The 57,671-nt window shown below is 58.6% G+C and carries 46 protein-coding genes and 2 pseudogenes (2 of these 48 running past the window's edge); 17 read left to right on the top strand and 31 right to left on the bottom strand.

What is annotated here, in order from left to right:
• The 11 genes and pseudogenes from gph to GT756_RS20395 form a co-directional block, all read right to left on the bottom strand.
• A protein-coding gene (gene gph, locus GT756_RS20445; protein WP_004202180.1) for a phosphoglycolate phosphatase crosses the window boundary here: on the bottom strand, nt 1–327 show its beginning. It extends 435 nt beyond the left edge of the window; 327 of the gene's 762 nt are visible here — the first part of the coding sequence; the start codon lies at nt 325–327; its stop codon lies beyond the left edge, outside the window.
• Nucleotides 320–997 (bottom strand): ribulose-phosphate 3-epimerase, encoded by a 678-nt coding sequence (rpe, locus tag GT756_RS20440; RefSeq protein ID WP_004202179.1) that lies wholly within the window; start codon nt 995–997, stop codon nt 320–322. Before rpe ends, gph begins: the two co-directional genes overlap by 8 nt.
• Before the next feature lie 17 nt (nt 998–1,014).
• Nucleotides 1,015–1,842 carry an adenine-specific DNA-methyltransferase gene (gene dam / locus GT756_RS20435; RefSeq protein ID WP_004202178.1) on the bottom strand — a complete coding sequence of 276 codons (828 nt, stop codon included), beginning with the start codon at nt 1,840–1,842 and terminating at the stop codon, nt 1,015–1,017.
• A 78-nt stretch (nt 1,843–1,920) separates the two neighbouring features.
• On the bottom strand, nt 1,921–3,216 hold the full coding sequence (gene damX / locus GT756_RS20430) for a cell division protein DamX (RefSeq protein WP_004202177.1): 1,296 nt from the start codon (nt 3,214–3,216) through the stop codon (nt 1,921–1,923).
• A gap of 84 nt (nt 3,217–3,300) precedes the next feature.
• Nucleotides 3,301–4,395, bottom strand: coding sequence for a 3-dehydroquinate synthase (gene aroB, locus GT756_RS20425; RefSeq protein ID WP_004202175.1), 1,095 nt, complete (start codon nt 4,393–4,395; stop codon nt 3,301–3,303).
• Between the two features lie 55 nt (nt 4,396–4,450).
• On the bottom strand, nt 4,451–4,972 hold the full coding sequence (aroK, locus tag GT756_RS20420) for a shikimate kinase AroK (protein WP_002920267.1): 522 nt from the start codon (nt 4,970–4,972) through the stop codon (nt 4,451–4,453).
• Between the two features lie 270 nt (nt 4,973–5,242).
• Nucleotides 5,243–6,481, bottom strand: coding sequence for a DNA uptake porin HofQ (hofQ, locus tag GT756_RS20415; protein WP_108433223.1), 1,239 nt, complete (start codon nt 6,479–6,481; stop codon nt 5,243–5,245).
• Nucleotides 6,420–6,797, bottom strand: coding sequence for a HofP DNA utilization family protein (locus GT756_RS20410; RefSeq protein ID WP_004202171.1), 378 nt, complete (start codon nt 6,795–6,797; stop codon nt 6,420–6,422). The genes hofQ and GT756_RS20410 overlap by 62 nt, the downstream gene beginning before the upstream one ends.
• On the bottom strand, nt 6,787–7,215 hold the full coding sequence (locus tag GT756_RS20405; protein WP_049116364.1) for a hypothetical protein: 429 nt from the start codon (nt 7,213–7,215) through the stop codon (nt 6,787–6,789). The genes GT756_RS20410 and GT756_RS20405 overlap by 11 nt, the downstream gene beginning before the upstream one ends.
• On the bottom strand, nt 7,205–7,738 hold the full coding sequence (locus GT756_RS20400) for a PilN domain-containing protein (protein WP_049004049.1): 534 nt from the start codon (nt 7,736–7,738) through the stop codon (nt 7,205–7,207). Before GT756_RS20400 ends, GT756_RS20405 begins: the two co-directional genes overlap by 11 nt.
• A pseudogene (locus GT756_RS20395) lies at nt 7,722–8,523 on the bottom strand (pilus assembly protein). Before GT756_RS20395 ends, GT756_RS20400 begins: the two are co-directional and overlap by 17 nt.
• 118 nt (nt 8,524–8,641) lie before the next feature.
• Between GT756_RS20395 and mrcA the strand changes: the two are divergent.
• Nucleotides 8,642–11,200, top strand: a complete 2,559-nt coding sequence (gene mrcA, locus GT756_RS20390; RefSeq protein WP_023319249.1) for a peptidoglycan glycosyltransferase/peptidoglycan DD-transpeptidase MrcA — start codon at nt 8,642–8,644, stop codon at nt 11,198–11,200.
• Between the two features lie 53 nt (nt 11,201–11,253).
• On the opposite strand, the gene nudE is transcribed toward mrcA, so the two are convergent.
• Nucleotides 11,254–11,814 carry an ADP compounds hydrolase NudE gene (gene nudE, locus GT756_RS20385; RefSeq protein ID WP_004202164.1) on the bottom strand — a complete coding sequence of 187 codons (561 nt, stop codon included), beginning with the start codon at nt 11,812–11,814 and terminating at the stop codon, nt 11,254–11,256.
• Between the two features lie 320 nt (nt 11,815–12,134).
• Here nudE and GT756_RS20380 point away from each other — a divergent pair, with 320 nt between their 5' ends.
• The 5 genes from GT756_RS20380 to pckA all read left to right on the top strand — a co-directional run bounded on the left by GT756_RS20380 (nt 12,135) and on the right by pckA (nt 18,291).
• Nucleotides 12,135–14,267, top strand: a complete 2,133-nt coding sequence (locus GT756_RS20380) for an intracellular growth attenuator family protein (protein WP_160125036.1) — start codon at nt 12,135–12,137, stop codon at nt 14,265–14,267.
• Between the two features lie 60 nt (nt 14,268–14,327).
• Nucleotides 14,328–15,011 (top strand): GMP/IMP nucleotidase, encoded by a 684-nt coding sequence (yrfG, locus tag GT756_RS20375; RefSeq protein WP_004202162.1) that lies wholly within the window; start codon nt 14,328–14,330, stop codon nt 15,009–15,011.
• Nucleotides 15,008–15,409, top strand: a complete 402-nt coding sequence (gene hslR / locus GT756_RS20370; protein ID WP_017899959.1) for a ribosome-associated heat shock protein Hsp15 — start codon at nt 15,008–15,010, stop codon at nt 15,407–15,409. The genes yrfG and hslR overlap by 4 nt, the downstream gene beginning before the upstream one ends.
• 18 nt (nt 15,410–15,427) lie before the next feature.
• Complete coding sequence (hslO, locus tag GT756_RS20365; RefSeq protein WP_017899960.1) at nt 15,428–16,312, top strand: Hsp33 family molecular chaperone HslO; 885 nt, start codon at nt 15,428–15,430, stop codon at nt 16,310–16,312.
• 356 nt (nt 16,313–16,668) lie between these two features.
• Complete coding sequence (gene pckA, locus GT756_RS20360; RefSeq protein ID WP_004202159.1) at nt 16,669–18,291, top strand: phosphoenolpyruvate carboxykinase (ATP); 1,623 nt, start codon at nt 16,669–16,671, stop codon at nt 18,289–18,291.
• Nucleotides 18,292–18,368: 77 nt separating this feature from the next.
• Here the strand turns inward: pckA and envZ are convergent, their stop codons facing one another.
• Both envZ and ompR read right to left on the bottom strand, forming a co-directional pair.
• Nucleotides 18,369–19,724, bottom strand: a complete 1,356-nt coding sequence (gene envZ / locus GT756_RS20355) for a two-component system sensor histidine kinase EnvZ (RefSeq protein WP_004202158.1) — start codon at nt 19,722–19,724, stop codon at nt 18,369–18,371.
• Entirely contained in the window at nt 19,721–20,440 is a 720-nt protein-coding gene (ompR, locus tag GT756_RS20350) for a two-component system response regulator OmpR (protein WP_001157751.1), read from the bottom strand. Before ompR ends, envZ begins: the two co-directional genes overlap by 4 nt.
• 227 nt (nt 20,441–20,667) lie before the next feature.
• Here ompR and greB point away from each other — a divergent pair, with 227 nt between their 5' ends.
• The 5 genes from greB (at nt 20,668) to feoC (ending at nt 26,808) form a co-directional block, all read left to right on the top strand.
• Nucleotides 20,668–21,141, top strand: a complete 474-nt coding sequence (gene greB, locus GT756_RS20345; RefSeq protein ID WP_002920503.1) for a transcription elongation factor GreB — start codon at nt 20,668–20,670, stop codon at nt 21,139–21,141.
• A gap of 100 nt (nt 21,142–21,241) precedes the next feature.
• Complete coding sequence (locus GT756_RS20340; protein WP_160125035.1) at nt 21,242–23,572, top strand: Tex family protein; 2,331 nt, start codon at nt 21,242–21,244, stop codon at nt 23,570–23,572.
• Nucleotides 23,573–23,984: 412 nt separating this feature from the next.
• On the top strand, nt 23,985–24,212 hold the full coding sequence (feoA, locus tag GT756_RS20335; RefSeq protein WP_004202154.1) for a ferrous iron transporter A: 228 nt from the start codon (nt 23,985–23,987) through the stop codon (nt 24,210–24,212).
• Nucleotides 24,213–24,240: 28 nt separating this feature from the next.
• The gene (gene feoB / locus GT756_RS20330) at nt 24,241–26,559 is read left to right on the top strand and encodes a Fe(2+) transporter permease subunit FeoB (protein ID WP_160125034.1); all 2,319 of its coding nucleotides are present in this window, start codon (nt 24,241–24,243) and stop codon (nt 26,557–26,559) included.
• Between the two features lie 9 nt (nt 26,560–26,568).
• Complete coding sequence (gene feoC, locus GT756_RS20325) at nt 26,569–26,808, top strand: [Fe-S]-dependent transcriptional repressor FeoC (RefSeq protein ID WP_004202151.1); 240 nt, start codon at nt 26,569–26,571, stop codon at nt 26,806–26,808.
• A gap of 87 nt (nt 26,809–26,895) precedes the next feature.
• Here feoC and GT756_RS20320 read toward each other — a convergent pair whose 3' ends face one another.
• Nucleotides 26,896–27,165: a YdgH/BhsA/McbA-like domain containing protein gene (locus GT756_RS20320; protein ID WP_004202149.1), complete on the bottom strand. Its 270-nt coding sequence runs from the start codon at nt 27,163–27,165 to the stop codon at nt 26,896–26,898.
• A gap of 120 nt (nt 27,166–27,285) precedes the next feature.
• Nucleotides 27,286–28,059 (bottom strand): pimeloyl-ACP methyl ester esterase BioH, encoded by a 774-nt coding sequence (bioH, locus tag GT756_RS20315; RefSeq protein WP_004202147.1) that lies wholly within the window; start codon nt 28,057–28,059, stop codon nt 27,286–27,288.
• A gap of 39 nt (nt 28,060–28,098) precedes the next feature.
• Between bioH and gntX the strand changes: the two genes are divergently transcribed.
• The 3 genes from gntX to gntT all read left to right on the top strand — a co-directional run bounded on the left by gntX (nt 28,099) and on the right by gntT (nt 31,060).
• On the top strand, nt 28,099–28,773 hold the full coding sequence (gntX, locus tag GT756_RS20310) for a DNA utilization protein GntX (protein WP_064178582.1): 675 nt from the start codon (nt 28,099–28,101) through the stop codon (nt 28,771–28,773).
• A gap of 58 nt (nt 28,774–28,831) precedes the next feature.
• Nucleotides 28,832–29,407, top strand: coding sequence for a Fe-S biogenesis protein NfuA (gene nfuA, locus GT756_RS20305; protein ID WP_004202143.1), 576 nt, complete (start codon nt 28,832–28,834; stop codon nt 29,405–29,407).
• Between the two features lie 336 nt (nt 29,408–29,743).
• Nucleotides 29,744–31,060 carry a gluconate transporter gene (gene gntT, locus GT756_RS20300; protein WP_004202142.1) on the top strand — a complete coding sequence of 439 codons (1,317 nt, stop codon included), beginning with the start codon at nt 29,744–29,746 and terminating at the stop codon, nt 31,058–31,060.
• Between the two features lie 102 nt (nt 31,061–31,162).
• On the opposite strand, the gene malQ is transcribed toward gntT, so the two are convergent.
• Together malQ and malP are read right to left on the bottom strand one after the other, a co-directional pair.
• Nucleotides 31,163–33,256, bottom strand: a complete 2,094-nt coding sequence (gene malQ / locus GT756_RS20295; RefSeq protein ID WP_160125033.1) for a 4-alpha-glucanotransferase — start codon at nt 33,254–33,256, stop codon at nt 31,163–31,165.
• 10 nt (nt 33,257–33,266) lie between these two features.
• Nucleotides 33,267–35,657: a maltodextrin phosphorylase gene (malP, locus tag GT756_RS20290; protein WP_114508488.1), complete on the bottom strand. Its 2,391-nt coding sequence runs from the start codon at nt 35,655–35,657 to the stop codon at nt 33,267–33,269.
• Between the two features lie 624 nt (nt 35,658–36,281).
• Here malP and malT point away from each other — a divergent pair.
• Complete coding sequence (gene malT / locus GT756_RS20285) at nt 36,282–38,987, top strand: HTH-type transcriptional regulator MalT (RefSeq protein WP_004202139.1); 2,706 nt, start codon at nt 36,282–36,284, stop codon at nt 38,985–38,987.
• Between the two features lie 15 nt (nt 38,988–39,002).
• On the opposite strand, the gene GT756_RS20280 is transcribed toward malT, so the two are convergent.
• The 3 genes from GT756_RS20280 to glpE are packed head-to-tail and all read right to left on the bottom strand — an operon-like array spanning nt 39,003 to nt 41,021.
• A complete protein-coding gene (locus tag GT756_RS20280; protein WP_002920548.1) occupies nt 39,003–39,761 on the bottom strand; it encodes a DeoR/GlpR family transcriptional regulator in 759 nt (252 codons plus the stop codon).
• Between the two features lie 49 nt (nt 39,762–39,810).
• On the bottom strand, nt 39,811–40,641 hold the full coding sequence (glpG, locus tag GT756_RS20275; protein ID WP_017899968.1) for a rhomboid family intramembrane serine protease GlpG: 831 nt from the start codon (nt 40,639–40,641) through the stop codon (nt 39,811–39,813).
• Between the two features lie 50 nt (nt 40,642–40,691).
• The gene (gene glpE, locus GT756_RS20270) at nt 40,692–41,021 is read right to left on the bottom strand and encodes a thiosulfate sulfurtransferase GlpE (protein ID WP_004202138.1); all 330 of its coding nucleotides are present in this window, start codon (nt 41,019–41,021) and stop codon (nt 40,692–40,694) included.
• Between the two features lie 204 nt (nt 41,022–41,225).
• Between glpE and glpD the strand changes: the two genes are divergently transcribed.
• Nucleotides 41,226–42,734: a glycerol-3-phosphate dehydrogenase gene (glpD, locus tag GT756_RS20265; RefSeq protein WP_004202136.1), complete on the top strand. Its 1,509-nt coding sequence runs from the start codon at nt 41,226–41,228 to the stop codon at nt 42,732–42,734.
• Nucleotides 42,735–42,823: 89 nt separating this feature from the next.
• Here the strand turns inward: glpD and glgP are convergent, their stop codons facing one another.
• The 6 genes from glgP to asd all read right to left on the bottom strand — a co-directional run bounded on the left by glgP (nt 42,824) and on the right by asd (nt 53,600).
• Nucleotides 42,824–45,271: a glycogen phosphorylase gene (gene glgP / locus GT756_RS20260; RefSeq protein ID WP_004202135.1), complete on the bottom strand. Its 2,448-nt coding sequence runs from the start codon at nt 45,269–45,271 to the stop codon at nt 42,824–42,826.
• Between the two features lie 17 nt (nt 45,272–45,288).
• Nucleotides 45,289–46,722 carry a glycogen synthase GlgA gene (glgA, locus tag GT756_RS20255; RefSeq protein WP_004202133.1) on the bottom strand — a complete coding sequence of 478 codons (1,434 nt, stop codon included), beginning with the start codon at nt 46,720–46,722 and terminating at the stop codon, nt 45,289–45,291.
• On the bottom strand, nt 46,722–48,017 hold the full coding sequence (glgC, locus tag GT756_RS20250) for a glucose-1-phosphate adenylyltransferase (protein WP_002920566.1): 1,296 nt from the start codon (nt 48,015–48,017) through the stop codon (nt 46,722–46,724). Before glgC ends, glgA begins: the two co-directional genes overlap by 1 nt.
• A 79-nt stretch (nt 48,018–48,096) precedes the next feature.
• The gene (gene glgX / locus GT756_RS20245; RefSeq protein WP_160125032.1) at nt 48,097–50,073 is read right to left on the bottom strand and encodes a glycogen debranching protein GlgX; all 1,977 of its coding nucleotides are present in this window, start codon (nt 50,071–50,073) and stop codon (nt 48,097–48,099) included.
• The gene (gene glgB, locus GT756_RS20240; RefSeq protein ID WP_017899970.1) at nt 50,070–52,256 is read right to left on the bottom strand and encodes a 1,4-alpha-glucan branching enzyme; all 2,187 of its coding nucleotides are present in this window, start codon (nt 52,254–52,256) and stop codon (nt 50,070–50,072) included. The genes glgX and glgB overlap by 4 nt, the downstream gene beginning before the upstream one ends.
• Nucleotides 52,257–52,493: 237 nt before the next feature.
• Entirely contained in the window at nt 52,494–53,600 is a 1,107-nt protein-coding gene (gene asd, locus GT756_RS20235) for an aspartate-semialdehyde dehydrogenase (RefSeq protein ID WP_017899971.1), read from the bottom strand.
• A 103-nt stretch (nt 53,601–53,703) separates the two neighbouring features.
• Here asd and GT756_RS25990 point away from each other — a divergent pair.
• A pseudogene (locus tag GT756_RS25990) lies at nt 53,704–54,066 on the top strand (hypothetical protein).
• Here the strand turns inward: GT756_RS25990 and gntU are convergent.
• The 4 genes from gntU to GT756_RS20215 form a co-directional block, all read right to left on the bottom strand.
• Nucleotides 54,063–55,403, bottom strand: a complete 1,341-nt coding sequence (gene gntU / locus GT756_RS20230; protein ID WP_004202127.1) for a gluconate transporter — start codon at nt 55,401–55,403, stop codon at nt 54,063–54,065. The pseudogene GT756_RS25990 and the gene gntU sit on opposite strands and share 4 nt — an antisense overlap.
• A complete protein-coding gene (gntK, locus tag GT756_RS20225; RefSeq protein ID WP_004202126.1) occupies nt 55,403–55,933 on the bottom strand; it encodes a gluconokinase in 531 nt (176 codons plus the stop codon). The genes gntU and gntK overlap by 1 nt, the downstream gene beginning before the upstream one ends.
• Before the next feature lie 182 nt (nt 55,934–56,115).
• On the bottom strand, nt 56,116–57,111 hold the full coding sequence (gene gntR, locus GT756_RS20220; protein WP_160125031.1) for a gluconate operon transcriptional repressor GntR: 996 nt from the start codon (nt 57,109–57,111) through the stop codon (nt 56,116–56,118).
• A gap of 239 nt (nt 57,112–57,350) precedes the next feature.
• Nucleotides 57,351–57,671: the end of a pirin family protein gene (locus GT756_RS20215; RefSeq protein ID WP_002920779.1), read on the bottom strand. 375 nt of this gene lie beyond the right edge of the window; the window shows 321 of its 696 coding nt (coding positions 376–696); its start codon lies off the right edge, out of view; its stop codon occupies nt 57,351–57,353.

Raw genomic sequence — 57,671 nt, 5'->3', positions numbered from 1 at the left:
CTCTTCCGCCGCTTCGGCGTAATAGCGGTCAAACAGTTTACGCAAAATGCGCAGCTGTTCGTCTTGCGGAATATCATGATCGTCGACGGAAGGCTTGCCCATCGCCGCACGTAACGTGGCACGCTCCTGGCGAGCCCAGCTCAGCGCCCGCTCCATCAGGACATCGGCGCCGTTGCCGATCCAGGTTACGACGCGCTCTTCTCCCGCCACCGGCAGTTCCAGGGCGTAGAGGGCGTTATCAACGGCGGCGGTCAGACCCGGCGCGCTGTCCACCAGCGTGCCGTCGAGATCAAACGCGATGCCGCGGATCGCCTGTAATTTATCCATGACTCACCTTCGCTAATTCACTACGCATTTGATCAATCACTTTCTTGTAGTCCGGCTGGCCGAAGATCGCCGAACCGGCAACGAACATATCCGCGCCCGCCGCGGCGATTTCGCCGATATTGCTCGCTTTCACCCCGCCATCCACTTCCAGACGGATGTCGTAGCCGGACGCATCGATGCGCTGGCGCACTTCACGTAGTTTATCCAGCGTCTGGGGAATAAAGGACTGGCCGCCAAAGCCCGGGTTAACCGACATCAGCAGGATCACGTCCAGTTTATCCATCACATAATCGAGATAGCTCAGCGGCGTCGCGGGGTTAAACACCAGGCCCGCTTTACAGCCATGCTCTTTGATAAGCTGCAGGCTGCGGTCGACGTGTTCGGAGGCTTCCGGGTGGAAGGTGATGATGCTGGCGCCAGCTTCGGCAAAATCAGGAATGATGCGGTCGACCGGCTTCACCATCAGGTGGACGTCGATCGGCGCGGTAATACCGTAGTTACGCAGCGACTTCAGCACCATCGGGCCAATCGTCAGGTTCGGCACGTAGTGGTTGTCCATGACGTCGAAGTGCACGACATCCGCACCCGCCGCCAGCGCCTTCGCGGTATCCTCACCCAGACGGGCAAAATCAGCCGACAGAATCGAAGGGGCAATCAAATACTGCTTCATCCGCATCTCCTTGAAATTTATTTGGTCTTAGGCGGACGGTAGAGCGCTAAGAGCTCGTCCACCTTTTTACGCGTACCACCGTTGCTGCTGATGCTGCGCCGAACCTTCACAATATGCGTTTCTGCCGCGTTTTTATACCACTCCTGCGTCAACGGCGTGCGGTGGTTGGAAATCAGCACCGGGATCCGTTTCTTCATCAGCGACTCCGCCTTTTGCGCCAGCAGCACCTGTTGCTCCAGGTTGAAGCTGTTGGTGTGGTAGGCGGTAAAGTTCGCCGTCGCCGTCAACGGCGCATAGGGCGGATCGCAATACACCACCGTGCGGCTATCCGCACGCTGCATGCACTCTTCATAAGATTCGCAGTAAAACTCAGCGTTTTGCGCCTTGTCGGCAAAATGATAGAGCTCAGCCTCGGGGAAATAGGGCTTCTTATAGCGGCCAAACGGCACATTGAACTCGCCGCGCAAATTGTAGCGACACAAGCCGTTGTAACCGTGACGGTTCAGATACAGGAACAGCACCGCGCGACGCAGCGGGTCCTGGCTCTGATTGAACTCATCACGGTACTGGTAGTAGCGCTCAGCGACGTTATTTTCCGGGGTAAACATCTCGCGGGCGGCAGCGACGTACTCGTCGGTGCGCAATTTGACGATGTTGTACAGGCCGATTAAATCACTGTTGATATCCGCGAGGATATAACGAGAAAAGTCGGTATTGAGAAATACCGACCCGGCGCCCACAAAGGGCTCGATTAAGCACTCACCTTCCGGCAAATGCTTTTTAATATCGTCAAGCAGGGGGTACTTCCCCCCTGCCCACTTTAGAAAAGCGCGATTCTTTTTCATGCTGCCTAACTAATTACACGTTCTCCGGCTGTGGAGAAAGCTCCGACAGCATCCTGCGCTTAAGACTACCCCACGGCATTATTTCAGATCAGCCTGAACCTGATGCAGTGGTTTTGCCCATGGATTTTTCGCCTGCACGTCCGGCGGCAGCGAGGTGACCGCGCGTTTCGCTTCATCTTTCGATGAATAGATACCGCTCACCAGCACGTACCACGGTTGGCCGTTACGCGATGTTTCATAGACAACATATCTGTCCAGCTTCTCTTTCTTCGCCCAGTTGTTCAGGTTTTCATAGTTAGAGGAGCTGCTGAGCTGCAGGGTATAGTTACCCGACGGCGCAGATTTCATCGAGCTGACGTCGCCTGCCGTTTTACCGCTCTTCGCCGCCGGCGCTGCCGCGGCCGCCGTTGCGGCTGGCGCAGCAGTGGTGGTGGTTGCTGGTGCTGCAGGTTTACTCTGCGCGGTGGCTACCGGTTTGCTTTCCGCGACGGTCGTTTTTGCCGGGGCAGTGGTCGCCGCGCTTTCAACATGCTTCGGCTGAACCGGCTTTGTTTCTACCGGCGCTTTTGCCACCGCCTGTGGTTTCGGCTGCGGCTTCGCTTCGATGACGGTGTGCTTACGCTCAGCAGGACGCGGCGTTGCCGCCGTCTGACGTTCGGTCGTCTGGCGCGGCGCCGCGGTGCCACTGGCGCCATTACGGATCGGCGCGACGGTTGCCGGTTCAGTTGGCAGCGTCGAGTTAGCTACGGCGCCGTCCAGCTGGCCCTGCTGCTGGGTCAACGCATTATTCAGATCGCCCTGAACTTCAACGCGCTGCTGGCCCTGCGGCTCTGCCGCGGCCTGGCCCTGGGTCGGGTTCGCGGCAATAGGCGGTACCGTGACGTCCTGCTGTGTGGTGGTATTGGCGGCAGTCTGATCCTGGCCGGCAGCTGGCGTGCTGGTGGACTGGTCGTCAGACAGATTAATGCTCTTCTCGCCGGAAGCGGTCTGCTGGCTGGAAGAAGATGGCGATTTCAGCGCGGAACCGATACCCACGATTAACAGCAACAGTACCAGAATGCCCACGCCCATCATGATGTACTGGCGGGAAGCGGGTTTCGCCGGCGCTTTTTTACGCTTACGCGGACGACGCTCTACAGGCTGCTCTTCGAGCATCTCCTCATCTTCCGCATCCAGTTCTTCTTCGAATTCTTCCTCTTCACGCTCACGACGGGCCTTGCCGGCGCGCGTCGGACGGCCTTCATCGGCATCAAGATCGACATCGTCAAAATTGATCTGCGGATCGGCATCACGCTCGGAAGACTGACGGGAACGACCAGCACGACGATCGTTGCGATCGGCTTTCATATCGTCTTCTGGTTTGAAATCATCCATTTAACACCCCACTAAAAGGCTTATGCTCACGATTATTGCACATCACCCGAAATGATAACGCCGCGCGAACGCGGCCAGACCTTCTTATTGTTGCGCCTGCTGAGTGTCAGCAATCGCGCCAAGAACCACATCGTGCGGCACTCCGCCGCGCAGCTCGCTGCTTCCTATTGCGAGCGGGAGCACCAGCCGCATTTCGCCAGCCAGTACTTTCTTATCGCGCATCATATGGGGCAAATACGCCTGCGCACGCATTTCCTGCGGGCCGCGTACCGGTAAGCCTGCACGCTTGAGCAGATCGATAAGGCGCTGAGTATCCTGCGCGCGGAACTGCCCCAGCCGTTCGGACGTATGCGCCGCCATCACCATACCTGCCGCCACCGCTTCGCCGTGCAGCCAGTTACCGTAGCCCATTTCCGCTTCGATAGCATGGCCGAAGGTATGTCCAAGATTGAGTAAAGCACGTAACCCGGTTTCACGCTCGTCGGCAGCCACAACTTCCGCTTTCAGCTCACAGCAGCGGCGAATGCAGTACGCCATGGCCTTTTCATCCAACGCCAGCAAGGCATCAATGTTGTTTTCCAGCCAGCTGAAGAAGGCGCCATCGAGGATCACCCCATACTTAATGACCTCAGCCAGTCCGGAAGCGAGTTCGCGCTTCGGCAGCGTCTTCAGACAGTTAAGATCAACCACCACGGAAACCGGCTGCCAGAAGGCGCCAATCATGTTTTTGCCGAGAGGGTGGTTCACTGCGGTTTTGCCGCCGACCGACGAGTCGACCTGCGACAGCAGGGTGGTAGGGACCTGGATAAAACGCACGCCGCGCTGATAGCTTGCCGCGGCGAAACCGGTTAAATCACCGATAACACCGCCGCCGAGCGCCACCAGCGTGGTGTCGCGGCCATGGGGTTTTTGCAACAGCGCGGTAAATACGGTATCCATCACCGCCAGGCTTTTATACTGCTCGCCGTCGGGCAGGACTACGCTGTCAACGTTGACCCCTGCCTGCTCAAGCGCAGAGCGGACGGTATCCAGATAAAGCGGCGCCAGCGTTTCGTTGGTGACCAGCATAGCCTGGTCGCCCGACTTAAGTGGCAGGAAGGAAGCTGGATCGTTGAACAAACCAGCCGCGATGGTAATCGGGTAACTACGTTCCCCGAGGGTAACAGTAAGCCTCTCCATAACGCGACATCCACCTCAGTGACTTTTACTCTGACGCACTTTTATTAAGCCAGAATCAGTTGCTTTCCAGCATGTGAATAATCTGGTTCGCGACGACTTTCGCACTCTGATCGTCTGTGCGGATAGTCACATCGGCGATCTCTTCATACAGCGGGTTACGCTCGTCAGCCAGCGCTTCCAGTACTTCACGAGGCGGCGCATCGACTTGTAGCAAAGGACGCTTTTTATCGCGCTGCGTACGGGCCAACTGCTTCTCGATCGTTGTTTCCAGGTAGACCACCACGCCGCGGGCGGAGAGACGGTTACGCGTTTCACGGGATTTTACAGAGCCGCCGCCAGTCGCCAGCACAATTCCCTGTTTTTCCGTCAACTCATTGATAATTTTTTCTTCACGGTCGCGGAAGCCTTCTTCGCCTTCAACATCGAAGACCCAGCCCACATCAGCGCCAGTGCGTTTCTCAATCTCTTGATCGGAATCGTAAAATTCCATGTTGAGCTGTTGGGCTAACTGGCGCCCAATAGTGCTTTTGCCGGCACCCATAGGCCCAACCAGAAAGATATTGCGTTTCTCTGCCATTTTTTCGGTACTACTAAGACTATTCGTTAATGATAAACCCGCTTCGCAGACACCCAGCGCCGCAGGGCATGAACTGAAACCTCATATGCAATAGAGCGAGAGTCAGACTAAAAATTATCTCAATACTCCGGCTGGTTTGGCAACTGAATAAAATCGCCGGACAATAAAGGGAGGATTGATGTCGTACCCGACTCTCAAATCGGTACCCCTTGTATGCTAAATCCGTCCTCACGTCAAACACCTGAAACGTGTTTAGCATGAAAAACCTGCTTAACGTACTGCCAGAATCCGTGGCGTAATAAAGACAACCAGTTCACGGCGTTCATTATCTTTCCCGTCGCGGCGAAACAGACGCCCCAGCACCGGGATATCGCCAAGCAGCGGGACGCTGTCGCGGGCGGTTTTGTTTTTCTGCGAAAAGATGCCGCCCAACGCCAGGGTCTCGCCGCTGCGGACTTCCACCAGGGTCTCGATCTCCTGTTTATCAATGGCCAGCGCCTCGCCGTTATCCTGCTTCAGCACCTGGCCTGGCGTGTTCTCGCTTATTCGCAGCTTCAACCGCACTCTCCCCTGCTGCAGCACCGTCGGCGTCACCTCCATGCCCAGCACCGCCTCTTTAAACTCCACCGACGTGGCGCCGCTTTCACCGCTGGAGACCTGATAGGGGATCTCGCTCCCCTGCTTGATGCTGGCGGGCTGCATATGAGAGGCGAGCAAACGAGGACTGGCGATAATCTCGACCTGCTGCTTGCGCTCCAGCGCGGAAAGCTCCAGCTCAAGCAAGCGCCCGTTAATTTTGCCGATGTTAAAGCCTGCGCGGGTGCTGGCGTCGTTGACTGACAGATCGCTGCTTAGGGTGGTAATGCGCCCGGATCCTGGCGTGCTTTCAGCCTCCGCCAGCCGCCATTTCACCCCCAGTTCACGCAGGCTGGTTTCGCTCATTGACACGATATGGGCGGCCAGCTCCACCTGTCCGACCGGCAGATCCATCTCCTGCGCCCAGGCCTTCAGCGCCGGTAGATGGCGGTCATCATCGCGGATCAGCAGCCGATTGGTCCGCTTGTCCGCCATCAGGTTTCCCCGGGCGCTAAGCAACTTACCGCCGCTTTTAGCCAGCTCCTCGGCATCGGCATAGTGCAGGGTCACGCTCTCCGCCCGCAGCGGCAGATTCTGCAGACGTTTCGCCTGTTCCGCTTCGCGCTGCGCCAGGTTGGCCTTTTGCCAGGCCTGCGTATGTGCGTAGATGACCGTTCCCTGCTGTTGCAAAGAGAGGCCTGCGCTATCCGCCACTGCCCGCAGCGCCTGGGTCCAGGGAACCTTCTGCAGGCGCAGGGAGAGCGTGCCGCTGACGTCCGGTGCGACAACGAGATTCTTCTGGTTCATTTCGGCCAGGGCTTGCAGCACCTGGGCCACTGGCGCGTCGTCAACGACCAGCGAAACCGGCTTATCATTTCGCGCGGCGACCACCGCCAGCGGTAGCAGCAAAAGCAGGCTTATCCATCGCATCATCTTGTTTTCCTTTACGTTGCCAGCGCCACGCTGGCGGTTCACATCCCGGAGGCGTGACGATGTCCAGTTCACTGTCCGTCAGCCGGTTCACCCGCCAGCCCGTGGGCAATTGCTCATCCAGGCGCACCCGTCGCCACGTGCCGCTTCCGTCCTGCAAAAAACCCATCCAGCCTGCACCATCGCCGGCCGCGCCGCCATAACGCCATTGCGACAGCTGCGCCGCGCGGCAGGGATCCTCAACCGGCTGAAAAGGATCGCGCTCGGCCGCCAGCAGCGACAGCGGCAACCACAGCAAAACCCAGCATTTACCAACCATCTTCCGCCTCCAGCTGCAGCCGCATGCGCAGCGCCTGCCCCTCGCGCTCCAGCGAGAACGAACGCGGGTTCATCCCGCTGCGCGCCAGCCATGAAAACAGAGCGGGTACCGTCGGCCAGGAGAGAGCCAGCTCCATCTCGCCGCCGCTCCCCTGCGGATGCCAGGCGATTAGCTTCGCCCCGGCGAGCGGAATGGCTATGGGCGAGAACGGCTGCTTGTCGATGCGCTCCCCGGATCTTTCACCGTCAGGGATGCGCAGCGCCATGATCCGCCGCCACTGCGTTTGCAGAGCGCCATCGCGGGACAGCGCCGCCAGCGGCGGCCGGGCATCGCGCCAAAGCGCCACGCCGCCCCCCGTCAGCCCCATCGCGAGCAGGATCAGCAGCCCCGCCCGGGTGCGCAGGGTATTAATCCTCATCGGCGCGCGCTCCCGACAGGGTGAAACTGAACCGCCAGCGCCCCTCGGCGTCGCGCTGCGTTCCGCCGGCTTTAGCCGGCGCGAATCCCGTGACGCTGGCCAGAGAAGCCTCCACTCCGGCCAGCGCCTGCAAATTGAGGGCCAGGCCATCCAGCGTCAGGCGCGCCCCCTGGTACTCCAGCCGCGTCAGCCATGCCTGAGCGGGCAGGTCCGCCGCGAGCGCCATTAGTCGGGGTTGCCAGGCAGCGATCGTCGATCTGCGCTGGAGCTGCTGGCGCTGGCGTTGATGCTGCTGCCACGCTTCGCGCATCGCCTGTTCACGTTGTTTGAGCGAGGCGAGCAGCGCTGCGTCGGCCGTCGCGTGGAGCCTCGCCAGGGCGTCGCGCTGTAGACCAGCCGTTCGCCCCACCAGCAGGATCATCCCCGCCAGCAGCACGATACCGATGGCTAACAACAGGGTGTAGCGCAGGCGCTGGCGGCGACGCAGGTCACGCCAGGGGAGAAGATTAACGACATGCGTCATGGCGCCCGCCCCCCCAGCGCCAGCCCAAGGGCAATGGCGTAGCGATCGCCATCGGCTGGCAGCGGAGGCTGCCGGCGGTGAACCACCTGCCAGACATCAAAACGACTGGCCTCGTCGCCCGCGTCAGCGCACAAGCGCAGAGGAACCTGAAGCTGCCCCGCCAGCTGGCTCAAGGACCCTATCGCATCGCAGGCGTCACAGCCCCAGGCCTCATGGGTCGCCCATAGCCAGTGCTTTTCATCCCGCCACGCCAGGCCTTGCTCTGCTGCCGTCACCCAAGGGAAAAAAGCGCCGAGCGCGCTGGCATCCGGTACGATGGCAGCTACCCGCAGCCGCAACCGCCCTGCCAGCTCCCGCAGAACATTGATATCCAGCCGCTGCGCCGCCGTAACCTGCCAGCCGTCATTTCGCGAGGTGGGCGCATAATCAATACAGAGAGAGGAGGCGGGCATCGCCAGCTGCTGGGTCATGGCGCTGGCTATCCACGTCGCCTGTTCCCGCTCTCGCAGGGCGAACTGGGGATAAGGCACGCGTTTTTGCAGCGTGCGAGCCGCGGGAAAGGCGATATTGATCTGATGCTGTACCGGTAGCTCCCGCCGCCAGGCTGCCAGCCGTGAGCCGAGGGCGCTGACGTCCGCCACCATCCCCTGCCGCACCAGGCCTGGCGGCAGCGGAATGCGCCACCAGCGGCGCAGCGCCCAGTGTGAGCGCTCAAACAGTAGCGCGACAATGGCAATGCTATCTTGTTGGATATGCATTCCGATCCGCCAGTTTCTGAAAGCCATGCTTACGATCTCCTTATCCGGCAAAACTGTCCGGCTATATCAATGCACCTGGCTTGCCTTTATACTACCGCGCGTTTGTTTATAAACTGCCCAAATAAAACTAAATGGGAAAACACCGGTGAAGTTCGTAAAGTATCTATTGATCCTTGCAGTCTGTTGCGTACTGCTGGGAGCAGGCTCGATTTTTGGCCTCTACAAATACATAGAGCCGCAACTCCCCGACGTCGCAACCCTGAAGGATGTGCGTTTGCAGATCCCGATGCAGGTCTATAGCGCCGACGGTGAGCTTATTGCGCAGTACGGCGAAAAGCGCCGTATCCCTGTCACGTTGCAGCAAATTCCCCCCGAGCTGGTGAAAGCGTTTATCGCTACCGAAGACAGTCGTTTCTATGAGCATCACGGCGTCGATCCGGTGGGTATTTTCCGCGCCGCCAGCGTGGCGATGTTTTCAGGCCACGCCTCGCAGGGCGCCAGCACCATCACCCAGCAGTTAGCGCGTAACTTCTTCCTCAGCCCCGAGAAGACGTTGATGCGTAAGATTAAAGAGGCCTTTCTGGCTATCCGCATCGAGCAGCTGCTGAACAAAGATGAAATCCTTGAGCTGTACCTGAACAAGATTTACCTCGGCTACCGCGCCTATGGCGTCGGCGCCGCGGCGCAGGTCTATTTTGGCAAACCTATCGACCAGCTGACCCTCAGCGAAATGGCGGTGATTGCCGGTCTGCCGAAAGCCCCGTCCACTTTTAACCCGCTCTATTCGATGGATCGCGCCACAGCCCGGCGCAACGTGGTGCTGTCGCGTATGCTGAGCGAGGGGTACATCACCCAGGCGCAATACGATGAGGCGCGCAGCGAACCCATCGACGCCAGCTACCACGCGCCGAAAATCGCCTTCTCCGCGCCCTATCTGAGCGAAATGGTGCGCCAGGAGATGGTGAATCGCTACGGCGAGCAGGCCTACGAAGATGGCTACCGGGTGTACACCACGATTACCCGCAAAAACCAGCAGGCGGCCCAGCAGGCGGTCCGCAATAACGTGCTGGATTACGATATGCGTCACGGCTACCGCGGCCCGGCCAGCGTGCTGTGGAAGGTCGGCGAAACGCCGTGGGAGGCGAAAAAGATCGTTGACGCCCTGAAGCGCCAGCCTGGCTTTGGCCCGCTTTCTCCTGCGGTGGTCACCTCCGCGAATGCCCAGGAGGCTGTCGCGCTGTTGGCTAACGGCGACTCCGTTTCGCTGACGATGGACGGCGTGCGCTGGGCTCGCCGCTTTATCTCCGATACGCAGCAGGGGGCAACCCCGCGTAAAGTCAACGACGTCGTGCAGGCCGGGCAGCAGATCTGGGTTCGCAAAGTGGGAGACAGCTGGTGGCTGTCGCAGGTGCCGGACGTCAACTCGGCATTGGTCTCCATTAACCCGCAAAACGGCGCGATTATCGCCCTTGTCGGTGGGTTTGACTTTAACCAGAGCAAGTTCAACCGCGCCACTCAGGCGCTGCGCCAGGTCGGCTCCAACATCAAGCCATTCCTCTACACGGCTGCGATGGATAAAGGCTTAACTCTGGCAAGCATGCTCAACGATGTGCCAATCTCGCGCTGGGACGCCGGAGCCGGTTCCGACTGGCGGCCGAAAAACTCGCCGCCGCAGTATGCCGGTCCGATTCGTTTACGCCAGGGCCTGGGGCAGTCGAAAAACGTGGTCATGGTGCGCGCCATGCGCGCCATGGGCGTTGACTATGCCGCCGAGTATTTGCAGCGCTTTGGCTTCCCGGCGCAAAACATTGTCCACACCGAATCGCTGGCGCTGGGCTCCGCCTCCTTTACGCCTCTGCAGGTCGCCCGCGGTTATTCGGTGATGGCCAACGGCGGCTTCCTGGTGAACCCGTTCTTTATCAGTAAGATTGAGAACGATCAGGGCGGGGTCCTCTTCGAAGAGCGTCCGAAAATCGCCTGCCCGCAGTGTGATTTACCGGTGATTTACGGCGATACGCCAAAATCCAACGTGCTGGAAAACAAAGATGTGGAAGATGTCGCCACCTCGACGGAACCGCAGAATGGCACCGTGCCGCCGCAGCCGCAGCTGGAGCAGGCCAATCAGTCACTGGTGGCGCAGAGCGGCGCCCAGGAATACGCGCCGCATGTGATCAACACCCCGCTGGCCTTCCTGATCAAGAGCGCGCTGAACAGCAACATCTTTGGCGAACCGGGCTGGATGGGAACCGGCTGGCGCGCCGGACGTGACCTGCAGCGGCATGACATCGGCGGCAAAACCGGGACCACCAACAGCTCGAAGGACGCCTGGTTCTCAGGCTACGGACCGGGCGTGGTGACCTCGGTTTGGATCGGCTTTGACGATCATCGTCGCGATCTTGGCCGGACCACCGCATCGGGGGCGATTAAAGATCAGATCTCCGGCTACGAAGGCGGCGCCAAAAGCGCCCAGCCGGCCTGGGACAGCTTTATGAAGAGCGTGCTGGAAGGCGTTCCGGAAGAGCCATTAACGCCGCCGCCGGGAATCGTCACGGTGAATATCGATCGCAGCACCGGTCAGCTGGCGAACGGTGGCAACAGCCGGGCGGAATACTTTATTGAGGGTACCCAGCCCACGCAGCAGGCGGTCCATGAGGTGGGCACCACCCTGACTGACGGCGGCGGTGAAACCCACGAGCTGTTCTGACAAAAAAAGCGCCTGCGGGCGCTTTTTTATTGCTGCTTAGCGTAAACGCTCGTTCAGAGTCGGCCCTGGGCCTGCAACCATTCCCGCACTAAAAACAGCGCACTAACGTTGCGGGCCTCGTTAAAATCTTCTTCATCCAGCAGCGACATCAACTGCGCCAGCGGCCAGCGCACCTGCGGCAGCGGCTCGGGCTCATCGCCCGGCAGCGACTCCGGATAGAGATCTTCCGCCACCAGGATGTTCATTTTGCTGGAGAAGTAAGAGGGAGCCATACTGAGCTTCTTCAGAAACGTCAGCTTATTGGCGCCGAAGCCAACCTCTTCTTTCAGCTCGCGATTGGCCGCTTCATCCACGGTTTCACCCGGATCAATCAGCCCTTTGGAGAAGCCCAGCTCGTAGGACTCCGTCCCGACGGCATACTCGCGAATCAAAATAATATGATCATCAACAATCGGCACAATCATCACCGCTTCGCGGGTGGAAGGCCGCATACGTTCATAAACGCGACGCACACCGTTGCTGAATTCCAGATCGACGCTTTCGACATTAAAGAGGCGCGAACGGGCGACAGTTTCAACATTGAGAATGGTGGGTTTTTGTAATGATTTGCTCATTGTCATCGGTCTATGCTGTGATTAAGCAGTCATTGTGCGATACGCAACACGCTTTCGGCAATCCAAATCGCTACTTATTTACAGAGTTGTAACCTTTTCACTGCAAAGGGAAAAGTAATAAAGATAAAAAAGTCAATAGCTTGAATTCTCTTTGAGAATTTACCGATTTCTGGCCTTTAACGTTTTTGGTAAGCTAATACGCTGCTGCATGACATATTTACTACCCTGCAAGCAGGTGCGCCGCTAACACTGCAGCTTGACGTTAGTCTTCACGTTCACCGACGATTTCGTAAGAAAAATATAACTATGATGGGATGGGCATGGGCACCTTTCTGATATTCCTTACAGCTCTGCTAATCTGCGTATTGCTCATTGGATGGTGGTATCGCACGCACGCCAGACGCCGCCGGCTCCCTCTACTGCACGCCTTTAGCGATGCCACCACGCGGCCGATCGCGGCCGATGAGCGCCAGGCCATCGAAAAGTATCTTGCCGAACTGAGCCGCGCCCAGCAGGTTCCCGCGTCCGGCGCCACCAGCGCGCCCGTCGCTCTGGCGCTAAACGAACAGAGCGATACCGTCTATGGGGTGACGCGAGCCATCACCCGCTACGGGATCACTACCGACGCGCCGAATAAATGGCGCTATTTTCTCGATTCGGTGGAGGTACATCTGCCGCCGTTCTGGGAACAGCATATCAACGATGAAAACAGCGTCGAGCTGATCCCCACCGACAGCCTGCCGCTGGTTATCACCCTTAACGGCCATACCCTGAGCGACTATCGTCAGGAAGCGCAAAGCTACGCGCTGGAACGCGCCTCGGCCACCCAGGCCTCAATTCGCGGCGAAGAGAGCGAACAGGTAGAGTTGCGGCAGATCCGTCGGGAAAGCCCGGAAGAACACGCCCTGAACCGCCCGGATGGTCTGCGCGAAGCGATCCTGATCGTCGCCTCTTTCCTGTTCTTTTATTTCAGTCTGATTGGGCCTGCCGTCTTTACCCCATGGCTGGTGGCTGCCGGTTTGCTGCTGCTCGCCGCCGGCCTATTGGGGATCTATGCCCCGCCGCGCCGCGCCTCGCTGCGCGAAATCCATTGCCTGCGCGGCGTCCCTAAGCGCTGGGGGCTGTTTGGCGAAAACGATCAGGAGCATATCAATAATATCTCGCTGGGCATTATCGATCTCATCTATCCGCGCCACTGGCAGCCCTGGATCGCCCAGGACCTCGGACAGCAGACCGATATTGATATCTATCTCAACCGCCATGTAGCCCGTCAGGGACGCTACTTGTCGCTTCATGATGAAGTGAAAAACTTCCCGCTGCAGTACTGGCTGCGCAGCGCGATTATCGCCGCCGGCTCCCTGGTGATGGTAATCATGCTATGGGCCAGCGTACCGCTGAATATGCCGTTTAAGTTCACCCTGTCGTGGCTGAAGGGGGCGCAGACCATTGAAGCCACGACCGTCAGCCAGCTGGAAAAGGCCCATGTGCGCATTGGCGATACGCTGCGCCTGACCGGCACCGGGATGTGCAACATCCGCACGCCGGGCAGCTGGACGGCCAAAGAGGATTCGCCGTTCCTGCCTTTCGATTGTTCGCAGATTGTGTGGAACGATGCCCCTCCTCTGCCGCTGCCGGAGTCTGACATTGTCAGCAAAGCGACTGCTCTGATGCAGTCCGTCCAGCGTCAGCTGCACCCGGAAACCGACGACGACTCCCGCGTCAGCCCGGCGCTGCGCTCCGCCATTCAGAAATCTGGCATGGTGCTACTGGATGATTTCGGCGATATCGTTCAGAAAACCAACGATCTCTGTTCCGCTGCCGATGATTGCCTGCGGCTGAAGAATGCGCTGGTTAATCTCGGCAATACCCGTAACTGGGAGACGTTAACTAAGCGTGCGTCCGCCGGGAAACTGGATGGCGTGAACGTGCTGCTGCGGCCAGTCAGCGCCGAGTCGCTGGAGAATCTGGTGACCACCTCAACCGCCCCCTTTGTCATGCGTGAAACCTCGCGGGCGGCGCAGGCGCTCAACAGCCCGGCCCCGGGCGGCTTCCTCATCGCCAGCGACGAGGGCAGCGTGCTGGTCAATCAGCCGTGGCCGGCGGTGAGCCTGTATGATTACCCGGCGCATGAGCAGTGGGGGGAACTGCGGCGGCTGGCCGGTATGCTGATGCATACCCCCTTCCATGCCGAAGGGATAGTCACCAATCTGTTTACTGACGCCAACGGCACTCAGCATATCAACCTGCACCGCATTCCTGACCGCAGCGGCCTGTGGCGCTATCTGGGCATCACCCTGCTGCTGCTGTCGATGGTGGGATGCATGGCTTACCACGGGGTGCAGGCGCTGCGTCGTTATCAACGCCATCGCCAGCGTATGGAAGAGATTCAGAAATATTACGAAAGCTGCCTGAACCCGGTGCTGCTCCCCTCGTCGTCTGACCCGCAAGATTAATTTTCCCGGCGACAGGGTGTGATACCCTGTCGCCCATTTCCCGCTCGCTGGAGAGTCATCATGCATTTTGATATCGCCTGGCAGGAGGTCGATACCGTTCTGCTGGATATGGACGGCACGCTCCTGGATCTCGCTTTCGACAACTATTTCTGGCAAACGCTGGTGCCGGAAACCTGGGGGGCCGCCCGCGGCCTCAATCTGCAACAGGCGAAAGAGGCCATGCACCAGGAGTATCACGCCGTGCAGCATACGCTAAACTGGTACTGTCTGGATTACTGGAGCGAGCGCCTGGGTTTGGATATTTGTGCGATGACCAGCGAACAGGGTCCGCGCGCCACGCTGCGTGAGGATACCGTGCCGTTCCTTGATGCGCTCAAGGCCAGCGGTAAGCGACGTATTCTGTTGACCAATGCCCATCCCCACAATCTGGCGGTGAAACTCAAACACACCGGCCTGGATGCGCACCTTGATTTATTACTTTCCACCCACACATTTGGTTATCCGAAAGAGGATCAGCGTCTGTGGCGCGCCGTGGCGGAGGAAACCGGCCTTGAGGCGCATAAAACGCTGTTTGTCGACGACAGCGAGGCAATTCTGGATGCCGCGAGGGAGTTTGGCATTCGTTACTGCCTGGGCATTACCAATCCCGACTCCGGGCTGGCGGAAAAGCAGTATCTGCGCCATCCGGGGCTGAATGATTACCGACGACTGATCCCTTCGCTTACCCCGAAGGAGAGGCGATGAAAGAGAAGCCTACCGAAACCGTCAGACTGGACAAATGGCTTTGGGCCGCCCGCTTTTACAAGACCCGCGCGCTGGCGCGAGAGATGATTGAAGGCGGCAAGGTGCATTACAACGGACAACGCAGCAAGCCCGGGAAAATCGTCGAACTGGACGCCATGCTAACGCTGCGTCAGGGCAACGACGAGCGGACGGTGCGCATCGTCGGTATCACCGAACAGCGCCGCCCGGCAAGCGAAGCCGTCACCCTGTATGAAGAGACGGCTGAGAGTATCGAGAAGCGTGAAAAAATGGCCCTGGCGCGCAAAATGAACGCCCTGACCATGCCGCACCCTGACAGACGTCCGGACAAGAAAGAGCGCCGCGACTTGATGAGATTTAAACACGGCGAGAGTGAGTAACTCGCGCCAGAAAGAGAGATGATTATGACTCAACACGATCAATTACATCGTTATCTGTTTGAAAACTATGCCGTGCGCGGCGAGCTGGTGACGGTGTCGGAAACCCTGGAACAGATTCTGGCAAATCACACTTATCCCCAGCCAGTGAAAACGGTGCTGGCGGAGCTGCTGGTCGCCACCAGCCTGCTGACTGCGACGCTGAAATTTGCCGGCGACATCACCGTGCAGCTGCAGGGCGATGGGCCCTTACAGCTGGCGGTAATAAACGGCAATAACCAGCAGCAGCTGCGCGGCGTCGCGCGCGTGCAGGGCGAGATTGCGGACGATGCGGATCTGAAAGCGATGGTCGGCAACGGCTATCTGGTCATCACCATCTCCCCGGAAGAGGGTGAGCGTTATCAGGGCGTGGTCGGTCTGGAAGGCGATACGCTGGCCGCCTGCCTGGAAGATTACTTCCAGCGTTCAGAGCAGCTGCCGACGCGCCTTATTATCCGCACCGGCGAACATGAAGGCCAGCCGATGGCGGGCGGGATGCTACTGCAGGTGATGCCGGCGCAGGATGCCCAGACTGCCGACTTTGAGCACCTGGCGACGCTCACCGAGACCATCAAGGCGGAAGAGCTGTTCACCCTGCCGGCGAACGATGTGCTGTGGCGTCTGTACCATGAAGAAGAAGTCACGGTCTACGATCCGCAGAGCGTGGAGTTCAAGTGCACCTGCTCCCGCGAACGCTGCGCCGGCGCGCTGAAAACCCTGCCGGACGAAGAGATAGATAGCATCCTTGCCGACGAAGGCGAGATTGATATGCACTGCGACTACTGCGGTAACCACTATATCTTCAACGCCATGGACATCGCCGAGATCCGTAACAACGCCTCTCCGGCCGATCCGCAGGTCCATTAATCCTCACTTCTTCTTCAGGCACCGGGCGGCGATGTGGTATGTCGCCCGGTGCCTGACTTTTTATTCACGAGTTGAATCGATTTTCGCTGAAAGAGTTACGTAATTTTATTCCAGGAAAGCGATTACATTCACATTTCAGCAGTTTTTTTAATTACTTTTTAACCATTGAGAAACATCTAACCCCACCATCCGGCCATTTCCTGAGATAATCCACTTCACTTCGTGACAGGAGTCACCGTTTTTTTCGTCATTCTGAAGAATGTCGAGATACGTAAATCTATGAGCCTGGTCGCGGTCAATACCCGGTAATAAACCCTACAATTTACAGCAGTACATCTTGGCTAAGGAGCAGTGACATGCGCGTTAATCATGGTTTAACCCCGCAGGATCTCAAGGCTTATGGTATCAATGACGTTCAGGATATCGTCCACAATCCCAGCTACGACATGTTGTTTCAGGAAGAGCTCGACCCCAACCTGGAAGGCTACGAACGTGGCGTATTAACCAGTCTCGGTGCTATCGCCGTCGACACGGGCATTTTTACCGGTCGTTCTCCGAAAGATAAGTACCTCGTGCGCGACGACACCACCCGCGATACCGTCTGGTGGTCCGATAAAGGCAAGGGTAAAAACGACAACAAGCCGCTTTCGCAGGAAACCTGGCAGCATCTGAAAGGGCTGGTAACACAGCAGCTGTCCGGTAAACGCCTGTTTATCGTCGACGCCTTCTGCGGCGCTAACGCCGATACCCGTCTCAGCGTACGTTTCATTACCGAAGTGGCCTGGCAGGCGCACTTCGTTAAAAACATGTTCATCCGCCCGAGCGACGAAGAGCTGGCGGAATTCACGCCCGACTTCATCGTGATGAACGGCGCGAAGTGCACCAACCCGCAGTGGAAAGAGCAGGGCCTGAACTCGGAAAACTTCATCGCTTTCAACCTCACCGAGCGCATTCAGCTGATCGGCGGCACCTGGTACGGCGGCGAGATGAAGAAAGGGATGTTCTCGATCATGAACTACCTGCTGCCGCTGAAGGGCATCGCCTCCATGCACTGTTCTGCCAACGTGGGCGAGAAAGGCGATGTCGCCATTTTCTTCGGCCTCTCAGGCACCGGCAAAACCACCCTCTCCACCGACCCGAAACGCCGCCTGATTGGCGATGACGAACATGGCTGGGATGACGACGGGGTGTTTAACTTCGAAGGGGGCTGCTACGCCAAGACCATCAAGCTCTCTGAAGCGGCCGAGCCGGATATCTATCACGCCATTCGCCGCAACGCCCTGCTGGAAAACGTGGTGGTGCGCGCCGACGGGACAATCGATTTCGATGACGGCTCAAAGACCGAAAACACCCGCGTCTCCTACCCCATCGACCATATCGATAATATCGTCAAACCGGTCTCCAAAGCGGGTCACGCCACCAAAGTGATCTTCCTGACGGCCGATGCGTTCGGCGTACTGCCGCCGGTCTCCCGCCTGACCGCCGATCAGACGCAGTACCATTTCCTGTCCGGGTTTACCGCCAAACTGGCCGGCACCGAGCGCGGCGTGACCGAACCCACGCCAACTTTCTCCGCCTGCTTCGGCGCCGCCTTCCTGTCGCTGCACCCGACGCAGTACGCCGAAGTGCTGGTCAAACGCATGCAGGCGGCCGGCGCGCAGGCTTATCTGGTCAATACCGGCTGGAACGGCACCGGCAAGCGCATCTCGATTAAAGATACCCGCGCCATCATCGACGCCATCCTCAATGGCTCGCTGGACAACGCGGAGACCTTTACCCTGCCGATGTTTAACCTGCAGATCCCGACGGCCCTCCCGGGCGTGGATCCTCAGATCCTCGATCCGCGCAGCACCTATGGTTCCCCGGAGCAGTGGCAGGAAAAAGCCGACCAGCTGGCGAAGCTGTTTATTGAGAACTTTGAGAAGTATACCGATACGCCAGCGGGCGCCGCGCTGGTGGCGGCAGGGCCGCAGCGCTAACGGGCGCAAAGATGAAAAAGCCGGGCTTGCCCGGCTTTTTATTGTGCAGCGTTCTGACCAACCAACCGCGGGCGCGATCAGCTCTCTTTGGCCGGTTTCATCGGCGCCAGTACCCGGTGCACCGGCAGCCAGGCGCGGATCAGTAACCCGCCGCGTTCGCTGGAGCCAATCTCCAGCCGCCCGTTGTGATTATCGATAATACGCTGAACAATCGCCAACCCCAGCCCGGTGCCGCTGGTGCTGCGGGCGCTGTCTCCACGTACAAACGGCTGAAACAGGTGCTCTCGCTGCTCAGGTTTAATCCCCGGTCCGTCATCTTCTACCTGGAACCAGGCCCGGCTCGCTTCGCTGCCGCTGCTGACCTTGATCCAGCCATTGCCATAGCGGGCCGCGTTGACCACCATATTCGCCAGCGCGCGCTTGATAGACAGAGGATGCATGCGTACCGGAATTTCGCCGGCCTGCAGGGCGGTAGCGATCTCCCGCTCATAGCCGCTCTCCGCAGCGATCACTTCCCCCAGCACCGCATTCAGATCCGCCAGCTCCATCGGCATCTCCTGCCCGGTGCGCAGATAGTCGATAAACTGCTCGATGATGGCGTTGCACTCTTCGATATCTTTGTTGATCGACTCCGCGAGATAGCCGTCCTGCTCGCCCATCATCTCGGTGGCCAGACGAATGCGGGTCAGCGGAGTCCTTAAATCATGGCTGACCCCAGCCATCAGCAGCGTACGGTCGTCGGCCAGCTGCTTCACGCCCGCGGCCATGTGGTTGAAGGCGCGCGTCACCGAACGCACTTCGGAGGCTCCATACTCGCGCAGCGGCGGCGGAATAATGCCGCGCCCGACCTGCAGCGCCGCATGCTCCAGATCCACCAGCGGGCGGTTCTGAATACGGATAAACAGCCAGGCGCCGCCTATCGCCAGCAGCATGATCGCCAGGGTATAGCGGAACAGCGGCGAGAAGTCGCCCTGATGGATCTCGGTCAGCGGCACCCGCACCCAAATATTGGGCGACAGCCAGGTCTTCAGCCACACCACGGGGGAGCTTTTATTGACCTCCACCCGCACCTCAGTGGGGCCGCCAAGCTGATGAGCCATCTGCTGGCTCAAGAATTCATAATGCTGCGCCCAGCGCAGGCCTGCGTCTTCCGCCGCTTCATTGGAATAGAGCGAAATCCCCAGCTCGCGATAAATTTCACGGCGAAACGCCGGGGGCACCACCAGCTGGGTGCCATCCTCCAGCTGCAGCTTATCAGTCATCAGCATACGCACTTCGTAGGCCAATACTTTATTAAACTGCTGGAGACTTGGCAGGATCGCGAAATTCAGTACTACCAGATAGGTCGTCACCAGGCTGACGAACAGCAAGGTGACGATCAGGAGCAGCGTGCGAGCAAAGGAGCTGCGCGGCGAAAAGCGCACGCGTTTCATGCCTTAGAACCGTCCGGGACGAAGACGTAGCCCAGACCCCAGACGGTCTGGATATAGCGCGGATGCGCCGGGTCCTCTTCCACCATGCGGCGCAGGCGGGAGATCTGTACGTCGATGGAACGCTCCATCGCAGAGTATTCGCGGCCGCGAGCGAGGTTCATTAACTTATCGCGCGACAGCGGCTCACGAGGATGGCTTACCAGCGCCTTCAGGACCGCAAACTCGCCGCTGGTCAACGGCATCGGCTCGTCTTCACGGAACATCTCGCGGGTGCCCAGGTTCAGTTTGAATTTACCAAAGGCGATAACCGCCTCTTCCTGCGACGGCGCGCCCGGCAGCTCGTTCGCCTGACGGCGCAGCACCGCCCGGATGCGGGCCAGCAGTTCACGCGGGTTGAACGGCTTCGGAATGTAGTCGTCGGCCCCGATCTCCAGGCCCACAATACGATCAACCTCTTCGCCTTTCGCCGTCACCATAATGATCGGCATCGGGTTGCTCTGGCTGCGCAGACGGCGGCAAATCGAGAGACCATCTTCCCCAGGCAGCATCAGATCCAGCACCATCAGGTGGAAGGATTCGCGGGTTAACAGACGATCCATCTGTTCGGCGTTCGCCACGCTACGAACCTGGAAGCCCTGCTCGGTCAGATAACGTTCGAGCAGCGCACGCAGGCGCATGTCGTCATCCACAACCAGAATCTTATAATTCTCTTGCATTGTTTGTACTCCCAAAGGTTCACTGCAATAGTCAGTGCGTATTCTCAAAAAAGCCCGGCGCGCTCACCAGCTAAATCTGGTATATATTCCAGGCTAAATTGTTACAAAGCATATTTAACAGCAGGTTAAGTATACATTTAATCATAAGACACAGTATTTATCCTGTCGGTATTATTACGCGCTACAAATTGTGCGCAACGACAGACTGTCAGAAGGTTGAACTCACGATGAAAACGCCGCTGATCACCCGCGAGGGATATGAAAAACTGAAGCAGGAGATGGACTACCTGTGGCGCCAGGAGCGCCCGGAAGTGACCAAAAAGGTGACCTGGGCCGCCAGCCTCGGCGACCGCAGCGAGAACGCGGATTACCAGTACAACAAAAAGCGCCTGCGCGAGATCGATCGCCGGGTCCGCTATCTGACCAAATGTCTGGAACAGTTAAAGATCGTCGATTACTCCCCACAGCAGGAGGGCAAAGTCTTCTTCGGCGCCTGGGTAGAGATTGAAAACGATGAAGGCGATATCAAGCGCTTTCGCATCGTCGGTTACGATGAAATTTTTGGCCGCAAAGACTATATCTCCATCGACTCGCCGATGGCGCGCGCACTGTTAAAAAAAGAGGTTGGCGATCTGGCCATCGTCAACACGCCGGCGGGCGAAGCCAGCTGGTATGTCAATGAGATCGAATACGTTAAATAGACAAGAACTTTCCGAGAGACGCCCGGCGCGACTGGCATTTTTAGCCGTCAGTCCGTATAACTAGTCCCTGTTTTTTGACCCTAAAGATGAATTAAAAGCCATGATGAATGATTCGCTCTGCCGCATTATTGCGGGTGAACTTCAGGCCAGAGCCGAACAGGTAGAAGCTGCCGTTCGCCTGCTTGATGAAGGGAACACCGTGCCGTTTATTGCACGTTATCGTAAAGAAGTCACCGGCGGTCTGGATGACACGCAGCTGCGTAATCTGGAAACCCGCCTCGGCTATCTGCGCGAACTGGAAGACCGTCGTCAGGCGATCCTCAAATCCATCGCTGAACAGGGCAAACTGACCGACGCGCTGGAAAAAGCCATCAACACCACGCTCAGCAAAACTGAACTGGAAGATCTCTACCTGCCGTATAAACCGAAGCGCCGCACCCGCGGGCAAATCGCTATCGAAGCGGGGCTGGAGCCGCTGGCTGACCTGCTGTGGAACGAACCGTCCCACGATCCGGAAACGGAAGCCGCAAAATATATTGATGCCGATAAAGGCGTGGCCGACAGCAAAGCGGCGCTGGATGGCGCGCGCTATATCCTGATGGAGCGTTTTGCCGAAGACGCCGCGCTGCTGGCGAAGGTCCGTGACTATCTGTGGAAAAACGCCCACCTGGTCTCCACCGTCGTCAGCGGCAAAGAAGAGGAAGGCGCCAAATTCCGCGACTACTTCGATCACCATGAACCGATCGCCACCGTGCCGTCGCATCGCGCGCTGGCGATGTTCCGCGGTCGCAACGAAGGCGTCCTGCAGCTCTCTTTAAACGCTGACCCGCAGTTTGACGAGCCGCCGAAAGAGAGCCACGGCGAGCAGATTATTATCGACCATCTGGGCCTGCGCCTGAATAACGCCCCGGCGGACAGCTGGCGTAAAGGCGTCGTCAGTTGGACCTGGCGGATCAAAGTCCTGATGCATCTCGAAACCGAGCTGATGGGTACCGTGCGCGAGCGCGCCGAAGACGAAGCTATTAACGTCTTCGCCCGCAACCTGCACGACCTGCTGATGGCTGCGCCCGCCGGGCTGCGCGCTACCATGGGCCTTGACCCGGGCCTGCGCACCGGGGTGAAAGTGGCCGTGGTTGACGGTACCGGCAAACTGGTGGCCACCGATACCATCTACCCCCACACCGGCCAGGCGGCTAAAGCGGCGATTGTCGTGGCGGCGCTGTGCGAGAAGCACAACGTCGAGCTGGTGGCGATCGGCAACGGCACCGCCTCGCGTGAAACCGAGCGTTTCTTCCTCGACGTGCAGAAACAGTTCCCGAAGGTCACCGCCCAGAAGGTGATCGTCAGCGAAGCCGGGGCTTCCGTTTACTCCGCCTCCGAGCTGGCGGCGCAGGAGTTCCCTGACCTCGACGTGTCGCTGCGCGGCGCGGTCTCCATTGCCCGCCGTCTGCAGGATCCCCTGGCCGAGCTGGTGAAAATCGACCCGAAATCCATTGGCGTCGGCCAGTATCAGCACGATGTCAGCCAGACCCAGCTGGCGCGTAAGCTGGACGCGGTGGTGGAAGACTGCGTGAACGCCGTTGGCGTTGACCTGAACACCGCCTCCGTGCCGCTGCTGACCCGCGTGGCCGGCCTGACCCGCATGATGGCGCAGAACATCGTCGCCTGGCGCGACGAGAACGGCCAGTTCCAGAACCGCCAGCAGCTGCTGAAGGTCAGCCGCCTGGGGCCGAAAGCCTTTGAACAGTGCGCCGGCTTCCTGCGTATCAACCACGGCGACAACCCGCTGGATGCCTCCACCGTTCACCCGGAAGCCTACCCGGTGGTCGAACGCATTCTGGCCGCTACCCAGCAGGCGCTGAAAGATCTGATGGGCAATAGCAGTGCGCTGCGCCACCTGAAGGCCGTGGATTTCACCGATGAGAAGTTCGGCGTACCGACCGTGACCGACATCATCAAAGAGCTGGAAAAACCGGGCCGCGACCCGCGTCCGGAGTTTAAGACAGCGAAGTTCGCAGACGGCGTAGAGACCATGAACGATCTGCTGCCGGGGATGATTCTGGAAGGGGCCGTCACCAACGTCACCAACTTCGGCGCATTTGTCGATATCGGCGTCCATCAGGACGGACTGGTCCACATTTCGTCGCTTTCTGACAAGTTTGTTGAAGATCCGCACACCGTGGTGAAAGCGGGCGACATCGTGAAGGTCAAGGTCATGGAAGTCGATCTGCCGCGTAAGCGTATCGCCCTGACCATGCGTCTCGACGAGCAGCCGGGCGACAGCAACGCCCGCCGCGGCGGCGGTCAGGATCGCCCGCAGGGCAACCGCCCGGCCGCGAAAGCCGCCAAACCTCGCGGTCGCGAAGCGCAGCCTGCCGGCAACAGCGCGATGATGGATGCCCTCGCGGCGGCGATGGGTAAAAAACGCTAATCCCACCCTGCCCCTTTTCAGGGGCAGTTTTCTTTTCATGACCAGGCCATCGCCATCACGCGCAAAACAGGTTCAGTTGTTTCTGATAACCTGTTTTTATTCCACGCCTGAAGACAGCGAAATTAATATTTTCATTTCGTTAACTTAAGAAACCTTAATTAAACATTAGATCGCCGAAATAATATTTCGTGCATTTTCGATCACAGACAGATTTTGCGGCACATCAATAAAAAAGTGATTTCCGCTTTAAAAATAGCGTTGATCGCATCATATGTATTGATGATAAAAACCATTCTCATTATCATCACTTTCAGAATGATTTTTTCTTTTTTCGTTGGCTATGGTATCCGGCGCGGTGACATCCCGACGCCCGGTCAATTCATCTTCGGTTAGCGATAGACAAGTAGGCCCTATGCAATTCACACCTGATAGTGCGTGGAAAATCATTGGATTCTCCCGCGATATTAGCCCAGCATACCGTCAGAAATTGCTCTCCCTCGGCATGCTGCCCGGATCCTCTTTTCATGTGGTGCGCGTGGCGCCGCTCGGCGATCCTGTTCATATTGAAACCCGACGCGTCAGTTTGGTATTACGCAAAAAAGATCTCGCCTTAATCGAACTGGAAGCGGTTGCACAATAACGGCTGGCCCGGCACAAGAGTCTGAAATATGAAAAAATTAACCGTTGGTTTAATTGGTAATCCTAATTCCGGCAAGACCACTTTATTTAATCAACTGACCGGCGCCCGCCAGCACGTGGGCAACTGGGCCGGGGTCACCGTTGAGCGTAAAGAGGGCGTATTCGCCACCACTGACCACCAGGTCACGCTGGTTGACCTCCCCGGGACCTACTCTCTGACCACCATCTCTTCGCAGACCTCGCTGGACGAGCAGATCGCCTGCCACTACATCCTCAGCGGCGAGGCCGACATGCTGATTAACGTGGTCGACGCCTCCAACCTCGAGCGAAACCTCTATTTGACGCTGCAGCTGCTTGAGCTGGGGATCCCCTGCGTCGTGGCGCTGAACATGCTGGATATTGCCGAAAAGCAGCAGGTGCGTATCGATATCGATGCCCTCGCCGCGCGCCTCGGCTGCCCGGTCATTCCGCTGGTTTCGACCCGCGGACGCGGGATCGAAGCGCTGAAGATTGCCCTCGACCGTCATCAGGCGAACAGCGATATTGAGCTGGTCCATTATCCGCAGCCGCTGCTGCGCGAAGCTGACCTGCTGGCGCAGCAGATGTCAGCGCAGATCCCGGTCAAGCAACGGCGCTGGCTCGGTCTGCAGATGCTGGAGGGCGACATCTACAGCCGGGCCTATGCCGGCGACGCCGCCGATAAACTGGATATCGCCCTGGCGAATCTTAGCGACGAGATCGACGACCCGGCGCTGCATATCGCTGACGCGCGCTATCAGACCATCGCCGCCATTTGCGACGCCGTCAGCAACACCCTGACCGCCGAGCCAAGCCGCTTTACCGCGGCGATGGACAAGGTGATCCTCAACCGCTTCCTCGGGTTGCCGATTTTTCTCTTTGTCATGTATCTGATGTTCCTGCTGGCGATCAACATCGGCGGCGCGCTGCAGCCGATTTTTGACGCCGGCTCGGTCGCGGTCTTTATTCACGGTATTCAATGGCTGGGCTACACCCTGCACTTCCCGGACTGGCTGACCGTGTTCCTCGCCCAGGGGATCGGCGGCGGTATCAACACCGTGCTGCCGCTGGTGCCGCAGATCGGCATGATGTATCTGTTCCTCTCTTTCCTTGAGGACTCCGGCTACATGGCGCGCGCCGCCTTTGTCATGGACCGCCTGATGCAAGCCCTCGGCCTGCCGGGAAAATCCTTTGTCCCGTTGATTGTCGGTTTCGGCTGTAACGTGCCGTCGGTGATGGGCGCCCGCACCCTCGACGCCCCGCGCGAACGTCTGATGACCATTATGATGGCGCCGTTTATGTCCTGCGGCGCGCGGCTGGCGATCTTCGCCGTCTTCGCGGCCGCGTTCTTTGGTCAGAACGGCGCGCTGGCGGTCTTCTCGCTCTACGTGCTGGGCATTGTGATGGCCATTCTCACCGGCCTGATGCTGAAGCACACCATTATGCGCGGCGAAGCCTCGCCGTTCGTGATGGAGCTGCCGGTGTACCACGTCCCGCATATCAAGAGCCTGATTATCCAGACCTGGCAGCGCCTGAAAGGCTTTGTTCTGCGCGCCGGGAAGGTGATCGTCATTGTCAGCATCTTCCTCAGCGCGCTGAACAGCTTCTCGCTGAGCGGTAAGGTCGTCGACAACATCAACGACTCCGCGCTGGCCTCGGTGAGCCGGGTCATTACTCCGGTGTTTAAACCGATCGGCGTGCATGAAGATAACTGGCAGGCCACCGTGGGCCTGTTTACCGGCGCGATGGCGAAGGAGGTGGTGGTCGGTACGCTGAACACCCTCTATACCGCCGAAGATATCCAGAACGAGGAGTTCAATCCGCAGACCTTCAGCCTCGGCGAAGAACTGCTGGCCGCCGTCGACGAGACATGGCAGGGACTGAAAGACACCTTCAGCCTCAGCGTCCTGGCCAACCCCATCGAAGCCAGCAAAGGCGATGGCGAAATGGCCACCGGCGCGATGGGCGTGATGGGCAGTAAATTTGGCAGCGCCGCGGCGGCTTACAGCTATCTGATCTTCGTTCTGCTCTACATCCCCTGCATCTCGGTGATGGGCGCCATCGCCCGCGAATCGAGCCGCGGCTGGATGACCTTCTCCATTCTGTGGGGGCTGAATATCGCCTATTCGCTCTCGACGCTCTACTACCAGACCGTCAGCTTTAGCGACCATCCGCGCTACAGCCTGGCGTGTATCCTGGCGGTGGTATTGTTCAACGTAGTGCTCTTCGGTCTGCTGCGTCGGGCGCGCAGCCGGGTTGACGTCTCGCTGCTGGCCACCCGGAAAACGCCGACCTCCTGCTGTTCCAGCCCGGCTGGCGATTGCCACTAAGGAGGAGCGGTGGCGTCGTTAATGGAAGTCCGCGATATGCTGGCCCTGCAGGGCCGCATGGAGGCGAAACAGCTCAGCGCCCGCCTGCGGACGCCTCAGCCGCTGATTGACGCCATGCTCGAACGCATGGAAGCCATGGGCAAGGTGGTACGGATCAGCGAAACGAGCGAGGGCTGCCTCTCCGGCAGCTGTAAAAGCTGTCCTGAAGGGAAAGCGGCGTGCCAGCAGGAGTGGTGGGCGCTGCGATGAAGGGAGTAAGGCCAGCCAGCGCCATGGGGTAAAACGAGTGTGACAGCAGAGAAAAACGGGCCAACAGGCCCGTTTTTTATGACTGGATTATTTATACACGTCAGCGTTAGCGTGAACGGTTTTTTCGTTTTTCTGCCCGGCAATCACCACAAAATATTTTCCACCCAGCTCATCAGCTTTTTTCGACAGATCGCGTCGGGCGTCCATCGGCGAGGTCGTCCTTGAGGTCGTGATGCTGCCGACCTTGGTCAGATTCATCTTCGCCACGTCCTCTTTTTGGATCTCTTTCGCTGCGAATGCGCCAAAAGACAGACAGCCAATCACCAGAGATGCAACCATTCCTGTAACAAGTTTCATAGCCTCTACTCTCCATTAGGTTGTTATTGTAGGTCACGGTGGCGGAATGAAATAATCAACCACCGTAACAACCTAAGTATTGCTGTGAATGGCCCTTTTACCATGGCGCGGCAAAAAAAATTACCCCAGCCGTTTTTTCAGCGCCATCAGCGGCTCGCAAAAGGCCGCGGGATGGGAAACAAATGGCGCATGCGCTGCCTTGTCAAAGAGAATTGACTCGCTTTCCGGCCATAGCTTATCCAGCAGCGGGACAATCTTGCGCGGCACCAACCCGTCCAGTCGACCATACAGCCGCAGAAACGGCATCGGCAGCCCGACCAGCGCCTGGCGCAGATCGACGGTTCTGAGGATCTCCAGACCGCCGTTCAGCGCCTCAGCGGAAGGCATCGGCAGCGAGAGCACCGCCTGCTTTAACGCCCGCGCATCCTGACGGGCGCTCTCCGTTCCCATGGTTTGCAGTGCGAGGAACCGCTCGACGGTGCGCTGGAAATCCTCGCTCAGCTGCTGCTGAAATCCGGCCAGCACCTCCGGCTTGATGCCGGGCCAGTCCTCATGAGCCGCGAAACAGGGGGAAGAGGCAACCGTTACCAGCGCCTGCACCCGTTGCGGACGCATAATCGCGACCTGGCTGGCCACCAGCCCGCCCAGGCTCCAGCCCAGCCACACCGCCTGAGGCGGAGCCTGCTCCAGCACCCGCTGCGCCATCGCCTCCAGCGACATCGCCCCAAACCCGCCGCTACGGCCATAGCCAGGCAGGTCCACCAGGTGAAGGGTAAAATGCGAAGCCAGCTGCGGCGTGATGCAATCCCAGACCTGAGCGTTCAGTCCCCAACCGTGCAGCAGCACAAGATGACAATCACCTTCGCCGATTGTTTGCCACCAGATGTCGTTCATCCGTTACCGTTCTCTTTTTTACTGGACAGAAGGCCAAATATGCTAACAGCACACAGCTTATGCTGGCTATGCCAAATGCCGCTGGCGGTCGCCCGCTGGGGGATCTGCTCTCGCTGCAGCCGCGCCCTGCTCGCCTGCCCCCCGCTCTGCCCGCAGTGCGGCCTGCCGGCGGCAATGTCCCGGCATCCCTGCGGCCGCTGCCTGCAAAAGCCGCCGCCCTGGCATCGAATGGTGGCGCTCAATGACTATCGTTCGCCGCTGAGCGACCTGGTGCGGCAGCTGAAGTTTCACCATCGTCCGGAACTGGGCCCCGCCCTGGCGCGCCTGCTGCTGCTGCGCCTTAAACAGCGCGACGATTTGCCGCCGGTAGACGCGCTGGTCGGCGTGCCGCTGTGGCATCGCCGCCGCTGGCGCCGGGGTTATAATCAGTGCGATGAGCTGTGCCGACCGTTGGCCCGCTGGCGTGGGTGCGTCTGGCGTCGCGACGGCCTGACGCGCCAGCGAGCGGGCGCCGTGCAGCATTCGCTCAATGCCCGCCTGCGCAGGCAGAACCTGAAAAATGCCTTTCAGCTTGAATTTGCCGTCCAGGGACTCCATATCGCTCTGGTGGATGATGTCGTCACGACCGGCAGCACCGTCGCCGAGATATCCCGCCTGCTTTTGCGAAACGGCGCCGCGACGGTTCAGGTATGGTGTATATGCCGTACCTTGTAGACCCCCGCTGATGGGCGTATTATAACCCAGTAAAATAGTCAACTATTAGGCCAACGCTATGATCCGTATTTCCGATGCTGCACAAGCGCACTTTGCCAAACTGCTGGCAAATCAGGAAGAAGGGACGCAAATTCGCGTATTTGTGATTAATCCCGGCACCCCAAACGCTGAGTGCGGCGTATCCTACTGCCCACCGGATGCGGTGGAAGACACCGACACGGCGCTGAAATTTGAACAGCTGACCGCCTATGTCGATGAGCTCAGCGCGCCCTATCTGGAAGACGCTGAAATTGATTTCGTCACCGACCAGCTTGGCTCGCAGCTGACCCTGAAAGCGCCGAACGCCAAAATGCGCAAAGTCGCTGACGATGCCCCGCTGATGGAGCGCGTCGAGTATCTGCTGCAGTCGCAGATTAACCCGCAGCTGGCCGGCCACGGCGGTCGCGTGTCGCTGATGGAGATCACCGACGACGGTCTGGCTATCCTGCAGTTCGGCGGCGGATGCAATGGCTGCTCGATGGTCGACGTAACCCTGAAAGAAGGTATTGAAAAACAGCTGCTGAACGAGTTTCCGGAGCTGAAAGGGGTTCGCGATCTGACCGAGCACCAGCGCGGCGAGCACTCCTACTACTAAGCCTTTCCTCCGGCGGCACCCTGTCGCCGGCTCTCCTTGCTCCTTTCTGTGTTACCGCGCAACATCTCCCACTAAACGACCGGCAAAAACCGGGGAAAGAGTATGACTTAAGTCTCATATTTAACATTTTCCCCGGTCAGGTGATTCTCAACCCTCACATGTTACCCGTATCATCCACTTCAGGCACCACCGGCAAAAAAATAGCCAGCTATCCTTTCTCTGGGTAAGGATAATGCAAGCGTTTACGGTGCCAGACTATTTTGCTCCCTGACGGAGCGGATGCTCTACAGGTTCAAACTTTGACGTTACCCATAACAAATTAAGGCCAGGTAAATCATGCCATTAGTCATCGTTGCTATCGGGGTTGCCCTGTTATTGCTGTTAATGATCCGTTTCAAAATGAACGGCTTCATTGCGCTGGTTCTGGTGGCGCTCGCCGTCGGATTAATGCAGGGTATGCCACTGGATAAAGTGATCGTTTCCATCAAAAATGGCGTTGGCGGCACCCTTGGCAGCCTCGCGCTGATCATGGGCTTCGGCGCTATGCTCGGTAAGCTGCTGGCAGACTGCGGCGGCGCTCAGCGTATCGCCACCACGCTTATCAATAAGTTCGGTAAGAAGCATATTCAATGGGCGGTGGTCCTGACCGGCTTCACCGTCGGTTTCGCCCTGTTCTATGAAGTGGGCTTCGTACTGATGCTGCCGCTGGTGTTTACCATCGCCGCCTCGGCCCGTATTCCGCTGCTGTACGTCGGCGTACCGATGGCCGCCGCGCTCTCCGTCACCCATGGCTTCCTGCCGCCGCACCCGGGTCCGACCGCGATCGCCACCATCTTCCACGCCGATATGGGTAAGACGCTGCTCTACGGCACCATTCTGGCTATCCCGACGGTTATTCTCGCCGGCCCGGTTTTCGCCCGTTTCCTGAAAGGCATTGATAAGCCGATCCCGGAAGGCCTGCATAACCCGAAAGTGTTCACTGAAGAAGAGATGCCTGGCTTTGGCGTCAGCGTCTGGACCTCGCTGGTTCCGGTGATCCTGATGGCGATGCGCGCCGTGGCCGAGATGATCCTGCCGAAGGGCCACGCCTTCCTGCCGATTGCCGAATTCTTCGGCGACCCGGTCATGGCCACCCTGATTGCGGTACTGATCGCCCTGTTCACCTTCGGTTTGAACCGCGGCCGCTCCATGGAGCAGATCAACGATACCCTGACCTCTTCTATTAAAATCATCGCCATGATGCTGTTGATCATCGGCGGCGGCGGCGCCTTCAAACAGGTGCTGGTGGATAGCGGCATGGATAAATACATCGCTTCTATCATGCACGAATCGAATATGTCTCCGCTGTTTATGGCATGGTCCATCGCCGCGGTACTGCGTATCGCGCTGGGTTCGGCGACCGTTGCCGCCATCACCGCGGGCGGGATCGCCGCGCCGCTGATCGCCACCACCGGTGTCAGCCCGGAGCTGATGGTTATCGCGGTCGGCTCCGGCAGCGTTATCTTCTCCCACGTGAACGATCCGGGCTTCTGGCTGTTCAAAGAGTACTTTAACCTGACCATCGGCGAGACCATCAGGTCCTGGTCGGTGCTGGAAACCATTATCTCGGTCTGCGGCCTGGTAGGCTGTCTGCTGCTGGGGATGGTGGTGTAAGGCCACTCCCGCTACAGAAAAAGGCCGGTCCGCATGATGCGGACCGGCCTTTTTTATCGGACATACTCTTCGCCGCGCAGAGGAGCGCGCGGCGGGGTGTCATCAGGAGGCGGCTTTTTTGCTCGCCGCCTTGCGCCGTTTATCCAGATCCTTAATCAGCTTATTGACCTGTTCATCGGCAAACATCTGCTCAAGGGTGACGGAAAGCTTCCGGCGCCAGTTCGGGTACTCGGTGCTGGTGCCTGGAATATTGACCGGCGACGCCATCTCCAGCCAGTCTTCCGGCTGCAGGCCCAGCAGGGCGCTGTTGCTGTCGGCAATATAACGTTGCATCCCCCGATTGAGGATCCCCGTCATGCTCATCAGGGAGGCCTTATGGCCGGCACGCTTGGGCAGACAGCCGTACTTATGCAGCGCATCCAGCAGCCCTTGTTTCGCCAGCTCACGGTCCTGGTACAGCCCGCGCAGCACCACCTCATCAGGATAGAGACCCAGCGCTTTACCTAACGTCAGATCGCCGCTTTCCCAGTAGCCGCGGAGGGTGGGCAGGTCGTGCGTCGTCGCCACAGCCATTGATTGCTCCGGGTACAGCGCCGGCGCGCGGAACGTTTTCTCTGCATCGCTCTCAAAATAGAGCACCTTATAAGAATAGACGCCGCTGTTGCGTAACTTGCTGACGATCTCCACTGGTACCGTGCCCAGATCTTCGCCGATCACCATGCAGCGATGACGCTGGCTTTCCAGCGCCAGAAGCGACAGCAGATCGTCGACGGGATACTGGACGTAAGCGCCATGGTCGGCGGTTTCACCATAGGGGATCCACCACAAACGCAGCACAGACATCACGTGATCGATGCGCAGCGCGCCGCAGTTCTGCATATTGGCGCGCAGCAGGTCGATAAACGGCTCATAGGCGCGAGCGGCAATAATATGCGGATCCATCGGCGGCAGGCCCCAGTTCTGGCCCAGCGGACCCAGAATATCCGGCGGCGCGCCCACAGACGCTTTCAGGCAGTACAGCTCACGGTCGCACCAGGTCTCCGACCCGCCTTCGGCGACGCCCACCGCCAGATCGCGGTAGAGGCCGATCGGCATCCCATCGCGCTGGCTGGTTTCCCAGCAGGCGGCAAACTGGCTCCAGGCCAGCCACTGCAGCCAGAGATAGAAACTGACGTCGTCCTCATGCTCGACGCAGAAGGCTTTCACCTCCGGGCTGTCGATATCCTGAAAGGCCTTCGGCCAGGCCGGCCAGCCCCAGCGCAGCGGGTCCTGTTGAACCTGCCAGGCGTGCAGCGCATCGAAAGCGGCCTGCCAGTAAAGGCTTTCCCCTTCACGCAGAACAAACTCGCGGAACGCCGTCATCTGCTCATCTTCACGACGAGAGAATCGTTTCCACGCCATACGCAGCGCGGTCATTTTCAGCGTGGTGACCGCGGTATAGTCCACATCATCCGTTTGCCGCGCCGCCTGCAAGGCCTGCTGCGTCGCTGCGGACTGCCACCACGCCTGCGCCTCTTCGCTACGCTGGAAATCTTCAACCGCATTGACGTCGATGTAGATAACGTTCAGCCAGCGACGTGAAGACGGGCTATAGGGGCTGGCGCTCTCCGGGTTCGCCGGATAGAGGGCATGGATCGGGTTGAGACCAATAAACGACCCGCCGCGGCGGGCGATTTCCGGCAGCATGGCGCGCAGATCGCCAAAATCGCCGATCCCCCAGTTTTTCTCCGAACGCAGGGTATACAGCTGCACGCAGGTGCCCCACAGCTTTTTCCCCTCTTTCAGCGGCTGCGGCTCATAGCAGCGGGCCGGGGCGACGATGGTCCGGCAGTGCCAGCGCTCCCCCTCCTGGGTGAGCGTCAGGGAGTGATACCCCTCCGGCAGTTTGGCCGGCAGCGGCAGCGTCTCGCCGCCGCGGGTTTTACCCTGATACTGCTTACCGTCCTCAGTGGTCAGGATCCACTGATACTCACCGCGTCCTGCCACCGGCAGCGACATTTTTTTGCCGTGGGTGAAGATCTTCACGTTCGGCAGCGGGTAAACCGCCACTTTCGTGGCGGCGGTTGAGCGATGCATCGCATCCAGTAGACGCTGTTTGGTGACAGCCGCGATAGACTGCGGCTTGCCGTGCGCGTTGATATAGCTGGGGCTGATGCCCGCCGCCAGCGCGGCATTATCGAGGCGTTTACTCTCCATAGGCCTTCCTTTAGCGTTTCGCCTGCCAGATACGTTGCTGATAATCGCGGATCGAGCGGTCGGAGCTGAACATGCCGCAGCGCGCGGTGTTGAGAATTGTCGCGCGGGTCCAGGCCTCCTGGTCGCGATACAGCTCATCTACCCGTTTTTGCGCCGCCACGTAGGCTTCGAAATCGGCCAACACCAGATACGGGTCGCCGCCCTGCTGCAGGCTGTGCAGCATCTGGTCGAAGGCATGCTTGTCGCCGTTGCTATAGGTGCCGTTCTCCAGCTCCTTAAGCACCGCATCAAGCAGTTTGTCTTTTTTACGCCATTTCAGCGGATCGTAGCCTTTCGCTTTCAGGGCTTTCACTTCTTCTACCGTGTGGCCGAAGATAAAGATGTTCTCTTCACCGACCTGCTCGGCGATTTCCACGTTGGCGCCATCCAGCGTCCCGACGGTCAGCGCGCCATTCAGCGCCAGTTTCATGTTGCCGGTGCCAGAGGCTTCTTTGCCCGCGGTGGAGATCTGCTCGGAGATATCTGCCGCCGGGATCAGTTTTTCCGCAGCCGAAACACAGTAGTCCGGCAGGAAGACCACTTTCAGCTTATCGCCGACTTTCGGGTCGTTGTTGATCGCTTCCGCTACCTTGTTGATGGCGAAAATAATGTTCTTCGCCAGATAGTAGCCCGGCGCCGCTTTCGCGCCGAACAGGAAGACGCGCGGTACGCGATCGGCCTGCGGGTTTTCGCGGATCTCTTTGTACAGCGCAAGGATATGCAGCAGGTTGAGGTGCTGACGCTTGTACTCGTGCAGACGTTTGATCTGAATGTCGAAAATCGCCTGCGGGTTGATCTCAATCCCGGTACGCTGCTTCACAAACTCGGCCAGATGAACTTTGTTGGCCTGCTTGATATCGCGATAAGTCTGACGAAACGCCGCATCGTCAGCGTATTTTTCCAGATTGATCAGCTGGTCAAGGTCATTGGCCCACTCTTTTTTCAGCGTCTCATCCAGCAGCGTGGCCAGCGCCGGGTTGCACTGCTTGATCCAGCGGCGCGGTGTGATGCCGTTGGTCACGTTATGGAATTTGTTCGGCCACAGCTGGTTATATTCCGGGAACAGATCTTTCACCACCAGGTCCGAGTGCAGCGCCGCTACGCCGTTGACGGCAAAACCGCCCACCACGCACATGTTGGCCATCCGCACCTGCTTGTTATGCACCACCGCCAGTTTCGCCCAGACCTGCTTATCGCCCGGCCAGGTTTTGTCCACCAGCAGTTTAAAGCGGTCGTTAATCTCTTTAATGATCTGCATATGGCGCGGCAGCAGCGCTTTCACCAGCTTCTCATCCCAGCACTCCAGCGCTTCCGGCATCAGGGTATGGTTGGTGTAAGCAAAGGTTTTGCTGGTGATCGCCCAGGCGTCATCCCAGCTCAACTGGTGCTCGTCGATCAGCACGCGCAGCAGCTCCGGGATGGCGATGGTCGGGTGCGTATCGTTCAGCTGGATCACTTCGTAATCCGCCAGCTCGGCCAGCTTGCGGCCTGCCAGATGATGACGACGCAGGATATCGGCCACTGAGCAAGCGCACTGGAAGTACTGCTGCATCAGGCGCAGTTTTTTACCGGCCTGATGGTTGTCGTTCGGGTACAGCACCTTGGTCAGTTTTTCCGCGTCGATGCCCTGCTGCTCGGCGCGCAGGAAATCGCCGTCGTTGAATTTGGTCAGGTTAAACGGATGAGCATGTTTGGCCTGCCACAGACGCAGCGGCTGGGCGACGTTGTTGCGATAGCCTAGCACCGGCAGGTCCCAGGCTTCGCCGGTAATGACGAACGCCGGCTGCCACTCGCCGTTTTTACTGACTTTGCCGCCGATACCGACCTGGACATCCAGCGCGTCGTTATGGCGGAACCACGGGTAGCTGCTGCGGCCCCAGTCGTCCGGAGCTTCCTTCTGCTGGCCGTCGTCAAAGGACTGGCGGAACAGACCATACTGGTAATTGAGGCCGTAACCGGTCGCCGACTGCCCCACGGTCGCCATGGAGTCGAGGAAGCAGGCTGCCAGACGGCCCAGGCCGCCGTTACCCAGCGCCGGGTCGGTCTCTTCTTCCAGCAGATCGGTGAGGTTGACGTCATAGCCTTTCAGCGCGTCGCTCACGCCCTCGTACCAGCCCAGGTTGAGCAGGTTGTTGCCGGTCAGGCGGCCAATCAGAAACTCCATCGAGATGTAGTTAACGTGACGCTGTCCTTGCGCTGGTTTTGCCACCGGCTGCGCCGACAGAAGTTCCGCCAGCGCTCCGCTGACGGCGCGCCACCATTGACGCTGCGTCATCTCGGAAGCGGACTGTAAACCAAAACGCTGCCACTGACGCGTCAGTGCAGCCTGAAACTGAGCTTTGTTAAATGAAGTCTGTGACATAATGAGATCCGGGTCCTTTACTAAAACGATGGCGCTAGTGTGCCGACCTCCCGATTCATCGTCCTCATCCCGACGGGGATTAGACAGGGAGGAGTGCCGGGGATGAGCGAAAAGTGTGATCCTGACCACTATAGTGTGGGTGAGAAGGCCAAAATATGCTGTAAAAATCACCGCAGTATGACAGTCGAGATGCCATTTCAGCCGACCAAAAATTTGTTACAGGCCAATACGCGGCAAAAATTTTCCCGCCCTTCGCAGGGTTATTAAAAAAATAAATAGAGACCTCCGGGAAAATAAGCACATTTCATCACATTAACCCGCAAAAAAGATTACTTCTAAGAAATCACTGACAATAATTTAATAAAAACAAACAACTACTTCAGACATAAAATTAATCTCTCCCCGCTCCGCTCACCACCGGCTAAAAACCGCTGACGACGAGTCCTGCCTGCGATTTTTCCCCATTCGCAACCAATGTCGAAATTTGTGACATAGAGCAAATTCAAGAGCATAAACTTCGGACATAACTTGCAATAAATTTCATAATCACCGACCTTATTAGATATTAATTACGAAGCGCAAAAAAAATCGCAACCTCTCTCTTGCACAGCGAAATGTAGAACTATGTTGATTCCGTCCAAATTAAGTCGTCCGGTCCGCCTTGAACACACCGTGGTTCGTGAGCGTTTACTGGCGAAACTTTCCGGCGCGAACAATTATCGTCTCGTGCTGATCACCAGTCCTGCCGGGTACGGTAAAACAACGCTCATTTCTCAGTGGGCCGCAGGTAAAAACGATCTTGGGTGGTTTTCGCTGGACGAAGGCGACAACCAGCAGGAGCGTTTTGCCAGTTATCTGATCGCGGCGATCCAGCAGGCCACCGGCAACCACTGCGCGGCCAGTGAAGCGATGGTGCAAAAGCGCCAGTACGCCAGCCTCTCCTCTCTTTTTGCACAGCTGTTTATTGAACTCGCCGACTGGCAGCGCCCGCTGTACCTCGTCATTGATGATTACCATCTGATCAATAATCCGGTGATCCATGACGCGATGCGCTTTTTCCTCCGCCATCAGCCGGAGAATATGACCCTCGTGGTCCTGTCGCGGAACCTGCCGCAGCTGGGGATTGCCAACCTGCGCGTCCGCGATCAGCTGCTGGAGATTGGCAGCCAGCAGCTGGCCTTTACCCACCAGGAAGCGAAACAATTTTTCGACTGCCGTCTGACGTCGCCTATCGAAGCCGACGACAGCAGCCGGCTGTGCGACGACGTCGCCGGGTGGGCCACCGCGCTGCAGCTCATCGCCCTCTCCGCCCGCCAGAATAACTCCTCCGCCCAACACTCCGCCCGCCGACTCGCCGGGATTAACGCCAGCCATCTGTCGGATTATCTGGTGGATGAAGTGCTGGATAACGTCGACGCCCGCACGCGCAACTTTTTGCTGAAGAGTTCGCTGCTGCGCTCAATGAACGACGCGTTAATCGTTCGCGTCACCGGCGAAGAGAATGGCCAGATGCAGCTGGAGGAGATCGAACGTCAGGGGCTGTTCCTGCAGCGGATGGATGATTCCGGCGAATGGTTCCGCTATCACCCGCTGTTTGGCAGTTTCCTGCGCCAGCGCTGTCAGTGGGAGCTGGCGGTTGAACTGCCGGAGATCCACCGCGCCGCGGCGGAAAGCTGGATGGCGCAAGGCTTCCCCAGCGAGGCTATCCACCATGCGCTGGCGGCCGGCGATGCCAAAATGCTGCGCGATATCTTGCTCAATCACGCCTGGGGCATGTTTAACCATAGCGAACTGGGCCTGCTGGAGCAGTCGCTGTCGGCGCTGCCCTGGTCAAATCTGCTGGAAAATCCGCGCCTGATCCTGCTGCAGGCCTGGCTGATGCAGAGCCAGCATCGCTACAGCGAAGTCAACACCCTGCTGGCGCGCGCCGAGCAGGAGATGAGCGTCGAAATGGATACCGCGATGCATGGCGATTTCAACGCCCTGCGCGCGCAGGTGGCGATTAACGACGGCGACCAGGACGAGGCGGAACGTCTGTCGATGGTGGCCCTGGAAGAGCTGCCGCTGGCCAACTATTACAGCCGCATCGTCGCCACCTCGGTACATGGCGAAGTCCTCCACTGTAAGGGTAAACTGACCAAATCTCTCGCCGTGATGCAGCAGACCGAACAGATGGCCCGCCGTCACGACGTGTGGCATTACGCCCTGTGGAGCATCATTCAGCAAAGCGAAATTCTGTTCGCCCAGGGCTTCCTGCAGGCCGCCTGGGAGAGCCAGGAGAAAGCCTTCCAGCTGGTACGCGAACAGCATCTTGAGCAGCTGCCGATGCATGAGTTCCTGTTGCGCATCCGCTCTCAGCTGCTGTGGGCATGGGCGCGCCTCGACGAAGCTGAAGCCTGCGCCCGTCAGGGGATGGAGGTCCTCTCAACTTATCAACCACAGCAGCAGCTACAGTGCCTGGCGCTCATGGTGCAATGCTCGCTGGCGCGCGGCGATCTGGATAATGCCCGCAGCCACCTGAACCGACTGGAGAACCTGCTCGGTAATGGTCACTATCACAGCGACTGGGTCTCCAACGCCGACAAGGTGCGGGTGATCTACTGGCAGATGACCGGCGATAAAACCGCGGCGGCCAACTGGCTGCGCCAGACGCCGAAGCCGGAATTCGCCAATAACCACTTCCTGCAGAGCCAATGGCGCAATATTGCCCGCGCGCAGATCCTGCTGGGCGATTTCGAACCCGCGGAAATGGTGCTGGAAGAGCTGAACGAAAATGCGCGTTCGCTGCGTTTGATGAGCGATCTCAACCGCAACCTGCTGCTGCTCAACCAGCTGTACTGGCAGGCAGGACGCAAGAGCGAAGCGCAGAAAGCCCTGCTGGAAGCCCTGACGCTCGCCAACCGCACCGGCTTTATCAACCACTTTGTGATTGAGGGCGAGGCGATGGCCCAGCAGCTGCGCCAGCTGATCCAGCTGAACACCCTGCCGGAGCTGGAGCAACACCGCGCCCAGCGTATTCTGCGCGACATTAACCAACATCATCGCCACAAATTCGCCCACTTTGACGAAGGGTTCGTCGAGCGGCTGCTGAATCACCCGGAGGTGCCGGAGCTTATCCGCACCAGCCCGCTGACCCAGCGCGAATGGCAGGTGCTTGGCTTAATCTATTCCGGCTACAGCAACGAGCAGATTGCCGGCGAGCTTGACGTGGCGGCCACCACCATCAAGACCCACATTCGCAATCTGTATCAGAAACTGGGCGTCGCCCACCGTCAGGACGCGGTGCAGCATGCCCAGCAGTTGCTTAAGATGATGGGATACGGCGTCTGACGACGCCGTTGCCGTTTAGCACAGCTCGAGCTGGAGGTTGTTATCGGTAATGACCTTCAGCACGCCCGCCGGGGGCAGCACGTCGGTATAGACCGCATCGACCATGCTGATGCTTCCCATGTTGACCATCGCGTTACGGCCAAACTTAGTATGGTCCACCACCAGCATCACGTGGCGTGAATTCTCAATGATCGCGCGCTTGGTGCGCACTTCATGATAATCAAACTCCAGCAGCGAGCCATCGCTGTCGACGCCGCTGATGCCGAGAATGCCGAAGTCGAGACGGAACTGCGAGATAAAATCGAGGGTAGCTTCTCCGATGATCCCGCCGTCGCGGCTGCGCAGTTCGCCGCCGGCAAGAATAATGCGGAAGTCCTCTTTCACCATCAGCGTGTTGGCGACGTTAAGGTTATTGGTCACAATCCGCAGATCGTTGTGATCGAGCAGGGCGTGCGCCACCGCTTCCGGCGTGGTGCCGATATCGATAAACAGCGTCGCCCCGTCCGGGATCTCGCTGGCCACCCGCCGGGCGATACGCTCTTTCTCCGCCGTCTGGGTCGCTTTGCGATCGTGCCAGGAGGTGTTCACCGAGCTGGAGGGCAGCGCCGCGCCGCCGTGGTGGCGGAGGATCATTTTCTGTTCGGCTAAATCGTTCAGGTCGCGGCGGATGGTCTGCGGGCTGACCGCAAACTGCTCAACCAGCTCTTCCGTGCTGACGTAACCCTGTTTTTTTACCAGCTCGATAATGGCGTCATGACGTTGTGTTTGTTTCATGAAATATCCCTGGAAAAATGTCGCCTACCCGACCCCTGTCGGTAAGTCTTTATGCGCGTTTTCGCCCATGCAAGGTATCGACAAACGCCATCGCCAGACCGGTCGCCAGACCAGCCACGTGCGCGCCGTTGGCGATCGCCATGCCGAAAACATCAAACCAGCCAGCAATTAACCACACTAAAGAGAAGAGTATTAACCCGCGCTGCAGATAAATACCGCTCTGCGGATCGCGCTCGCCCCGCAGCCAGACATAGCCCATCAGCGCGTAGACCACGCCCGACAGGCCGCCAAACCACGGGCCGCTAAACTGGTGCTGCACAAAGCCGCTCAGTAGGGCGCTGATGACGGTGATCACCACCAGCTTGCCGCTGCCGATGCGCTTTTCCACCGCGCCGCCGAGATACCACCACCATAGCAGGTTGAAGAGAATATGCATCAGCGAGAAATGCATGAAAGCATGGCTGAAATAGCGCCAGGCTTCGAACTGCAGCGAAGGATCGTAGGGCCAGGCCAGCCAAATCATCACCGGCTGATCGCCCACCAGATTTTGCAGGATGAACACCGCGATGCAGATTAGCAGAATCGCCCAGGTGAACGGGCCGGCGTTATGCCGCAGCGTGGCAAAGAAAGGAAAGCGCTGATAGCGCAACCCGCTATTGGTCTGTCCGGACTGCCAGCTCGCCGCCAGATAGCGCGGGTCCGCCGGGTTTTCGAGAAAACGCGCCAGCTCAGCCCTGACGCGCCCGGCCTGGCTCTCATCAGCCAACCAGACGTCGCTCTGGGTGTGCTGCTGGATAGTCAGGATAATCCCCTGCGTCGCCATATAATCGACAAACGCCTGGGCCACGCGCGGGTTGGCAAAAGAGGTAATCATTAACATGCAGCGAATCGCTTATTCCACACAAAGGGAGATAGTATACCTGCCAGTCGTTAAAACGTCCCGTGCGCCACTTCCGCCGGGAAATGGCGATGCCAGGCGTCGAACCCGCCGTCAACGCTGTAGACCTTATCAAACCCCTGCTGCAGCAGATATTGCGCGGCGCCCTTGCTGCTGTTGCCGTGATAGCACATCACCATCACCGCCGTGTCAAAGTCGTGGTCACGCATAAACGCGCCCAGCGTATCGTTGGTCAGATGAAACGCGCCCGGCGTATGGCCCATCGCATAGCTTTGCGGATCGCGGATATCGACCAAAACCGCCGTCTGCTGATGCAGTTTCTGGTGCGCTTCTTCAACGTTGATACATTCAAACTGTTCCATGGTTCTCTTCTCTTACTCGTCATGACGGGCGATGGCCGGCCCAATTTTACCCTGTAGTGTACCGTCAGGCGGTAAAGAAACGCCAATATGTTACACCCATCACTCCAAAATGTTTTTTTGATGTTACCAAAAGCGCGTTTGTTTGCTATAGTGAGCGATATCGAGCATTTGTGAGCTTAAACGAAAGTGTGAGAGGGTAAGAACGTGGAAACCAAAGATCTGATTGTGATAGGCGGAGGCATCAACGGTGCCGGTATCGCGGCAGATGCCGCCGGGCGTGGTTTATCCGTACTGATGCTGGAAGCGCGCGATCTCGCCTGCGCCACCTCCAGCGCCAGTTCCAAACTGATCCACGGCGGGCTACGCTACCTCGAACACTATGAGTTCCGCCTGGTCAGCGAAGCGCTGGCCGAACGCGAAGTGCTGTTAAAAATGGCCCCGCATATCGCCTTCCCGATGCGCTTTCGTCTCCCGCATCGCCCGCATCTGCGTCCGGCATGGATGATCCGTATCGGCTTGTTTATGTACGATCATCTGGGCAAACGCACCAGCCTGCCGGGATCCACCGGCTTGCGTTTTGGCGCAGAATCGGTACTTAAGCCGGAAATTGTGCGCGGTTTCGAATATTCCGACTGCTGGGTCGACGATGCCCGCCTGGTGCTGGCCAACGCGCAGATGGTCGTCCGCAAAGGCGGCGAAGTACGCACCCGCACTCGCGCCATCTCGGCAAAACGAGAGAATGGCCTGTGGGTGGTGGAAGCGGAAGATATTGATAGCGGCGAGAAGTTTACCTGGAAGGCGCGCGGTCTGGTCAATGCCACCGGTCCATGGGTCAAACAGTTCTTCGACGAAGGGATGCATCTGCGCTCGCCTTACGGTATCCGCCTGATTAAGGGCAGCCACATCGTGGTGCCGCGGGTACATACCCAGAAGCAGGCCTACATTCTGCAAAACGAAGATAAACGTATTGTGTTTGTTATCCCGTGGATGGATGAGTTCTCGATCATCGGCACGACGGACGTCGAGTATAAGGGCGATCCGAAAGCGGTGGCCATTGATGATAAAGAGATTAACTACCTGCTGAACGTCTATAACGCGCACTTTAAAAAGACCCTCAGCCGGGACGATATCGTCTGGACCTACTCCGGCGTCCGTCCGCTGTGCGACGACGAGTCGGATTCGCCGCAGGCGATCACCCGCGACTACACGCTGGATATTCACGATGAGAACGGCCAGGCGCCGCTGCTCTCTGTCTTCGGCGGGAAGCTGACCACCTATCGCAAACTGGCAGAGCACGCGCTGGAAAAACTGACCCCCTATTACAAAGGGATCGGCCCGGCATGGACCAAAACCGCGGTGCTCCCCGGCGGCGATATTGGCGGCGACCGCGACGACTACGCGGCAAAACTGCGCCGTCGCTTCCCGTTCATCAGCGAATCACTGGCCCGCCATTATGCCCGCACCTACGGGAGCAACAGCGAGTGGATCCTGAAGGAAGCCAGCGCCCTGAGCGATCTGGGAGAAGATTTTGGCCATGAGTTTTATGAAGCCGAGCTGAAGTATCTGGTTGAGCATGAATGGGTGCGCAGCCTGGATGACGCTATCTGGCGCCGTACCAAACAGGGCATGTGGCTGAATGGCGAGCAGCAGGCGCGCATCAGCGAATGGCTGGCGCAGCATGCGGGAAAGTCTGAGCTGTCGTTAGCGTCGTAACGCTGCCCGGCGGAAACGCCTGAGGCCAGGTTCAACCGCAATAATGAAACAACGGGGCCAAATGGCCCCGTTGTGTTGCGTTGACTGGCTTACAGCCTTACCGGGTCGATATGCCAGATATATTTCGCGTACTCCTGGATCGTCCGGTCGGAAGAGAAGTAGCCCATGTTGGCAATATTCAGCATCGCCTTATAGGCCCACTCTTCCGGATGTTGATACAGCTCGTCGACGCGATCCTGGCAGTCCACATAGCTGCGATAGTCCGCCAGCACCTGGTAGTGGTCGCCAAAGTTAATCAGCGAATCCAGCAGGTCGCGGTAGCGCCCCGGTTCTGACGGGCTGAAAACGCCGGTACCGATCTGCGTCAGCGCCTGGTGAAGCTCTTCATCCTGTTCGTAGTATTCGCGTGGTTTATAGCCGCTGCGACGCAGCTCCTCCACCTCTTCCGCGGTGTTACCAAAGATAAAGATATTCTCTTCGCCCACGTGCTCCTGCATCTCCACGTTCGCCCCGTCGAGGGTGCCGATAGTCAGCGCGCCGTTAAGGGCAAACTTCATATTACTGGTGCCGGAAGCTTCCGTGCCTGCGAGGGAGATCTGTTCCGACAGGTCTGCTGCCGGAATGATCAGCTGCGCCAGGCTGACGCTGTAGTTGGGGATAAAGACCACCTTCAGCTTGTCGCCAATCTGCGGATCGTTATTGATTACCGCTGCCACATCGTTGATCAGGTGAATAATATGCTTGGCCATGTAGTAGGCTGAAGCCGCCTTACCGGCGAAAATATTCACCCGCGGCACCCACTCGGCCTGCGGATCGGCTTTGATCCGGTTATAGCGGGTAATAACGTGCAGCACATTCATCAGCTGGCGTTTGTACTCGTGAATGCGTTTGATCTGCACATCAAACAGCGCCTTCGGATTCACCACCACATTGAGCTGCTGCGCAATATAGCTGGCCAGCCGCTGTTTGTTTTCCAGTTTAGCCTGACGCACTGCCTGGTTGACCGTCGGATAGTCGATATGCTGCTTCAGCTCGTCAAGCTGGCTCAGATCGGTCCGCCAGGTGCGGCCGATATGCTCATCCAGCACTTTCGACAGCGGCGGGTTGGCCAGCGCCAGCCAGCGGCGCGGCGTGACGCCGTTGGTCACGTTGGTAAAGCGCATCGGGAAAATTTTAGCGAATTCGGCAAACAGCGACTCCACCATCAACCGGGAATGGAGCTCCGACACCCCGTTGACTTTGTGGCTGACCACCACCGCCAGCCAGGCCATCCGCACGCGACGGCCGTTGGACTCGTCAATGATCGAGGTACGGCTGAGCAGCGCGGTATCGTTGGGATACTGCTCCTGCAGAGTCTTGAGAAAGTAGTCGTTAATCTCAAAGATAATCTGCAGATGGCGCGGGAGAATTTTACCCAGCATATCCACCGGCCAGGTCTCGAGCGCTTCGCTCATCAGGGTATGGTTGGTATAGGAGAAGACCTGGCAGGTCACCTCGAACGCCTCGTCCCAGCTGAATTTATGCTCATCGATAAGCAGGCGCATCAGCTCCGGTATCGATAGCACCGGGTGGGTATCATTCAGGTGAATGGCAATTTTGTCCGCCAGGTTGTCATAGGTCTTATGCAACATGTAATGGCGGCTCAGGATATCCTGCACCGTGGCCGAGACGAGGAAATACTCCTGGCGCAGGCGCAGCTCGCGGCCGGAGTAGGTTGAGTCGTCCGGATAGAGCACGCGGGAGACGTTTTCGGAGTGGTTCTTATCCTCTACCGCGGCGAAATAGTCACCCTGGTTGAACTTACCGAGGTTTATTTCGCTACTGGCCTGTGCGCTCCACAGACGCAGCGTGTTGGTGGCGTCAGTGTCAAAGCCGGGGATAATCTGGTCGTAGGCTTCAGCGATGATCTCTTCCGTCTCAATCCAACGGGTTTTCTTCCCCTCCTGCTGAATGCGGCCGCCGAAGCGCACTTTATAGCGGGTATTGTGGCGCTCAAACTCCCACGGGTTACCGTACTCCAGCCAATAGTCAGGGGACTCTTTTTGCCGGCCATCGACGATATTCTGTTTAAACATCCCGTAGTCGTAGCGGATCCCATAGCCGCGTCCCGGCAGGCCTAGCGCCGCCAGGGAGTCAAGGAAGCAGGCCGCCAGGCGGCCCAGACCGCCGTTGCCAAGCCCGGGGTCGTTCTCTTCATCGATCAGCTCTTCGAGATCGAGCCCCATCTCCGCCAGCGCGCTGCTCACATCGTCATAGATGCCGAGCGACAGCAGGGCATTCGAGAGGGTACGGCCGATCAGGAACTCCATCGACAGATAGTATACCTGGCGCACTTCCTGCGAGAGCTGCGCGCGGTTGGAGCGCAACCAGCGCTCCACCATGCGATCGCGAACGGCAAACAGCGTGGCGTTAAGCCATTCATGCTTGTTGGCGATGGCCGGATCTTTACCGATGATAAACATCAGCTTATAGGCAATAGAATGCTTTAACGCCTCAACGCTCAGCGTCGGTGATGCATAGCTAAAGGGTACATTCATAACAATGACTCCAGTGGTTACATCAAGCGTTGATAAAGTTCGCGATAGGAGTTCGCGGCAACCTGCCAGCTAAAATCCATATTCATCGCCTGACGCTGCACATAGCGCCAGAGCGATGGGCGCGACCAGAGGACAAAGGCGCGACGAATAGCGCGCAGCAGTGACAGCGCATTGCTGTCCTCAAAGACAAAACCTGTCGCCAGACCATCGGCAAGGTTCTCCAGCGAACTGTCTGAGACCGTGTCCGCCAGACCGCCGGTGCGGCGCACCAGCGGCAGCGTACCGTACTTAAGACCGTACAGCTGGGTCAGGCCGCAGGGTTCAAAGCGGCTCGGGACCAGAATGACGTCGGCGCCCCCCATAATGCGGTGGGAGAAGGCCTCATGGTAGCCAATCTGCACGCCCACTTTGCCTGGATGTTCGGCGGCGGCGGCGAGGAACCCTTCCTGCAGCACCGGATCGCCGGCGCCCAGCAGCGCCAGCTGGCCGCCCTGCTCAAGCAGGCCCGGCAGCGCTTCGAGCACCAGATCCAGCCCTTTCTGGCTGGTGAGACGGCTGACGACAGCAAACAGCGGCGCTTTATCATCGACCTTCAGGCCCATGGCGATCTGCAGCTGACGCTTGTTCTCCGCCTTCTCCTCCAGCGTGTCGCGATCGTAGCGCATCGGCAGCAGGAGGTCGTTTTGCGGGCTCCAGATACCGTCGTCAACGCCGTTGAGAATTCCCGACAGCCGTCCTTCATGATGGCGCTGACGCAGCAGCCCCTCCATGCCGTAGGCGTACTGCGGCTCGGTGATCTCGCGCGCGTAGGTCGGGCTCACCGCCGTAATATGATCGGCGTAGTAAAGACCGGCCTTCAGAAACGAGATCTGGCCGTTAAACTCGAGGCCATGCATGTTGTAAAACGACCACGGCAGTTCGATATCATTCATATGCCAGGAGTAAAACATCCCCTGGTACGCCAGGTTATGCACGGTAAAGACCGATTTAGCCGGGCGGCCGCGCGCCGCCAGGTAGGCCGGCGTCAGGCCGGCGTGCCAGTCGTGGGCATGGACCACATCCGGACGCCAGAATGGATCCAGTCCGCTGGCCATTTCGCTTCCCACCCAGCCCAGCAGCGCGAAGCGCAGAACGTTGTCGGTATAAGCGTGCTGGTTGGTATCGTGGTAAGGGCTCCCCGGCCGGTCATAGAGATGCGGGGCGTCTATCAGATAGATCCCCACGCCGTTAAAGTGGCCGTACAGCAGCGTGATCCGCCCGGCGAACGTATCCCGGCGGGTCACCACCTGGGCATCCACCACGCCGCGGCGGATATCAGGAAACGCCGGCAACAGCACGCGCGTATCGATACCCTCCGCGATTTGCGCCGCCGGCAGCGCGCCGATGACGTCCGCCAGACCGCCCGTCTTTAACAGCGGGAACATCTCAGAACATACATGTAAGACCTGCATTAGCGCTCCTGTTTGTGCCCCAATTTCCGCAGCATGTCGCGGGTCACCAGCACGATACCTTCCTCTGAGCGATAGAAGCGGCGTGCATCCTCTTCCGCGTTCTCACCAATCACCATACCTTCCGGGATGACGCAGGCGCGGTCAATCACGCAGCGACGCAGGCGGCATGAGCGCCCCACCCAGACATCTGGCAACAAGACTGCCGAATCAATGTTACAGAATGAGTTCACCCGCACGCGCGGGAACAGCACCGACTGCACCACCACCGACCCTGAGATAATGCACCCCCCGGAAACCAGCGAGTTCAGGGTCATGCCGTGGCTACCGGAGCGGTCCTGCACGAACTTCGCCGGCGGCAGCGATTCCATATGGGTACGGATCGGCCAGTTCTGGTCGTACATATCCAGCTCCGGCGTGACTGACGCCAGATCGAGGTTGGCCTTCCAGTAGGCTTCCAGCGTCCCCACGTCGCGCCAGTACGGCTCGGCGTTCGGGTCGGACTGCACGCAGGAGAGCGGGAAAGGATGTGCATAAGCCATGCCAGCTTCAGTGATCTTCGGAATGATGTCTTTGCCGAAATCATGGCTGGAGTTCTCGTTGCGATCGTCTTCTTCCAGCAGCTCATAAAGATAGGCGGCATCAAAGACATAAATGCCCATGCTGGCCAGCGATTTGGTCGGGTCGGTCGGCATCGCCGGCGGGTTGGCGGGTTTCTCGACAAACTCAATGATCTTTTCGTTTTCGTCGACCGCCATGACGCCGAAGGCAGATGCCTCTTCAATGGGCACCGGCATGCAGGCCACGGTGCAACGCGCCCCTTTTTCGACATGGTCGATCAGCATGCGCGAGTAGTCCTGCTTATAAATATGGTCGCCCGCGAGGATCACCACGTACTCGGCCTTGTAGCGGCTGATGATATCCAGGTTCTGCGTCACCGCATCCGCCGTGCCGCGATACCAGTTTTCGCCGTGTACGCGCTGTTGAGCCGGCAGCAGATCGACAAACTCGTTCATCTCTTCGCTGAAGAAAGACCAGCCGCGCTGGATGTGCTGCACCAGCGTATGCGACTGATACTGGGTAATAACGCCGATGCGGCGGATCCCTGAGTTAATGCAGTTAGATAATGCGAAATCGATAATACGGAACTTGCCGCCGAAGTGAACGGCAGGTTTCGCACGCTTAATGGTGAGATCCTTAAGCCGGGTGCCACGGCCGCCCGCGAGGATCAACGCCACGGATTTGATGGGTAATTGACGCGCCAGCATCAGCGGATCGTTTTTTTCAAGCCTAACCATGATTAACTCCTTTTTACACCCCCGCTTTCCTGCTCATCCCGCCGCGCCGCCGCCACGGGTTTACCGGAAGCTTCAGGGCTTACGACCTTTGAAATACGCACACTCCGTGCGCGGGCCCATGCCAGACAGCCATGATGACCGGATTATCCTCTCCGGCGAATGGAGGAACGGCGCGCCATTCCCCCTCGGGTAAAACCATATCGACCACCTCTGCGGTGGCGTTCAGCGTGAGCAGCCAGCGATCCGACAACTGGATTTGCATACACGCTGCACCCTGCTGCCACTCCCCGGCAGTCAGCGGCTGGGCATTGCGATTAAGCCAGCGGACGCTGCCATCCCCCTCCTGCCACCAGCGGTTGCGGGTGAGCGCCGGAATGCGCCGGCGCAGGTGGATCAGCGCCGCGGTAAAGGCGGTTAATCCCGGGTTCGCCTGGCGCCAGTCCAGCCACGTCAGGGCATTGTCCTGGCAGTAAGCATTATTGTTGCCGTGCTGGCTGTGGCCTTGCTCATCGCCCGCCAGCAGCATCGGCGTCCCCTGAGCCAGCAGCAGCGTCGTCAGCAGCGCATGCACGCTGGCGCGTCGCCGTTCAATCACCGCAAAATTAGCTTCTAATCCTTCTATACCATGATTGTTGCTGTAGTTATTGTTAGTCCCATCGCGATTCTCCTCCCCGTTTGCCTCATTGTGTTTCTGATTGAAACAAACGCAGTCGCGCAGCGTGAAGCCATCGTGGGCCGTCACCAGGTTGACCGTCGCCGATGGCGGCTTGCCATCACGGGCAAAGAGATCGCTGGAGGCCGCGAAGCGTTGCACGAAATCCCCCAGGGAGACGTTTTGCTGCAGCCAGAAGCGGCGGGCGCTATCGCGAAAATGGTCGTTCCACTCGGCGAACAGCGGGGGAAAATTGCCCACCTGGTAGCCCCCCGGGCCGATATCCCAGGGTTCGGCGATCAGTTTCACCTGCGACAGCACGCTGTCGTGGCGGATAGCCTCGAACAGTGGCGCATCCTGGCGGAATTCCGGTGTCCGCCCCATCACTGAGGCGAGATCGAAGCGAAAACCGTCGACATGGCACTCATCCACCCAGAAGCGCAAACACTGGCGCGCCAGTTCCACTACCCCCGGGTGGCTGAGATTGAGCGTATTCCCGCACCCGGTCCAGTTGTGATAATCACCATCTTCCCTTACCCAATAATAGCTACGGTTGTCGATTCCGCGCAGGGAGACGGTGGGACCTTCAAGATCGATTTCCGCGCTATGGTTGAGCACGATATCCAGTATCACTTCGATACCGGCGGCGTGCAGCGCCTTAACCGCATCGCGAAACTCATCCAGGGCGCGCGTCGGGTCGCTGGCATAGCGCGGATCCAGCGCGAACCATGCCAGCGGGTTGTAGCCCCAGTAGTTGCTCAACCCCATCCGCTGCAGTCGCGGCTCGCTGGCGAACTGCGCCACCGGCAACAGCTCAAGGGCGCTAATGCCCAGCGATTTGAAGTAAGCGATCATTACCGGGTGGCCCAGCGCCTTATAAGTTCCGCGAATGGCTTCCGGCAGCTGCGGATTAAGCAGGGTGAGCCCTTTCACGTGCGCTTCATAAATCACCGTTTCCCCCCACGGGGTACGCGGCGGTTGATCGCCCAGCCAGTCGTAATGCAGATCCACGACCTGCGATTTTGGCGCTATCGCGGCGCTGTCGCGATGATCCGGCTGCCACATTCCGCCGTGCAGGCGTTCGTCGTCCGGCAGCTCGCCTTCCACCCGGTGCGCGCAGGGATCGAGCAGCAGCTTGGCCGGGTTAAAGCGGTGTCCCTGCGCCGGATCCCAGGGACCATGCACCCGGTAGCCGTAACGCAGGCCCGGCCCGACGGCAGCCAGCCAGCCGTGCCAGATGTCGCCGCTGCGCGCCGGGAGATCGAAGCGTTGCTCGTTGCCCTGCTCGTCGAACACGCACAGCTCCACCCGCTCCGCGTGGGCGGAGAAGAGGGCGAAGTTCACCCCTTTGCCGTCATAGCTGGCGCCCAACGGCGCAGGTTTGCCTGCCGCGAGGTTGGTCATTGCGCCTCCCGGACCAGCCAGATCGTCGCCAGCGGCGGCAGGGTCAGGGACAGCGAATGTTCGCGACCGTGGCTGGGGATAGCATCGCTTTCCACCACGCCGCCGTTGCCCTGGTTGCTGCCGTGATAGTGCATTGAGTCGGTATTCAACGCCTCGCGCCAGCGGCCCGGCTGGTTGATGCCGAAGCGGTAGTCATGGCGCGGTACCGGCGTGAAGTTGCTGGCGACGATAATCTCGTTCCCGGCCCGGTCGCGGCGCACAAAGACAAACACCGAGCGCTCATGGTCGTCGACCACCAGCCATTCGAAGCCGTACGGGTCGAAATCCAGCTCGTGCAGCGCCTTATGGTGGCGATAGGTATGGTTCAGGTCGCGCACCAGCCGCTGAACGCCGTGGTGCCAGTTGTCGCCGCCCTCCAGCAGATGCCAGTCGAGGCTGCCGTCGTGGTTCCACTCGCGGCCCTGAGCGAACTCATTGCCCATAAACAGCAGCTTTTTCCCCGGGAAGGCGAACAGCCAGCCGTAGTAGGCGCGCAGGTTAGCGAACTTCTGCCAGGCATCCCCCGGCATGCGGTCGAGAATCGATTTTTTGCCGTGCACCACTTCATCGTGGGAGAGCGGCAGCACAAAGTTCTCGGTGTAGTTGTAGAGCATGCCGAAGGTCATTTTGTCGTGATGGTAGCGGCGATGCACCGGATCGAGCTTCATGTAATCCAGGGTGTCATGCATCCAGCCGAGGTTCCATTTGAACCAGAAACCGAGGCCGCCGCCGGCTGGCGGACGGGTTACCCCGGCGAAATCGGTGGACTCTTCCGCCATGGTGACCGCGCCCGGCGTCTGTTCGCCAAGGATGCGGTTGGTGTTGCGCAGAAACTCAATGGCTTCCAGATTTTCCCGGCCGCCGTATTCGTTAGGGATCCACTCCCCCGCCTTGCGGCTGTAGTCGCGATAGATCATCGAGGCCACCGCGTCGACGCGCAGCGCATCGATGCCGAAGCGTTCGATCCAGTACAGCGCGTTACCCACCAAGTAGTTGCTGACTTCCCGACGTCCGTAGTTGTAGATCAGGGTATTCCAGTCCTGGTGATATCCCTCGCGCGGATCGCTGTGCTCATACAGCGAAGTGCCGTCAAACGAGGCAAGGGCAAAATCATCCGCCGGAAAGTGGCCGGGCACCCAGTCAAGAATGACGTTCAGCCCGGCGGCGTGCGCGGCGTTGATAAAGTAACGGAAATCGTCACGAGTGCCGAAACGGCGGGTCGGTGCATAGAGGCCGGTAGGTTGATAGCCCCAGCTGCCGTCGAACGGGTGTTCGTTAACCGGCAGCAGCTCGAGATGGGTGAAGCCCATCCATTTCGCGTAGGGGACCAGCTGGTCGGCCAGCTCGCGGTAGCTCAGCCAGAAATTATTGTCGGTATGGCGGCGCCAGGAGCCGAGATGCACTTCATAGATAGAGATCGGGGCATCAAACTGGTTCGCCGCTCTGCGGTCCGCCGGCTGTTCCACTTTGGGCGGCAAGTCGCAGATAAGCGAGGCGCTTTCCGGACGCATTTGCGACTCAAAGGCATAAGGATCGGCTTTGACCCGCAGGTGGCCGTGGGCGTCAATCAGTTCGAATTTATACAGCTGGCCATTGTGCGCGCCGGGAACGAACAGCTCCCAGATCCCGGACTCTTTGCGGAATCGCATCGGGTGGCGTCGGCCGTCCCAGTAGTTAAACTGCCCCACCACCGAGACGCGGCGGGCGTTCGGCGCCCACACCGAGAAACGGGTGCCGGTAACGCCGTCCATGGTGGCGGCATGCGCGCCCAGCGTTTCGTAAGGGCGCAGGTGGGTCCCTTCCGACAGCAGCCAGACGTCAAGATCCTGCAGCAGCGGACCAAAGCGATAAGGGTCATCAATCAGATTCTGCTGTCCGTGCCAGGTGACGGCCAGCTGATAGCGAAAGGCGTTTTTACGCCGCGGCAGAACGCCGCTGAAAAAACCACGCGAGTCGAGGCATTCGAGCTTGCCGACTTTGCGTCCGGTTTTTGGTTCAATAACCCACACATCGGTGGCATCGGGTAATAATGCGCGCACTTCCAGCCCGGCGTCGGTACGGTGCATGCCGAGCACGGAAAAAGGGTCCGCGAAATGACCGGCGATTAGCGCATTAATCACGTCTCTATCGATATGATTAGACATGCTTTCATCCTGTTGTAAGTGTCGCTCATTCCTGTAACTGGCGACTTTTTTGACCTGAACGGCGCAGCGCTTTTTGCATCCTTCTGCTCCGTCCCACCTTCAGGTAAGGAATTCCTTACTTAAAGCATAGCCAAGGCTGAGTTACCTCCGTGGGGAAAAATCTAACATCCGCGTTTACTCCTTGTATTACGCAAAAAAAAAGGGGGCTCGAAGACCCCCTTTCTGTTCATCCTGCGCTTACGCCAGCTGGCGAAGCATCCGGCGCAGCGGCTCGGCGGCGCCCCACAGCAGCTGGTCGCCAACGGTAAAGGCCGACAGGTATTCCGGTCCCATATTCAGTTTACGCAGGCGTCCGACCGGGGTGGTCAGGGTGCCAGTCACCGCGGCTGGGGTCAGCTCGCGCATGGTAATGTCGCGATCGTTCGGTACCACTTTGGCCCACGGGTTGTGCGCGGCCAGTAGCTCCTCAACGGTCGGGATAGAGACATCTTTTTTCAGCTTGATGGTGAACGCCTGGCTGTGGCAGCGCAGCGCGCCAACGCGGACGCACAGGCCGTCTACAGGGATAACGGACGAGGTGGCGAGGATCTTGTTGGTCTCCGCCTGGCCTTTCCACTCTTCGCGGCTCTGGCCGTTATCCAGTTGTTTGTCGATCCACGGGATCAGGCTGCCCGCCAGCGGAACGCCGAAGTTATCCACCGGCAGCTCGCCGCTGCGGGTCAGCGACGTCACTTTGCGCTCGATTTCCAGAATGGCGGAAGCCGGGTCCGCCAGCTCTGTCGCGACGTGGTTGTGCAGCTGGCCCATCTGGCTCAGCAGTTCGCGCATATGACGCGCGCCGCCGCCGGAAGCCGCCTGGTATGTCGCCACGCTGACCCACTCCACCAGATCCTGGGCAAACAGGCCGCCGAGGGACATCAGCATCAGGCTGACGGTACAGTTGCCGCCGACAAAGGTTTTTACGCCGTTGTTCAGGCCGGCGGTGATCACGTCCTGGTTAACCGGGTCGAGGATAATGATCGCATCGTCCTTCATGCGCAGCGAAGAGGCGGCGTCAATCCAGTAACCCTGCCAGCCGCTTTCGCGCAGCTTCGGATAAATCTCGTTGGTGTAATCGCCGCCCTGGCACGTGACAATAATGTCCAGTGCCTTCAGCGCGTCCAGATCGAACGCATCCTGAAGCGTGCCACCGGTGCTACCGCCGAATGACGGCGCTGGCTGTCCCAGCTGGGAGGTAGAGAAGAACACCGGGCGAATGGCGTCGAAATCGCGCTCTTCAACCATGCGTTGCATGAGAACAGAGCCGACCATTCCGCGCCAGCCGATAAAACCAACATTTTTCATAACGTATTCCTGCGAGGTGTGTGCTGTTTGTGCCTGACCAGTTTCCAACTGGATTATCCCTCACCTTACAAAATGCAGCTAAAGTCGCAAGTGAAATTAATCAATGATTGCTGAACAATCAGAAAAGCAACTTATCCTGCGCATTGTCCACCGTCGCTGGTAGTCGTCAAAAGCGCAATGATTATCGGGGAAATCACCCAGGGAATGGAACATTTTCCGTTGCGATTTTATTGATCCTGATTATGGATTAAGCACGAAATCGGCTGATTTTCCCCTTGCCAAAAAGAAGCAACAAACCCAGGTGCAGCAAGGCTTGCCGAAGGATACGAGTATCGTCGTAGCGCTAATAAGGGCGAGGAGCCGGAAGAGAAAAGAGGGAAAAAGCGCGGCTTATTGCCGGGAAGCCAGGGTAAACGGCGTTACCCTGGCTTTTGGCCTCCCGCGAGCGGGTGACGAACAGACTTAGCTCAGAAGCTGGAAGGCAATCATGCCGACAATCGCCCCGGTGGTGCCGAGGATGGTTTCCATCATCGTCCAGGTTTTCAGCGTCTGGGCTTCGGTGGCGCCGGTAAATTTACCGAACAACCAGAAGCCGGCGTCGTTCACGTGGCTCACCACAATCGAGCCTCCGGCGATACAGATAGATAATGCCGCCATCTGCGCGCCGCTGTAGTTCAGCTGCTCAATCACCGGCATCACCAGGCCGACAGCCGTCAGGCACGCCACGGTGGCAGATCCCTGGATGATACGCACCGCCGCCGCCAGCACGAAGCAGGTAATGGCGATCGGCAGCCCCATGCCGGTCAGCGCTTCACCAAGCGCCGGGCCGACGCCGGAGTCAACCAGCACCTGCTTGAAGACGCCGCCAGCCCCGATCACCAGCAGGATAATTCCCGCCGGCTGCAGCGCATGGCCGCAGATCTCCATTACCCGGTCTTTCGCCATCCCCTGACGTACCGCCAGGCCGTAGATCGCCACCAGGCAGGCCACCAGGATCGCGGTGAACGGGTGACCGATAAATTCGAACCATTCGTAAGCGGTAGACCCCACCGGCACAAAGCGCGCGGCGATGGTTTTCAGGCCTACCAGCACCAGCGGTAGCAGGATCAGCGACAGGCTGAAGCCGAAGGAGGGCATTTTGCCTTCGCCGAGATGCGGCTCGGTCACGTCGTCAGGAATATGCAGCTCAACGTAGCGGCTGATGAAGTTGCCCCACAGCGGCCCGGCGATAATCATCCCCGGAATTGCCGCGCACAGGCCAATCAGGATCATCCAGCCAAAGTCGGCGTGCATTTGCGACGCCAGCAGCATCGGCGCCGGTCCCGGCAGCAGGAACGCTGCGGCGGCGGCCACCCCGGCAAACAGCGGGATCACCAGCTTCACGAGGTTAGTGCCGGTATGGCGCGCCATCGAGAAGGCGACGCTGATCAGTAGTACGATCGCCACTTCGAAAAACAGCGGCAGCGCGCAGATGAGGCCGGCGAGACCAATCGCATAGTGCGCGCGATTGTGGCCGAAGGATTTGAGCATCTTGACGGCAATCTGATCGACCGCCCCCGTTTCATGCAGGATCTTGCCGAACATCGCGCCCAGCGCGACGACGATCGCCAGGAAGCCCAGCGTACCGCCCATCCCCTTCTCCATCGTCGCCGCGATTTTATCCAGCGGCATGCCGGAGAAGAGACCTGCACCAATAGAAACCACCATCAAAGCCACGAAGGCGTGCATCCGCGCCTTCATGACTAAAAACAGCAGCAGCAATACCGAGCCGACTGCTGTTAAAACAAGCGTTAAAGTACTCACTAGTGACTGCCTTTGTTGATCACCTCAATGGTGCTGGCCACCACGCCTTCCAGCGGCTGGTCGATATCGACGATAAGCACATCGCTCTCGTCGGCGCCTGGTTCCTGCAGCGTTTCAAACTGCGTCACCAACATTTGGGTTTTGAAGAAGTGCCCTTTACGCGCCTTCAGACGGTTTTCGATCACCTCGAAGTCGCCTTTCAGGTAGATGAAGGAGAGGTTCGGGTTGCCCTTGCGCAGAATGTCGCGATAGCTCTTCTTCAGCGCCGAGCAGACGATCAGCGACACCTTATTGGTACGCTGCATGGCAAACGCGGCGTCATTTAACGCCTGCAGCCACGGGGTACGGTCGTCATCGTTGAGCGGCTCACCGGAAGCCATCTTGGTGATATTGCTGCGCGGATGCAGAAAGTCGCCGTCGAGAAACGCGGCATGCAGCTGATGCGCCACTTCGCTGGCGACAGCGGATTTTCCGCTGCCGGAAACGCCCATCAGAACGTAGACGTGGTGATCATGATTAGTCGTGCTCAAAGCATCCTCCCACCGGACAGGTACGCCGCGCCGTGGCTGAGACTCATTGAGCGCGAAGGCGGCGTATCGGTTAATTGTTACGGGTAACTGTTATCGGTAACATTGTCATGCCGGACCTGTGGAGAAGCAATATCCATTCGTGCCAGATGTGAATATGTGTGATCTACTTCAAACTTGTCAGTTTAAATTGATCCGCCCGGTGACAATGTGAAACCTAAATCTAACATCTTAGGGGTAATCGCTTCGCCACGAATGCGCGCCAGCAGACGTTCGGCGCCGATGCGCCCCATCCGCTCACGCGGAGTCAGGACGCTGGCCAGCCGCGGCTCCATCACCTGGCCGATATCGTGGCCGTGGAAACCGGCAATTGCCATATCATCGGGGATCTTCAGCCCCAGGCGCTGGCACTCAAAGGCCGCGCCGACCGCGAGGTCATCGTTGGTGCAAAAGATGCCGTCAAGCTGCGGGTATTCGCGACGCGCCTGGCGCATCAGCTCAATCCCGGATGAATAGGACGAGGACTGCTCCACCATCACGCTGTAGGGCGTCATACCGGCGTCGAGCATCGCCTGCTCGTACCCCTTCTGTTTGATGATAGTACGTTCATCAAGACGCGCCCCCAGATAGGCGACGTGGCGGTGGCCGCGGGCGATGATCGCCTCGGTCATCTGCCGGGCAGCTTCAAAGTTATCAAACCCGACCGCAATATCGAGGCATGGCGACCGGCTGTCCATCAGCTCCACCACCGGAATGCCGGCGACTTCAATCATCTTCAGGGTGCGAGGCGTATGGGTGCGTTCGGTGAGGATCAGGCCGTCAATGTTCCAGGAGAGCATTGATTCGAGGCGTTTCTCTTCCATTTCCGGCTTGTAGCCGTAGTGCGCCAGCATGGTTTGATAGCCGAAGGCGTCGGTGACGCTTTCAATACCGCGCAGCACTTCCGAGAACACCTGGTTGGTTAACGATGGCAGCAGCACGCCAATCGCGCGGCTGGTGGCGTTGGAGAGAATGTCAGGGGCGCGATTGGGAATATAACCCAGTTCATCGAGAGCAACGGCAATCTTGCCACGCAGCGCTTCGGAGACCTGCTCCGGGTTGCGTAAATAGCGACTGACCGTCATTTTGGTCACGCCGACAAGATCGGCTACATCCTGAAGTACGGGTCTTTTCTTTTTCATCGTCCTGACTGTGATCAACGGGGAAACATTTTCTCAGTTTATCACGGACAAAGCGCAACCTTCCCTCATGTTAGGGAAGGTTGCGCAATTTATTTATACCCATCATAGTTCAAGTTGCATGCGCGTTGGCTTTCCTCGCTCACCCCAGTCACTTACTTATGTAAGCTCCTGGGGATTCGCTGCGTCGCCGCCTTCCTGCAACTCGCATTATTTTGGGTATAGACTACCTCAGATAACTATCAAACCGGCGGCAGATCGAACAGCAGGATTTCGCTATCGCTGTCGGCATGAACCGAAATCGCCTGCTCATCCCAGATGGCCAGACCATCGCTGGTGGTAGCTTTGGTACCGTTGATGGTCACTTCGCCTTTGACGACCTGGATCCAGACGCGGCGTTCCGCAGCAATCTGGTGAACCGACTGCTCATCTTTCAGCAGCGCCCAGCGATACAGTTCCATATCCTGGTACACCTTCAGCGAGCCATCTCGCGCATCCGGCGACAGCACCAGCTGTTTGCCCTGGGCGGCGTCGAAGCGGCGCTGCTCGTAGCGCGGGGTAAT

Source organism: Klebsiella sp. Q2, assembly GCF_009900705.1.
Lineage (GTDB): Bacteria > Pseudomonadota > Gammaproteobacteria > Enterobacterales > Enterobacteriaceae > Klebsiella > Klebsiella quasipneumoniae.
This window is presented reverse-complemented; position numbering and strand designations above follow the sequence as displayed.

Coding starts and splice junctions, on each gene's coding strand:
- rpe (WP_004202179.1), bottom strand. CDS start 997: ATGAAGCAGTATTTGATTGCCCCTTCGATTCTGTCGGCTGATTTTGCC.
- dam (WP_004202178.1), bottom strand. CDS start 1,842: ATGAAAAAGAATCGCGCTTTTCTAAAGTGGGCAGGGGGGAAGTACCCC.
- damX (WP_004202177.1), bottom strand. CDS start 3,216: ATGGATGATTTCAAACCAGAAGACGATATGAAAGCCGATCGCAACGAT.
- aroB (WP_004202175.1), bottom strand. CDS start 4,395: ATGGAGAGGCTTACTGTTACCCTCGGGGAACGTAGTTACCCGATTACC.
- aroK (WP_002920267.1), bottom strand. CDS start 4,972: ATGGCAGAGAAACGCAATATCTTTCTGGTTGGGCCTATGGGTGCCGGC.
- hofQ (WP_108433223.1), bottom strand. CDS start 6,481: ATGATGCGATGGATAAGCCTGCTTTTGCTGCTACCGCTGGCGGTGGTC.
- GT756_RS20410 (WP_004202171.1), bottom strand. CDS start 6,797: ATGGTTGGTAAATGCTGGGTTTTGCTGTGGTTGCCGCTGTCGCTGCTG.
- GT756_RS20405 (WP_049116364.1), bottom strand. CDS start 7,215: ATGAGGATTAATACCCTGCGCACCCGGGCGGGGCTGCTGATCCTGCTC.
- GT756_RS20400 (WP_049004049.1), bottom strand. CDS start 7,738: ATGACGCATGTCGTTAATCTTCTCCCCTGGCGTGACCTGCGTCGCCGC.
- nudE (WP_004202164.1), bottom strand. CDS start 11,814: ATGAGCAAATCATTACAAAAACCCACCATTCTCAATGTTGAAACTGTC.
- GT756_RS20380 (WP_160125036.1), top strand. CDS start 12,135: ATGGGCACCTTTCTGATATTCCTTACAGCTCTGCTAATCTGCGTATTG.
- yrfG (WP_004202162.1), top strand. CDS start 14,328: ATGCATTTTGATATCGCCTGGCAGGAGGTCGATACCGTTCTGCTGGAT.
- hslR (WP_017899959.1), top strand. CDS start 15,008: ATGAAAGAGAAGCCTACCGAAACCGTCAGACTGGACAAATGGCTTTGG.
- hslO (WP_017899960.1), top strand. CDS start 15,428: ATGATTATGACTCAACACGATCAATTACATCGTTATCTGTTTGAAAAC.
- pckA (WP_004202159.1), top strand. CDS start 16,669: ATGCGCGTTAATCATGGTTTAACCCCGCAGGATCTCAAGGCTTATGGT.
- envZ (WP_004202158.1), bottom strand. CDS start 19,724: ATGAAACGCGTGCGCTTTTCGCCGCGCAGCTCCTTTGCTCGCACGCTG.
- ompR (WP_001157751.1), bottom strand. CDS start 20,440: ATGCAAGAGAATTATAAGATTCTGGTTGTGGATGACGACATGCGCCTG.
- greB (WP_002920503.1), top strand. CDS start 20,668: ATGAAAACGCCGCTGATCACCCGCGAGGGATATGAAAAACTGAAGCAG.
- GT756_RS20340 (WP_160125035.1), top strand. CDS start 21,242: ATGATGAATGATTCGCTCTGCCGCATTATTGCGGGTGAACTTCAGGCC.
- feoA (WP_004202154.1), top strand. CDS start 23,985: ATGCAATTCACACCTGATAGTGCGTGGAAAATCATTGGATTCTCCCGC.
- feoB (WP_160125034.1), top strand. CDS start 24,241: ATGAAAAAATTAACCGTTGGTTTAATTGGTAATCCTAATTCCGGCAAG.
- GT756_RS20320 (WP_004202149.1), bottom strand. CDS start 27,165: ATGAAACTTGTTACAGGAATGGTTGCATCTCTGGTGATTGGCTGTCTG.
- bioH (WP_004202147.1), bottom strand. CDS start 28,059: ATGAACGACATCTGGTGGCAAACAATCGGCGAAGGTGATTGTCATCTT.
- gntX (WP_064178582.1), top strand. CDS start 28,099: ATGCTAACAGCACACAGCTTATGCTGGCTATGCCAAATGCCGCTGGCG.
- nfuA (WP_004202143.1), top strand. CDS start 28,832: ATGATCCGTATTTCCGATGCTGCACAAGCGCACTTTGCCAAACTGCTG.
- gntT (WP_004202142.1), top strand. CDS start 29,744: ATGCCATTAGTCATCGTTGCTATCGGGGTTGCCCTGTTATTGCTGTTA.
- malQ (WP_160125033.1), bottom strand. CDS start 33,256: ATGGAGAGTAAACGCCTCGATAATGCCGCGCTGGCGGCGGGCATCAGC.
- malP (WP_114508488.1), bottom strand. CDS start 35,657: ATGTCACAGACTTCATTTAACAAAGCTCAGTTTCAGGCTGCACTGACG.
- malT (WP_004202139.1), top strand. CDS start 36,282: ATGTTGATTCCGTCCAAATTAAGTCGTCCGGTCCGCCTTGAACACACC.
- GT756_RS20280 (WP_002920548.1), bottom strand. CDS start 39,761: ATGAAACAAACACAACGTCATGACGCCATTATCGAGCTGGTAAAAAAA.
- glpG (WP_017899968.1), bottom strand. CDS start 40,641: ATGTTAATGATTACCTCTTTTGCCAACCCGCGCGTGGCCCAGGCGTTT.
- glpE (WP_004202138.1), bottom strand. CDS start 41,021: ATGGAACAGTTTGAATGTATCAACGTTGAAGAAGCGCACCAGAAACTG.
- glgP (WP_004202135.1), bottom strand. CDS start 45,271: ATGAATGTACCCTTTAGCTATGCATCACCGACGCTGAGCGTTGAGGCG.
- glgA (WP_004202133.1), bottom strand. CDS start 46,722: ATGCAGGTCTTACATGTATGTTCTGAGATGTTCCCGCTGTTAAAGACG.
- glgC (WP_002920566.1), bottom strand. CDS start 48,017: ATGGTTAGGCTTGAAAAAAACGATCCGCTGATGCTGGCGCGTCAATTA.
- glgX (WP_160125032.1), bottom strand. CDS start 50,073: ATGACCAACCTCGCGGCAGGCAAACCTGCGCCGTTGGGCGCCAGCTAT.
- glgB (WP_017899970.1), bottom strand. CDS start 52,256: ATGTCTAATCATATCGATAGAGACGTGATTAATGCGCTAATCGCCGGT.
- asd (WP_017899971.1), bottom strand. CDS start 53,600: ATGAAAAATGTTGGTTTTATCGGCTGGCGCGGAATGGTCGGCTCTGTT.
- gntR (WP_160125031.1), bottom strand. CDS start 57,111: ATGAAAAAGAAAAGACCCGTACTTCAGGATGTAGCCGATCTTGTCGGC.